Annotated in this window: 40 protein-coding genes (2 of these 40 only partly in view); 10 read left to right on the top strand and 30 right to left on the bottom strand. The window is 74.2% G+C overall.

Features of this window, described 5'->3' with window-relative positions; all coding sequences use genetic code 11:
- The 3 genes from AC3CHW_RS32665 to AC3CHW_RS32655 form a co-directional block, all read right to left on the bottom strand.
- Positions 1–941, bottom strand: the 5' portion of a protein-coding gene (locus tag AC3CHW_RS32665) for a helix-turn-helix domain-containing protein (protein WP_398609588.1). 112 nt of this gene lie to the left of the window's left edge; the window shows 941 of its 1,053 coding nt (coding positions 1–941); the start codon lies at positions 939–941; its stop codon lies off the left edge, out of view.
- Positions 942–1,295: 354 nt separating this feature from the next.
- Positions 1,296–2,276: a pyridoxamine 5'-phosphate oxidase family protein gene (locus AC3CHW_RS32660; RefSeq protein ID WP_488468878.1), complete on the bottom strand. Its 981-nt coding sequence runs from the start codon at positions 2,274–2,276 to the stop codon at positions 1,296–1,298.
- A gap of 91 nt (positions 2,277–2,367) precedes the next feature.
- Positions 2,368–3,045 (bottom strand): TenA family protein, encoded by a 678-nt coding sequence (locus AC3CHW_RS32655; protein ID WP_398609590.1) that lies wholly within the window; start codon positions 3,043–3,045, stop codon positions 2,368–2,370.
- Positions 3,046–3,276: 231 nt separating this feature from the next.
- Between AC3CHW_RS32655 and AC3CHW_RS32650 the strand changes: the two genes are divergently transcribed.
- Positions 3,277–4,020, top strand: coding sequence for a L,D-transpeptidase (locus AC3CHW_RS32650; RefSeq protein ID WP_398612341.1), 744 nt, complete (start codon positions 3,277–3,279; stop codon positions 4,018–4,020).
- Between the two features lie 103 nt (positions 4,021–4,123).
- On the opposite strand, the gene AC3CHW_RS32645 is transcribed toward AC3CHW_RS32650, so the two are convergent.
- On the bottom strand, positions 4,124–5,584 hold the full coding sequence (locus AC3CHW_RS32645) for an SDR family NAD(P)-dependent oxidoreductase (protein ID WP_488468877.1): 1,461 nt from the start codon (positions 5,582–5,584) through the stop codon (positions 4,124–4,126).
- Positions 5,585–5,901: 317 nt separating this feature from the next.
- Here AC3CHW_RS32645 and AC3CHW_RS32640 point away from each other — a divergent pair, with 317 nt between their 5' ends.
- Positions 5,902–6,285: an STAS domain-containing protein gene (locus AC3CHW_RS32640; RefSeq protein WP_398609592.1), complete on the top strand. Its 384-nt coding sequence runs from the start codon at positions 5,902–5,904 to the stop codon at positions 6,283–6,285.
- A gap of 254 nt (positions 6,286–6,539) precedes the next feature.
- On the opposite strand, the gene AC3CHW_RS32635 is transcribed toward AC3CHW_RS32640, so the two are convergent.
- The 8 genes from AC3CHW_RS32635 to AC3CHW_RS32600 all read right to left on the bottom strand — a co-directional run bounded on the left by AC3CHW_RS32635 (position 6,540) and on the right by AC3CHW_RS32600 (position 31,449).
- Positions 6,540–7,550, bottom strand: coding sequence for a TauD/TfdA dioxygenase family protein (locus AC3CHW_RS32635; RefSeq protein ID WP_488468876.1), 1,011 nt, complete (start codon positions 7,548–7,550; stop codon positions 6,540–6,542).
- 641 nt (positions 7,551–8,191) lie between these two features.
- Positions 8,192–9,082 carry a thioesterase II family protein gene (locus AC3CHW_RS32630; protein ID WP_488468875.1) on the bottom strand — a complete coding sequence of 297 codons (891 nt, stop codon included), beginning with the start codon at positions 9,080–9,082 and terminating at the stop codon, positions 8,192–8,194.
- A 216-nt stretch (positions 9,083–9,298) separates the two neighbouring features.
- Positions 9,299–11,005: an MFS transporter gene (locus tag AC3CHW_RS32625; protein WP_488468874.1), complete on the bottom strand. Its 1,707-nt coding sequence runs from the start codon at positions 11,003–11,005 to the stop codon at positions 9,299–9,301.
- Between the two features lie 89 nt (positions 11,006–11,094).
- Positions 11,095–16,860, bottom strand: coding sequence for an SDR family NAD(P)-dependent oxidoreductase (locus AC3CHW_RS32620; RefSeq protein ID WP_488468873.1), 5,766 nt, complete (start codon positions 16,858–16,860; stop codon positions 11,095–11,097).
- Between the two features lie 25 nt (positions 16,861–16,885).
- On the bottom strand, positions 16,886–18,523 hold the full coding sequence (locus AC3CHW_RS32615; protein ID WP_488468872.1) for an ACP S-malonyltransferase: 1,638 nt from the start codon (positions 18,521–18,523) through the stop codon (positions 16,886–16,888).
- An 86-nt stretch (positions 18,524–18,609) separates the two neighbouring features.
- Positions 18,610–21,594, bottom strand: coding sequence for a thioester reductase domain-containing protein (locus tag AC3CHW_RS32610; RefSeq protein WP_488468871.1), 2,985 nt, complete (start codon positions 21,592–21,594; stop codon positions 18,610–18,612).
- Entirely contained in the window at positions 21,591–30,017 is an 8,427-nt protein-coding gene (locus AC3CHW_RS32605) for an amino acid adenylation domain-containing protein (protein WP_488468870.1), read from the bottom strand. The genes AC3CHW_RS32610 and AC3CHW_RS32605 overlap by 4 nt, the downstream gene beginning before the upstream one ends.
- Before the next feature lie 568 nt (positions 30,018–30,585).
- Entirely contained in the window at positions 30,586–31,449 is an 864-nt protein-coding gene (locus AC3CHW_RS32600) for an SCO6745 family protein (RefSeq protein ID WP_488468869.1), read from the bottom strand.
- Between the two features lie 427 nt (positions 31,450–31,876).
- On the opposite strand from AC3CHW_RS32600, the gene AC3CHW_RS32595 reads away from it, so the two are divergent.
- Positions 31,877–32,299: a cold-shock protein gene (locus tag AC3CHW_RS32595; protein WP_398609600.1), complete on the top strand. Its 423-nt coding sequence runs from the start codon at positions 31,877–31,879 to the stop codon at positions 32,297–32,299.
- Between the two features lie 194 nt (positions 32,300–32,493).
- Here the strand turns inward: AC3CHW_RS32595 and AC3CHW_RS32590 are convergent, their stop codons facing one another.
- The 7 genes from AC3CHW_RS32590 to AC3CHW_RS32560 form a co-directional block, all read right to left on the bottom strand.
- Complete coding sequence (locus AC3CHW_RS32590) at positions 32,494–33,414, bottom strand: carbohydrate ABC transporter permease (RefSeq protein WP_217189298.1); 921 nt, start codon at positions 33,412–33,414, stop codon at positions 32,494–32,496.
- Positions 33,415–33,510: 96 nt separating this feature from the next.
- A complete protein-coding gene (locus AC3CHW_RS32585) occupies positions 33,511–34,425 on the bottom strand; it encodes a carbohydrate ABC transporter permease (RefSeq protein WP_187063069.1) in 915 nt (304 codons plus the stop codon).
- 51 nt (positions 34,426–34,476) lie between these two features.
- Positions 34,477–35,910, bottom strand: coding sequence for an N-acetylglucosamine/diacetylchitobiose ABC transporter substrate-binding protein (gene ngcE, locus AC3CHW_RS32580; RefSeq protein WP_488468868.1), 1,434 nt, complete (start codon positions 35,908–35,910; stop codon positions 34,477–34,479).
- 361 nt (positions 35,911–36,271) lie between these two features.
- The gene (locus AC3CHW_RS32575) at positions 36,272–37,096 is read right to left on the bottom strand and encodes a carbohydrate ABC transporter permease (RefSeq protein ID WP_217200163.1); all 825 of its coding nucleotides are present in this window, start codon (positions 37,094–37,096) and stop codon (positions 36,272–36,274) included.
- The gene (locus AC3CHW_RS32570) at positions 37,093–38,019 is read right to left on the bottom strand and encodes a carbohydrate ABC transporter permease (protein WP_488468867.1); all 927 of its coding nucleotides are present in this window, start codon (positions 38,017–38,019) and stop codon (positions 37,093–37,095) included. The genes AC3CHW_RS32575 and AC3CHW_RS32570 overlap by 4 nt, the downstream gene beginning before the upstream one ends.
- Complete coding sequence (locus AC3CHW_RS32565; protein ID WP_488468866.1) at positions 38,016–39,455, bottom strand: extracellular solute-binding protein; 1,440 nt, start codon at positions 39,453–39,455, stop codon at positions 38,016–38,018. The genes AC3CHW_RS32570 and AC3CHW_RS32565 overlap by 4 nt, the downstream gene beginning before the upstream one ends.
- Before the next feature lie 74 nt (positions 39,456–39,529).
- Entirely contained in the window at positions 39,530–40,591 is a 1,062-nt protein-coding gene (locus AC3CHW_RS32560) for a carbohydrate kinase family protein (RefSeq protein ID WP_398611595.1), read from the bottom strand.
- A 415-nt stretch (positions 40,592–41,006) separates the two neighbouring features.
- Here AC3CHW_RS32560 and AC3CHW_RS32555 point away from each other — a divergent pair, with 415 nt between their 5' ends.
- Together AC3CHW_RS32555 and AC3CHW_RS32550 are read left to right on the top strand one after the other, a co-directional pair.
- A complete protein-coding gene (locus AC3CHW_RS32555) occupies positions 41,007–41,768 on the top strand; it encodes a DeoR/GlpR family DNA-binding transcription regulator (RefSeq protein WP_488471248.1) in 762 nt (253 codons plus the stop codon).
- Positions 41,765–43,090: a 6-phospho-beta-glucosidase gene (locus tag AC3CHW_RS32550; RefSeq protein WP_488468865.1), complete on the top strand. Its 1,326-nt coding sequence runs from the start codon at positions 41,765–41,767 to the stop codon at positions 43,088–43,090. The genes AC3CHW_RS32555 and AC3CHW_RS32550 overlap by 4 nt, the downstream gene beginning before the upstream one ends.
- 180 nt (positions 43,091–43,270) lie before the next feature.
- On the opposite strand, the gene AC3CHW_RS32545 is transcribed toward AC3CHW_RS32550, so the two are convergent.
- The 6 genes from AC3CHW_RS32545 to AC3CHW_RS32520 form a co-directional block, all read right to left on the bottom strand.
- A complete protein-coding gene (locus tag AC3CHW_RS32545) occupies positions 43,271–43,996 on the bottom strand; it encodes a histone deacetylase (protein ID WP_488468864.1) in 726 nt (241 codons plus the stop codon).
- A gap of 13 nt (positions 43,997–44,009) precedes the next feature.
- A complete protein-coding gene (locus tag AC3CHW_RS32540; protein ID WP_187063062.1) occupies positions 44,010–44,729 on the bottom strand; it encodes a 2OG-Fe(II) oxygenase in 720 nt (239 codons plus the stop codon).
- 205 nt (positions 44,730–44,934) lie between these two features.
- Entirely contained in the window at positions 44,935–46,524 is a 1,590-nt protein-coding gene (locus AC3CHW_RS32535; protein WP_488468863.1) for a DNA-3-methyladenine glycosylase 2 family protein, read from the bottom strand.
- 245 nt (positions 46,525–46,769) lie between these two features.
- Complete coding sequence (locus AC3CHW_RS32530; protein WP_488468862.1) at positions 46,770–47,693, bottom strand: sugar phosphate isomerase/epimerase family protein; 924 nt, start codon at positions 47,691–47,693, stop codon at positions 46,770–46,772.
- Positions 47,690–48,904: a dihydrodipicolinate synthase family protein gene (locus AC3CHW_RS32525; RefSeq protein WP_488468861.1), complete on the bottom strand. Its 1,215-nt coding sequence runs from the start codon at positions 48,902–48,904 to the stop codon at positions 47,690–47,692. Before AC3CHW_RS32525 ends, AC3CHW_RS32530 begins: the two co-directional genes overlap by 4 nt.
- Before the next feature lie 178 nt (positions 48,905–49,082).
- A complete protein-coding gene (locus AC3CHW_RS32520; RefSeq protein ID WP_488471247.1) occupies positions 49,083–50,207 on the bottom strand; it encodes a Gfo/Idh/MocA family protein in 1,125 nt (374 codons plus the stop codon).
- Between the two features lie 475 nt (positions 50,208–50,682).
- Between AC3CHW_RS32520 and AC3CHW_RS32515 the strand changes: the two genes are divergently transcribed.
- The 4 genes from AC3CHW_RS32515 to AC3CHW_RS32500 all read left to right on the top strand — a co-directional run bounded on the left by AC3CHW_RS32515 (position 50,683) and on the right by AC3CHW_RS32500 (position 54,257).
- Complete coding sequence (locus tag AC3CHW_RS32515) at positions 50,683–51,645, top strand: TetR/AcrR family transcriptional regulator (protein WP_488468860.1); 963 nt, start codon at positions 50,683–50,685, stop codon at positions 51,643–51,645.
- 155 nt (positions 51,646–51,800) lie between these two features.
- Positions 51,801–52,688 (top strand): beta-keto acid cleavage family enzyme, encoded by an 888-nt coding sequence (locus tag AC3CHW_RS32510; protein WP_488468859.1) that lies wholly within the window; start codon positions 51,801–51,803, stop codon positions 52,686–52,688.
- Between the two features lie 55 nt (positions 52,689–52,743).
- A complete protein-coding gene (locus AC3CHW_RS32505; RefSeq protein ID WP_488468858.1) occupies positions 52,744–53,709 on the top strand; it encodes a 3-hydroxyacyl-CoA dehydrogenase NAD-binding domain-containing protein in 966 nt (321 codons plus the stop codon).
- Entirely contained in the window at positions 53,706–54,257 is a 552-nt protein-coding gene (locus AC3CHW_RS32500; protein ID WP_488468857.1) for a thioesterase family protein, read from the top strand. The genes AC3CHW_RS32505 and AC3CHW_RS32500 overlap by 4 nt, the downstream gene beginning before the upstream one ends.
- 76 nt (positions 54,258–54,333) lie before the next feature.
- On the opposite strand, the gene AC3CHW_RS32495 is transcribed toward AC3CHW_RS32500, so the two are convergent.
- The 4 genes from AC3CHW_RS32495 to AC3CHW_RS32480 form a co-directional block, all read right to left on the bottom strand.
- Positions 54,334–54,714, bottom strand: a complete 381-nt coding sequence (locus AC3CHW_RS32495; protein ID WP_488468856.1) for a hypothetical protein — start codon at positions 54,712–54,714, stop codon at positions 54,334–54,336.
- Positions 54,657–54,920: a TetR/AcrR family transcriptional regulator gene (locus tag AC3CHW_RS32490; protein WP_488468855.1), complete on the bottom strand. Its 264-nt coding sequence runs from the start codon at positions 54,918–54,920 to the stop codon at positions 54,657–54,659. The genes AC3CHW_RS32495 and AC3CHW_RS32490 overlap by 58 nt, the downstream gene beginning before the upstream one ends.
- Positions 54,921–55,031: 111 nt before the next feature.
- Positions 55,032–55,271, bottom strand: a complete 240-nt coding sequence (locus AC3CHW_RS32485; protein WP_176160203.1) for a DUF2277 domain-containing protein — start codon at positions 55,269–55,271, stop codon at positions 55,032–55,034.
- A gap of 36 nt (positions 55,272–55,307) precedes the next feature.
- Positions 55,308–56,135 (bottom strand): alpha/beta fold hydrolase, encoded by an 828-nt coding sequence (locus AC3CHW_RS32480; RefSeq protein ID WP_459246686.1) that lies wholly within the window; start codon positions 56,133–56,135, stop codon positions 55,308–55,310.
- Between the two features lie 306 nt (positions 56,136–56,441).
- Here AC3CHW_RS32480 and AC3CHW_RS32475 point away from each other — a divergent pair, with 306 nt between their 5' ends.
- Positions 56,442–57,020: a TetR/AcrR family transcriptional regulator gene (locus tag AC3CHW_RS32475; RefSeq protein WP_488468854.1), complete on the top strand. Its 579-nt coding sequence runs from the start codon at positions 56,442–56,444 to the stop codon at positions 57,018–57,020.
- Positions 57,021–57,123: 103 nt separating this feature from the next.
- Here the strand turns inward: AC3CHW_RS32475 and AC3CHW_RS32470 are convergent, their stop codons facing one another.
- On the bottom strand, positions 57,124–57,671 hold the 3' portion of the coding sequence (locus AC3CHW_RS32470) for a lysophospholipid acyltransferase family protein (RefSeq protein ID WP_488468853.1). Its footprint extends 508 nt past the window's final position; the window shows 548 of its 1,056 coding nt (coding positions 509–1,056); its start codon lies beyond the right edge, outside the window — the gene reads right to left on this strand; the stop codon is at positions 57,124–57,126.

The raw sequence follows: 57,671 nt of genomic DNA, 5'->3' as shown, positions 1-57,671 counted from the left end.
CTGAGCCCGGTTTCGCGGCGGAAGAAGCGGCAGAAGTAGGCCGGGTCGGCGAACCCCACCTCGCGGGCGACCTGGCTGACGGTCAGGCCGGTGGCCGCGAGCAGCCGCTTGGCCTCGCGGATCTCCGCCTCCCGGATCAGTTGGCCGGGGGTGCGCCCGGTGGTGCGCTTGACGGCCTCGGTCAGGTAACCCACCGAGACCCCGATCCGCACCGCGTACGCCCCCACGGTCGCGCGCACGGCGGCCCGGCCGCCGCCGCTGCCGCCCCCGGCGGGGCGCGGGGAGAGCGCGGTGCCGCCGCTGCGCGTGTGCATCGACAGTAACTGGGCGAACTGCCGGGCCACGGCGGTCGACCTGCCGACGGCCTCCTCCTCGGGCGGCAGCGCGCCGGGCAGCCGCTGGGCGCGGACGATCAACACGTGCAGGTAGGACCGCAGTACCGTGATGAACCCGTCCTCGCGGTCGCGGAACTCCCGCCCCATGTCGGAGATGAGCGCCGCGAGCGCCGGCGCCGTGCCGGGGTCGGGGTGCAGCCACGGCCGCTCGGCCAGCCGCCGCAGCGCGGCCCGGTCCTCCGGGTGGGCCAGCAGGAAGTCGTCGGTGAACAGGACGACCCACCCTTGAAGGTCACGCACGCCGGCCCAGTAGTGCACCTGGCCCGGGGCGATCACGCACAGATGGGGTGGTCGCAGCCGCCAGGGGACCTGTTCGATGACGTGGGTGCCCGTTCCGGAGGTGACGTAGAGCAGCTCGTAGAAGGTGTGCCGGTGCGGGAAGGTGGCCCGGGACAGCGGGCCGATGGTGTCGAAGGTGCCGATCGCGAACGGCAGGACGTTGGGGGCCGGCACCGAAAGGCGGTGCAGCGGCACGGGGTCGGTGTCGGGCGTCCAGTCCGCCTGCTCGCCTGGCACGTGGTAGATGTCCGCGGACGATGTGGGCATGGCAGGTCATGCTCCGTTCTGCTTCGCGCGTTCGCGCGTCCTCATGCCGTCGCCCTATGCCCCGCCGCTTAGCCTAGACCGCCAACTGGCCTGGGAAACCCATGATTTCAGCCCGTTGTCGCCTTAGTTCATCCAGCGAACGGCGCGAATCACACGGTGGACGCGACACCGCTCCGCCGGGCGGACAGCCGGCGGAGCGGGGACGGGAGTGGAGCGGGGGACGGGGGCGGAGCGGGGTGAGCGCACGGTCGCCGGGCGCGGCGGTCTGCCGGCGCCGGACGCGACGGTGCCGCCCGGGGCGGGAACCCCGGGCGGCACCGTGGCGCGATGGCCGACTGGCCGGTGCGGCGCCGGTTAGGCCGGGCCCGGCTGGGGCGTCGGCTCGGGCCCCGGTGTGGGCCCCGGCGCCGGGGTCGGGTCCGGCGGAATGGGTGGCACCGGTCCCGGGCCGGGGCCCGGCTCGGGACCGGGCCCCGGGCCTGGCCCGGGGCCGGGGGGCGGCGTGGGCGTCGGCGGCACGGGGTCGGGCGTGCCGGGTGGCACGGGCTCCGGGTAGATCGGCGGCACCGTCATCGCTGTGATGTCGTACGCCATGAGGAAACTCCTGTGGTTCGCGTGCACGGACAATCCGCCCGTCATCGACCGGCTGCCCCTTCCCTTCCCATTTACTCCCACGCGCCCACGGGACGCGACACGGCGCGCGGCGGGCGCCGCCCGGCGGGTCAGCCGAGCACCGCCCGGCCGCCCGGCGGACCCGCGACCCGCCCGGTCAGTGCCCACGGCGGCCGGGGCGCGCCCCGGCCGCCGGCTATACCCCCGCTCGTCCTCGTCCGCGCCCCGGTCCGCGTCCGGCGCGCCGTCCGGCTCGTGCGGCCACACGGTCCGCACCCCGCTCCCGGGCCGCCAGGTCTGGAGCTGGAGGGCGCCGTCCACGATCCGGGTGCGGGTCACCTCGCGCACCTCGACCCGGAAGAGGTGGAACGGCTCCGGTGGCTTGATCTCGGCGATGTACGCCGCGCGTGCCGCGCCCGTCGGCACCTCGACGGCCCGTCCGCTGAACCGGGCGTCCCCGTCCGGCAGCTCCGCCCCCGGCCCCGGATTGGCGTGCACCGCGAGGCGCGGGTCGCGGCGCAGGTCCAGCGCCTTGCGGGAGTGCCACATCATGCCCAGCCACGCCTCGCCGCCGAGGAAGGCCACCTCAAGGCCGGTCACGCGCGGTGACCCGTCGGCGCGCAGGGTCGCCAGGACGTGGTGCTTGTACGCCGCGAAGCGCACCTCGACCCAGTCCGCCAGCTCCGGGGCGGCCTGGCGTACGTCGTTCCAACTCGTCGTCATGGCGCGATGCTCTCGCCGATACCGGACATCTGCTGTCTGGCTTTCCGGGCCGCCTCCGGGACCCTGGCTTTCCGGGCCGCCGCCCGCTGTCTCAGCGAGCGGGCCCGGCCGGGGCGAGGTCGGCGAGTGTGTTCCAGAACATCAGCTCGTAGCTCAGGACGAGGTCCCCGTAGTGGTCCGCCGCCTCGGTGAGGAGTCCGCTGTCGAGGCCGGCCCGCACGGCGGCGAGCGCCCGCTCACCGTCGCCGGGCACCGGTTGGGCGAAGAAGTCGAAGAAGCCGCAGCCCCGCGCGTCGAATCCGTAGTGGGTGCGCAGCCCGTGGGAGACCGCGGCGCAGTACTTTCCCCAGGCGGTGAAGTTGGCGACCAGGGCGAGCACGACGTTGGCGGGCTCCGCGTTGAGCGCCAGCCACGCCAGGTAGGCGGGGTAGGTCTGGCATCCGGCGCGGGGCCGGTAGTCGCGCACCGTCGCCTGGTCGAGCCGGCAGGCGGCGGCCAGGTCGTGCAGCCGGCTCATGGCGATGTACTCGCCGTCCGCCATCGCGGTGAAGAAGGTGCTGATGGTCGGGGAGCCGACGGAGCGCTGCGCCAGGTGGAGGAAGGCGCGCCGGTCGCTGTCGATGATGCGGTACTGCTCCAGGGCGAGCGTGGCGATGGCGTCCAGTGGCGCCGTGCCCGCCGCCACGAGCGGCACCAGCCGGTTGGCGTCCGGTCGCGGCGTCAGCCGCCGCACCGCCGCGTCGAGTCGCTCCGTCGCGGTCGTCGCCATGGCGTGACCTCCCGTGGATCGTGGTTCCGCTCCGGTTCCCGGTCCCCCAGCCCACGCACCACGCTCTCACGTGCGGCCCTGGCCCCGGGCGCGCCCGTGCGAGGGCGGTCACAAGATGCCCCCGACGAGGGAGGGGCCGCGCCGGGGAGGGGAACGTCCGCGACGGAAACCGGGCGGGATTGGTCGCATTCGCTCGGCAACCAAGAGGTCATATGAACAGTCATATGAGGCATGAGGGTGAACGAGAGCAACAAGCAGGGCTCACACGGAAGTAGACGCCGGAAGGTGGGCCGTCGGGTGGGGGTGTTGCTGGGCATCGCCGGCCTGACGGTGCCGCTCAGCGTCGCGCTCGGCAGCGGCACCGCGCAGGCCGCGAGCGCCTGTACGGCCAAGGCGGGGCCGTACCAGAAGCAGGCCGAGAAGTTCCTCGGCCGGCCGGTGGACGGCAAGCAGTCGGCCGCCGACTGCCGGGCCATCCGCTCCTTCCAGACGGCGCACGCCATCTCCCCCAACATCGGGTACGCGGGGCCGATCACGCGGAACATGATGGACCTGGTCGGCAAGCAGCGGGCGGCGGGCAAGAACCCCAACAAGGCGAAGAAGTGCCCCACCAACAGGGGACGCATCGCCTGCGTGGACCTGAGCCGCCAGTTGAGCTGGGTCCAGGACGGCAAGAAGCTGGTGTACGGGCCGGTACCGGTGCGTACCGGACGCAACGGCCACGAGACCCGCACCGGGTCCAAGAAGGTCTACTGGCGCAACATCAACCACTGGTCGACGCTGTACCACGTGCGCATGCCCTACAGCCAGTTCTTCGACGGCGGGCAGGCGTTCCACGCGATCAGCGGCAACGTGTGGTCGGCGCCGGGTTCGCACGGCTGCGTCAACATGCGCACGGCCGACGCCAAGAAGTACTGGAGCCTGCTTCGGAACGGCGACGACACGTTCGTCTACGGCCGCAAGCCCGGCACCTGAGCCAGCCGCCGACGGCGATGAACACCGCCTGCCATAACGACCCGTGGCCCGCGCCTTCCCGGCGCGGGCCACCTGACGTCGCGGGCCGGGTCGGCCGGCGTGCCTACCAGGCGGAGGGCGCGTAGTCCTTGAGGAAGCAGCCGTACAGGTCCTCGCCGAGTTCGCCGCGCACGATCGGGTCGTAGACCCGGGCGGCGCCGTCCACCAGGTCGAGCGGCGCGTGGAAGCCCTCGGCGGCGAGGCGGACCTTGTCGGGGTGGGGCCGCTCGTCGGTGATCCAGCCGGTGTCCACGGCGGTCATCAGGATGCCGTCGGTCTCCAGCATCTCCTGGGCGCTGGTGCGGGTGAGCATGTTCAGGGCGGCCTTGGCCATGTTGGTGTGCGGGTGCCCCGCGCCCTTGTAGCCGCGGCTGAACTGGCCCTCCATGGCGGAGACGTTCACCACGTACTTGCGGCGTGCCGGCGCCGCGGCCATCGCCGGGCGCAACCGGCTGACCAGGACGAACGGCGCGGTGACGTTGCAGAGTTGGACTTCGAGGAGTTCGAGCGGGTCCACCTCGTGGACCCGCTGTATCCAACTGTTGGTGGGGTCCAGGTCGGGCACCAGGCCACCGGCGTCGATGGCGTTGCCGGCCTCGATGCGGGCCAGCGAGGCGGAGCCGCTGGTCAGCGCGAGGGCGGTGATGGCGTTCGGGGTCAGCTCGTCGGAGCGGCCGGCCTGCCCGGGCAGCGTGTTGTGGCTGCCGCTGCCGAAGTGGCCGAGCACCTCCTTGGCGGGCAGTTCGCCGGCCGGCAGCGGCGCCTGCTCGGCGGCGATCAGCTCGGCGTAGGCGCGCGGGGTGCGCCGCACGGTCTGGGCGGCGTTGTTGATGAGGATGTCCAGCGGGCCCTCGGCGCTCACCGAGTCGGCCAGCGCGACCACCTGGGCCGGGTCCCGCAGGTCGATGCCGACGATCTTCAGCCGGTGCAGCCACTCGGCGCTGTCGGGCATCGCCTTGAAGCGGCGGATGGCGTCGTTGGGGAAGCGCGTGGTGATGGTGGTGTGCGCGCCGTCCCGCAGCAGCCGCAGGGCGATGTACATGCCGATCTTGGCGCGGCCACCGGTGAGCAGCGCCCGCCGCCCGCTCAGGTCGGTGCGGGCGTCGCGCCGGGCCCGGTTCTCCTTGGCGCACGGCTGGCACATCTGGTGGTAGAAGGCGTCCACCTCGGTGTACCGGGTCTTGCAGATGTAGCAGGCCCGGGGCCGCTGGAGCACGCCCACGATCTCGGTGGTCGCGGAGGCGGCCAGCGGGATGCCCATCGTCTCGTCGTCGATGCGGTCGGCGGCGCCGGTGGCGGTGGCCTCGGTGACCGCCTTGTCGTGGGCGGTCTTGGCGGCGCGCCGCTCCTGGCGGCGGCGCTGCTTCACCGTCCGGTAGATCCCGGCCGTGGCCCGCCGCACGGCTATCGCGTCGGGGTGGTCGAGCGGCAGCCGATCGAGCTCCGCGAGTACGTCCAGGCAGGCTGCGAGTCGGTCGGGGTCGATCCCCTGCTCCTCGGCCGGGCTTTCCTCAGCCACCGTCATCGCCGCTTACCGTCCCTCGGCCTCGTGCTACCAGCAAACCCCCGAACTGTACGTATGCCGATGAGACTTCGCCAAACTCGCCCCGAAGGGCAATTACTCCTCGTAATCATCGGTCGAAATGCAGATTCGGCACAAGAAGTTCCCCTTTCGACGGTAGATCACCGTTGAATTGGGCATCATCCCTGGTAGCCGCCTCAGCCCGTGGCACGGAAACTGCGGATGAACGACACCACAAAATCCCCTCCGAGGCGCCGAGCGGCGAAAAACGGTAACACAGAGTAATCATCGACCCGCCTTCACTGGCGAGGGAGCGCCCCATGTCCGAGCAGCACGAACTCCCCTACGCGATCAGGCGTTGGACCTTTGACAGGTTCCTGATCATCGAGCTCCACGGCGAGATAGACATCCTCGTCGCCGCCGCGAACAGCGACCTCCTCGCAGGTCAGGACCTGGATCGGCAGCCGGACGTGGTGGTCGACCTGACCGGGGTCACCTTCATCGACTGCAGCGGCCTGGGCGTGCTGTGCCAGCTCGCCAACCGCCTGCGGCGCAGGGGGCGGCTGCTGCGGCTGGTGGTGGCCGACTCGTTCACGCTCAAGCTGCTCCGCGCCACCCGGCTGACCGAGGTCTTCCTGATCCACGACAGCCTCTCGGCCGCCCTGTCCCACTCCGACGGTGCGGCGGAGGTCCCGGCCTCCTGACGGCCGCACCAGCACGTTGCCCGCGACGGCGGGCCGGTCCCGGGCATTGGCCACGGGGCCGTACGGCGGCGACGGCACACAGCGCCCACCCGCCGACATGGCCGACCAGGCCCCGCGGCTGCCGGCCGGGCCCACGCGCCCCGGCCCCGGCCGCCGCCCTCGCACCCCCACCGCCCGCCCCGGCCCCGTCCCGTACGGCTCCCCGTACGCCGCCGCCCCGCCCCCGGCCGAGCCACGCCACCGCGGGCGCGCCGTCAGGCGGGTGAGCCCGCCGAACCGGGCGTGCCGACCTCCGGCGATCCCGCCGTCGAGGCCCCCGACGGGGTGCCGAACGGTGGCGCGGGCACCGTCCGCGGACTCACCAGCACGCTCGGCCGCCCGTCCACGCCGATGGCGACGTCCCCGTCGATCGTGATCCGGCGCAGAACACGCGGGTGGTCGCCCGAGTCGTCCACCCCGTAGTGCTGGGTGGCCCGGTTGTCCCAGATGGCCACGTCGCCCTCCTGCCACTGCCAGCGCACGGTGTTCTCCGGGCGCTCGATGTGGTGCTGGAACAGGTCGATGAGCAACCGCGAGTCCCTGCTGGGCACCCCCCTGACGCGCTGTACGAAGTTGCCGAGCAGCAGGGTGCGTTCGCCGGTCTCGGGGTGTACGCGCACCACCGGGTGTTCGGTGGTGAACGAGGTGGCCGTGAAGACCTGGTGGTACTGGTCGAGTCGCTCGTCCCGGGCGTCGGGTTGGACGGCGGCGTAGTCGTACTCGTTGGAGTGCAGGGCCCGCAGGCTGTCGGCGAGGGTGCGCAGCGGCTCGGCGAGTTCGGCGTACGCGGTGGCGGTGTTGGCCCACAGGGTGTTGCCCCCGTAGGGCGGGATGACCTCGGCGCGCAGGATGGAGAAGGCCGGGTAGGCGGGGACGAAGGTGACGTCGCTGTGCCACTGGTTGGCCCGGCCGCCGTGGTCGGAGGCGATGCTCAGCGCGTACCGGCCGTCCGCGGAGGGGACGGTGGGGTGGGCGACGGGCGTGCCGAGCAGCCGGGCGAACGCCTCGTGCCGCACCCCGTCCAGGTGGTGTTGGCCGCGGAAGAAGACCACCTTGTGGGCGAGGACGCGCTCGCGGATGGCCGCCACGGTGGCGGCGTCCAGGTCACCGCCGAGCCGCACCCCCTCGATGACGGCACCGATGCGGCCGTTGAGGCGGGTGGTACGCAACGGACCGTCATCGCGGTCGGTCGCGGCGGGCGTCACACGGGTCGGCGCGGAGGTCATGGCGATGCCCTTTCGGTGTGTGGGGACGGCGGCCCGACGCGCGGTCGCGGCCAGGCGGTGGGAGCGGGGCGGTGAGGGCTGGGTGGTGGGGGCTGGGCTTCTTGGCCGTGCCCTTGGGTGGCTCCAATGGGGTGGCGGAGGGTGGCACTCCCCCGCCGCGTACGGGTCAGCGTCACGCGGCGGCCGGACGGCGTGGGCACGCGGCCGGGCCGAGCCGCGGCGCGGCGTGCGGGCGCCGTGCGGGGTGCGGGCGGGTGGCTGACATGGGCGGAGCGTCGCAACGGCCCGGGCGCCGCGTCAACACCGCGTCGGTACGCGCCGGCCCCGGTGGAGGCTGGGCGAGCGACCCTCGCCGGGCCGCCGCGCCGCCCGGCCACCCTCGTCGCATTCCTCCCAACGTACGGCTCTGACCTGGTGCTTTACCAGGTGGGGTGAGCCGGGGGCGGCCGGTGGACGACGCGCGTCAGGTGGTGGGCGGGGGTGCCCGTGGGCCGGTGCGGGGTGGGGTGGGAGTGGCATCCGCTGTTCATCCGCGTTCACCGGGGTTCATCCGGTCGCCATGCCCTCGCCGGGGCGGGCCGCCGCTCGCGACCGGTGAGCCCGTCGCCTCGCGGGGCTCACCGGTCGCGGGTGTCGGGCCGTCAGCGGGGCTGGGAAGGAGCGGGCGGGAGCGGGGTGAGGGACTCGGTGATCTGCCGCGCCACCGCCCACTCGTGGTCGCGCAGGTAGAAGTGGTCACCCGGATGCAGGTGCAGGCCCTGGAAGTGCGGGGTGTGCTCGGCCCAGCCGGCGAGTCGCGCGGGCGGCACCACGGCGTCGGCGTCACCGCCGAAGACGGTGAGCGGCACGGGCGGCGGCGCGGCGCCGGGCGCCGGCCGCCAGGTGTCCACCACCGAGAAGTCGCCCCGGAAGGTGGGGGCGAACATCGCCCACAGGCCGTCGTCGTCGAGCAGTTCGGGCGGCGTGCCACCCACCGACCGCAGCCAGTCGCGCAGTTCGGCGTCCGGCAACAGGTGCCGCGCCAGGCCCGCGCCGCCGGCCGGTCCGTCGGGCTCGGCCCCCCGCGCCCCCGCGCCGGGAGACGGGCGGGGCCCACCCCAGGAGGAGACGCCGAGCCAGCGCGGAACCTGCCGACCTTCGGCGGCGAGTTGGCGGGACAGTTCGTACCCGACGAGGCCGCCCATGCTGTGCCCGAAGAAGGCGAAGGGCCGATCGAGCAGCGGTTCCAGGTCCCGTACGAGGTAGGCCACCAACTCCTCGCTGCTCGCCAGCGGGCCCACGTCGTGCAGGCTGCCCCGGCCGGGGGCGTTGACCAGGCAGACCTCCCAGTCGGCCGGGAAGTGTTCGGCCCAGCCCCGGTAGAGCAGGTGGGAGCCGCCGGCGTGGTGGAAGAGGAACAACCGCAGGGCGGGGTCCGACACCGGGCGTGGGCAGGTGACGCTGCCGTGGTGGGTGGGGCGGGGCCGGCTCCGCGTGGTGGTCGACGGGGGCGCGGCGGGGACGCCGGTCGCGGTGCGCGCCGCTGGGGGCATCGTGGATCTCCTCGTTGGCTCGTGCTCGGGCTTGCCCCACGAGTCTTCCGCGTGCGTGCTCACGCCCGCGGGCCGGGGTCCGCACCAGCGTCGACGCCGGCCGTGCCCTCACGTACCGCGTACCCGCGCGCGGGGGGTGGGCGTCGCGGGCCGGCCGGTGAGGGGGTTACCGGGCCGGCCCGCGACGGTACAGGGGGCGCCCGCGGGCGCGGCGTGTCAGGCGGGCACCGTGGCGGCGTCGGGGCCGGGCGCGGCCTCGGCGCCGGCGCCCTCCTGCGCGCTCGCGTGCAGGTCGCGGCGGCGGATGAAGGCGAAGGCGACCACGGCGCCGAGCGCGCACACGGCCGCGCACAGCGCCATCACGTCGGTCAGCCCGGAGACGAAGGCGGTCCTGGCGGCCTCGGCCACCGGGTCGGCGAGGTCCGCGGGAACGTCGACGACGGCCTGGCCCTGGCCCTCGGCGGCCACCGCGGTGCCCACCTCGTGGGCCCGGTCGCCGAGTTGGTCTCCGGCGTCCGAGGCCGCGAAGGCGTCGGTGACCCGGTGGTGGAAGAGCGCGCCGAAGGCGGCGATGCCGACGGCGACGCCCACCTGTTGGAACGTCTCCCCCATGCCGGAGGCCATGCCGGCCTTCTCGGGCGGCACCACACCGATGGTGACGGCGGCGCGGGGCGGGTTGAACAGGCCCATGCCGATGCCGGTGACGATCATGCTGGGCAGCAGCGCGGTCCAGGAGCTGTCCGGCTCCACCAGCGTCACCAGGCCCATGCCGGCGGCGATGAAGCCGATGGACAGGCCCACCAGCAGCCCCGGCGGCATGGTCTGGAGCAACCCGCCGGTCAGGGCGGCCACCACGAACAGCGTGAGCATCATCGGCATCAGCCGCAGGCCGGTCTCCCAGGGCGAGAAACCGAGCACGTTCTGGATGTAGGAGATCTGCAGGAAGACGGCGGCGAGGCTGGTCGCGTTGGAGAGGAAGGTGGCCACGCAGATGCCGCCGAAGGTGGGGATGCGCAGCAGGCTCAGGTCGAACATGGCCCGCTCGCCGAGGTGCCGCTCGATGGCGACGAAGGCGACCATGAGCACGAGGGCTCCGGCGAAGGCCGCCAGGATGGGGCCGCTGGTCCACCCGGAGGACTCGCCGCGCAGGAAGCCGAGCACGAGCAGGGTGAGCGACGCCGCGAAGGCGACCATGCCCCACCAGTCGACGCGGTGCGCCTGCGGCTGCCGCGACTCCCGCAGGTGCACCGCGCCCGCGAGCAGGGCGGCCACCCCGATCGGCACGTTGACCAGGAAGATCCAGCGCCAGCTCAGCGCGTCCGTCAGCAGCCCGCCCACCAGCGGCCCGAAGGCCAGCGCGAGCCCGGCGACGGCGCCGAACAGCCCGAAGGCCATGCCGCGGTCCTTGCCGCGGAACTCGTGGCCGATGAGGGCGGGGCCGACGGAGAACAGCACGGCGGCGCCCACGCCCTGGACGCCACGGGCCAGGTTGAGCGCGAGCACGTCCTGCGCCAGGCCGGCCACCAGCGAGGACAGGGTGAAGACCACCAGGCCGACGGTGAACACCCGCTTGCGGCCCAGCCGGTCGGCCAGCGAGCCGCCGGTGAGCAGGAACGCGGCCAGGGTCAGGGTGTAGGAGTCGATGACCCACTGGAGGTCGGAGAAGCCGGCGTCCAGGGAGGTGCGCAGTTCGGGCAGGGCGACGTTCACCACGGTGACGTCCAGCATCAGCATGAACATCGCCACGCAGACCAGGCCCAGCGTCCACGGCCGGGCGCGCCGCGACGCCGCCTCCTCGGCCGCGTCGGGCGCCGGCTCACCGGGCGGGCCGGCCGGCCCGGCGTCCGTCGGTGGCGCCTGGTCTGGGGTGGGCTTCGGCGACTGGCCGGGGGGCCTGGCGTCGTCGGCCGCTTCGGATAACATCACGTACTCCGCATCGTTCGTGCTGGGTTCGGCGGCACCGGGGTGCCGTGGTGGGCGTGCGCGGGCGGCGCGGGGCCGCCCGGGTGGGTCTACGCGGGCGGGCCCGGTGGCGCGGCGGCGGTCGGGACCTGCTGTCGCCAGGACGCGGTCGCCGGGTCGTACCAGCCCTTGACCGCGCCGCTGACGCCGGTGACCTGGAGCAGCACGCGGCCGTCCGGGGCGAGCGCGGCGTAACGCTCGGCGTCGGTGGCGGCGTCGAACCAGTGGCGCAGCACGAGCCCGTCCGGATAGGTGGCGGCCAGTTCCCGGTCGTTGGCCGTGGTGAACAGGTCCACGCTGGCCAGCGCCGTCGGCACCAGGACGGGCACGGCGCCTGGCCGGCGGCCGTCGAGCACGCAGGTGCGCAACAGGCAGTCGAGCGCCAGGCTGGGCAGCAGGAAGCCGTCGAAGGGCGCGCTGTCGGCAACGGGTGCCAGGCGCAGCGCGGCCGACCCGCCGTCGGGCTCGAAGCAAGGCTCGCTCAGCGCGTCGAAGACGCCGCCCAACCGCACGGGGGTGCCCGGCAGCCGGTAGGTGTTGGGGGCCGGCGTGCCGGGCCCGGCGGGCGGCGGGCACCAGGGGCCGACGGGTGCGCTGCGGGCCAGGTGCACGACCATGCGGGTGTGCTCGCGCTCGGGCACCGGGCCCTGGGGTGGGCTGGTGACGCGCACCCGTATCCGCCCGGGCCCGTCGGTGGTCGCCGTCACCCGCAGGGTGCGGGGCCAGCGGTGCCGTGCGGCCCGGATGAACTGGGAGAGCACCACGTCCGTGATCCGCACCGGCGTCAGGCCGGGGACGAGTTCGGCCGCCGCCTCGGCCGCCAGTTCCAGGATGAAGGTGCCCGGCACCGTGGGCCGCCCGTCCACGAGGTGGTCGAGGAGGTAGGGGTGGCGGTCGAGGCTCACCTCGCAGTCCCAGACGGACGAGGCCGCAGGGACGGCGGAGTCGGAGGCCGCCGCTGGGGCGCCGCCGGCGGGGACCTGCCGTGGCGGGCCGGTGAGAAAGGCGCGGGCCGGTGGGCGGGGCGCGGCGGCGCGCGGCGGCTCCGGCGCGGCCTCGGCCAACGCTCGGCAGGCGGCGCCGAAGCCGGGCGCCGCGCGCTCCAGGGTGGCCCAGTCCAGGTCGCCGATCCAGGTGGTGGCCAGGCCGTGGCTGCCGCGCCCGGCCAGCTCCGTACGGTAGAACGCGCGGCCCTGGGCGTCGGTGAGTTGCCCGATCTCGGCCTGACGGGCCAGGAACGCGCCGCCCGGCGTGTCGGCCGACGCCATCCCCGACTCCACCCACAGGCCCGAGACCAACGCGACCTCGTCCCGGCCGCCGGCGCGGGCCTGGGCCGCGGCGAGCAGCAGGAACTCGTTGGCCGCGCCGTAGTCCGGCTCCCCGCGCAGTCCGGTGAAGGCGGAGATGGAGCTGAGCGAGCACCACAGCGCGGGCCGGTGGTCGCGCAGGGCGGCCCGCAGGTGGGCGTAGCCGCGGACCTTGACGTCGCGCACGGTGCGGAAGTCGGCGAGCCGCTTGCGCTCCAGCGCGGCGCTGCGGGCGAGCCCCGCGCCGTGCAGCAGCACGTCGACGCGGCCCTCGCGGGCGAGCACCTCGCCGATCACGCGGTCCACCGCGGCGGCGTCCAGCACGTCGCACTGCCGGTAGTGCACCCGGTCAGGGCCGCACACCTTTGTCAACGCGCGCAGCGTCCCGGCTCGTTCGGCCTGTTGCACGGCGCGTTCGTAACGCCTGCCCAGGGCGGCCAGGTTCTCGCCGGGGTGGCGTGGCATGAGGCGGCGCACCGCCTCCACCTTGGGCAGCGCGGCGAGTTCCACGTCGCCCGGGTCGGGCTCGGGGCCGGTGCCGATCAGCCATACGGAGCGAGGCGCGCCGGCCGCGACGATCTCGTGCACGAGGTGGGCGGTCAGGCCGCGCGCGCCACCGGTCGCCACGATCACCGGGTCGGCCGGCAACCCGAGGCCGGCGGTCCCTGGCCGGTCCGTGGCGCCCGCCCGGTGGTCCTCGCGCACCGGGATGAGCGTGAGTTCGCTGCGCTGGCCCGCGCTCTGGTAGGCGAGCGGCAGGTGGCGGTGGAGGGCGGACTCGGCGGCGAGTTGGGTGAGCCCGGTGTCGGCGTCGGCGGCGTCGGTGAACAGCCCGTACACCAGGGCGCCCGGCAACTCCTGCTCCAGGCTGCGCACCAGACCGCCGAAGAGGCCCGCGTGCGGGCGCGGGGTGGGGCCGTCGAGCGCGGCCAGGGCGAGCACCGCGTAGCAGCCGCCGTCCCGCAGCGGCCCGGCGCAGCTCTGCGCGGCCACGAAGGCCAGGTCGTGCAGGTCGAGCAGGCGCTGCGGCACGCCGTCCGCGTCGGCCACGGACGCCGCCCCGTGCCCCGGCTCCGCGCGGTGCGCGCCGACGACCACCCGGACCTGGGCGGCGCCGGCGCGCCCCCGGGCGGCGAGCGCGGCGGGCAGGTCGGCCGCGTCGTCCAGGTGGAGCACGGTGGGGCCGCCGGGCGGCGCCGGGTACGCGGCGGGGCCCGGCGAGGGTGCCGACGCGGGGGCCACGACCAGGCAGTCGGGCGGGCAGTGTGCGGCCACGGCGGCCGGGTCGTCGGTGACGACGAGCGCGCCGGCGGGCAGGGCCGGCAGCGCCGCGCGGACCGGTCGCGGCGGCACGGGGCGCAGCGTCACGGCGTGTCGGGCCAGGTGTTCGGCGAGGGACGCCTCGGCGGCGCGAGCGGCCTGGTCGGGCCGCGCCGTGGGCGCCGGCCGCGCGTTCGGTTCGCGCCCCGCGTCCGCCGTGCGCACCGCGTCCGGCGGCGCGCTCACCCGGAGCGCGGGCGTGTGGGCGTCCTCCGTCGGCCGCAGCAGGACGCCGTCGCCCGGTGCGTGCAGGGCGCGCAGCAGGGCCACGGCTCCTTCGGCGCCCCGGTAGCCGCGCTCGTCGTCCGCCGCGTGTCGCCGCGTTCCCCGCGTCGCGGGGTCGGGCGCGGTGGGCGGGGCGATGGCCAGGGTGCCGAGCACGGGCAGGGCGTGGGCGCGGGCGACGCTGAGCCGGGTGAGCAGGTGGCCCACGGCGGCGTCGGCGGGCTGTCGGCCGTCCGGGCTGGGCAGCAGCGGGCTCACGGCGTTGACGCCCATGACGACGGCCAGGTCGAGTTCGCCGTCCCGCAGGTAGCGCACGGCGGTCGCCAGGGCGGAGTGGGTCGAGTCGGCGCCGGCGTCCAGGGTCATGTTCGGGCCGTGCAGGTCGAGCCGTTGCACCACGCGGGCGGCGATGATGTTGGGCATCAGGCCGGGGTACGAGTCCTCGCTGGTCGGCGGGGTCAGGGCGCGCACGGCGTCGCCGAGCAGCGCGGGCGGAAGGCCGGCCGGGTCGGTGAGCTTGGCGGTGAGGTCGCCCAGATAGCAGCGCAGGTCGTGGGCGAGCGCGGAGCGGGTCGGCCCGGTGTGCCCGACGAACACGCCGGTACGGGCGCGCAGCGCGGCGTCCGACAGCCAGTCGCCGGCGAGTTCGTCGGCGCACCGCAGGGCCATCACCTGGCTGCGGTCGAGCGCCGCCAGCGCGGACGGCGCGAGGCGCGCCTCGACCGGCGAGGGCATCGGGTAGGCGTCGCCGAAGGTGGCGGGCCAGTCGGGGGTGCCCCCGGCCAGCCAGCGCCGGACGCGCGCGGCGTCCGGCAGGTCCGGCAGGTGGGTGCCGGTGGCCACGACCACCACGGGGTCGTACGCCCCGTCGGGCACCGCCGGAGCGCTGGCGTGAGGTGATGTCCCGTCAGCCGCCACGGCGCTCGGGCCGGCGGTGGCGAGGGGGGCCGCGTCGGCGGCGGGCCGGTCCGTACGGGTGGCGGGCGAGGGTGCCCCCGTGCGGTGGTCGCCGCCGCGCGGCCGGTCGGAGAGCAGCAGGTGCCCGTTGGTGCCGCCGAAGCCCATCGCCGAGACGCCCACCAGACGGCGGCGCTCGGGTCGGGCGGGCCACGGGAGTTCGCGCGTGGGCACCTCGACGCTCGCCGCGACGTCGGCGGGGAGCCCGGCGAAGCGGGACTGCGCGGGGATGGCCCCGTGCCGCAGGGCGAGCAGCGCGTGGATGGCGGAGACCGCGCCTGCGGCCCACCCCGCGTGCCCGACCAGGGACTTGTTGGAGGTCATGGTCCAGGTCTTGTCCGGGCCCGCGCTCTGGCCGAGGGCCGTCATCTCGGTCCGGTCGCCGGTGGGGGTGCCGGTGGCGTGCGCCACGACCCAGTCCACGTCCGCCGGTTCGGCCCGCGCCTGGGTCCAGGCCCGGTCCAGGGCGATCCGCTGGCCCGCGGCGTTGGGCGCGTAGATGGCCTTGCCCCGCCCGTCGGAGGAGCCGCCGAAGCCGGCTACGAAGCCGAGCACCGGATCGCCGTCGGCGCGCGCCCTGGCGTACGTCTTGAGGGTCAGCATGGCGGCCCCGTCGCTGAACAGGACGCCGCCGGCCCCGGCGTCCAGGGCCCGCACCTCGCCGGTCCTGGACAGGCCGTGCAGCTTGGCGAAGAGGACCATGCTCTGCGCGCTCAGCGCGAAGGCACCGCCGCACAGGGCCACGTCGCACTCCCCGGCCCGCAGGGCCCGCACGCCGAGGTCGATGGTGTAGAGCGAGGAGGAGCAGGCCGTGTCGACCACGACGATCTCCGACTCGGGCGGCAGGTCCGGGGCGGCGAGCCGGGCGATGCGGTGCGGCAACACCTCGTGTGGCGCCGCCGCGCCGAGCGGGTACAGCGCGTCCAACCCGGCCGGCACGTCGGCGCCCGCCGCGCCGAGGAGGCCGCGCACGCCGGTGGTGACCAGGCTCTGTTCCAGGTGGTGGCTGCCGTCGGGGGTGAGCCCGACGGCGAACAGGTGCCGGTCGGACGGGCGGATGGTCACGTCGTCGGTGGCCTGGAGCAGCGAGTGGCGCAGCCACCGGGCGGTGAACTCGTCGCTGGCGAACCGCCCCTCGGCGATCTCCTCGCGCAGCCGGGGGTGCGGTACGAAGTCGCGCATGAAGCCGGCGACCCGGGCGTACGTCTTGTCCTCGGCGGCCGGGTCGGCCGACCACAGGGTGGCCAGGTCGAGCCGGTCCCCCGGCTCGCCGAACATCGGCTCGCCGGCCCGCAGCAGGTCCCAGAACGCCTCGGGCGAACTGGCCCCCGGCACGGCGAGCCCCATGCCGACGATGACCACCTCGTCGTCGGCGGGCGTGGGGCCGGCCGGCGTGTGCTCGGCCTCCGGCCGGGGCTGGGCGGTCACGGGCTGCGGTGTCAGGGTTGGCAGCGGCTCGGGGGCCGGCGTCACCTCGCCGGTGAGGGTCAGCGTCTGGCCGTCCAGGGCGCCGGCGTCGGGGCCGAGCAGGAAGCGGACGAGCGGGGCGACGGTCCGGGCCGCGCCCGTGGGCGCGTGCACGGCGTGGGTCCGCACCGGCGCGCGGCCACCTGTGGCGGGCACGGCCGACGGCGCGCTCGGCTCGGGGATGGGGTCACCCACGGTGGCCCGACCGGCATCGCGGGCAGGGTGGGACGGGCCGGCCGGGCCGAGGGTGACGTGCACGACGGCGCCGCAGCCGCGCCCGGCCAGCTCGGCCAGGGTGGCGGCGGGCAGGGTGGCGGCGGACGGGGCGCGGTGCGCGGCCGGGATGGGGCCGGCGGTCACGGTGACCAGCGCGTCGATGGGGCCCTGGCGGGCGGCGGCGGCCAGCGGATCGCCGGAGTGGTCGGGTACGACGTGGGCGCCGTCGGCGGCGAGTTGGCGGGTGAGTTCCCCGGCCGCGGCCGTGCCGTCGGAGGTGACCAGGATGACCGGGCGGGCGGGGTGGGTGGGTTGCGGCGTCATGCGGGGCTCCGTGATCGTCGGCCGGTCAGCGTCCGGTGGCCCGGGCGGCGGCTATCAGCTCGGCCAGTTCGGCGAGCGTGGACTGGGCCAGGAAACGACCACCGTCGACCGACGCGTCCAACCCGAAGTGCGCCGACACCTTCCCCAACATCTCCGCCCGCTTCAACGAATCGATCCCCAGATCCGCCTCAAGATCCGCGTCCCCCGTCACCGCCTCCACCGGATAACCCAACGTCCCCGCGTACAACTCCCGCAACTCACCCAACACAGCGTGCGCCCCTGCCCCCTCCCCCGCGATCTCGCCGGAGGCTGGGACCGCGTCGGGGGTCAGGGTGGGAGCGGCGGTCGGGGCCGGGCCCGGGGTCAGGGTGGGTGCGGCGGCCGAGGTCGGGTCGGTGGTGAGGGTGGGCGGTGCGGCGGTCGGGGACGCGGCGCCGGGGTCGGTCGGCTGGCCCGCCGCGGCGGTGACCAGCTCGGCCAGTTCGGCGAGCGTGGACTGGGCCAGGAAACGACCACCGTCGACCGACGCGTCCAACCCGAAGCGCGTCGACACCTTCCCCAACATCTCCGCCCGCTTCAACGAATCGATCCCCAGATCCGCCTCAAGATCCGCGTCCCCCGTCACCGCCTCCACCGGATAACCCAACGTCCCCGCGTACAACTCCCGCAACTCACCCAACACGTCACGCCCACCGCCCCCCAGCGTCGCGGCGTCGACGGGAGCGGGCACAGGGCCGGTGCCGGTCGTGGGCTCGGCGGACGTGTCGGTCGTCGACTCGGTGCTGACGTCGGGGACGCTGCGCCGCACCAGGCCGGCGAGCCCGGCCGCGCCGCACTCCACGAAGTGCTGGGCGCCCGCGGCGTGCAGTTCCCGGACGGCGGCCAGGAAGGGCACCGGGGCGGTCAACTGGCGGGCGAGCAGGGCCTTGAGGTCGGTCGCGTCGGTGACGTAGCTCCCGGCGACGGGCGAGTAGACCAGCGCGCGCAGCGGGCGCTGGCGTACGTCGGACACGGCCGCGGCGAACGCCTCGGCGGCCACGCCGAGCAGCGGGCTGTGGAAGGGGAAGGGCGCGGGCAGCCGTACGGTGCCCGCCTCCAGGGCCGAGGCCACGCGCGCCACGGTGGCCAGGGCCTCCTCCGGGCCCGAGACGACGGTGTGTCGGGGCGCGTTGGTCACGGCGACGGCCAGCCCCGGCGCGGCGACGGCCCGTACGAGGTGTTCGGCGCGGCCGGCCGGCAGCGTGAGGGCGAGCATGCCGCCGGGCTGTGGGCAGTGGGCGAGCAGGGCCAGCGCGCGGTGGCACACCAGGCGGGCGCCGTCGGCGATGTCGAAGGCGCCGGCGTGGGTCAGTGCGGCGATCTCGCCCATGCTGTGCCCGACGAGCACGTCCGGGCTCCGGCGGTGGGCGGCGCGCCGGGCGCTGGCCAGCGCGGCGGCGTACAGCGCCAGTTGCAGGGCGAAGGAGTCCTCCTTGGCCAGCGTGGCCGCGTCCGGCGCGTCCGGGTCGGTCAGCAGGCCCGACACTCCCCCGCGGTCGAACTCGCCGGCCACCGCGTCGGCGATGTGCAGCACCTCCGCGACCTCGGTCGCGGTCTCGCCCGCGAACATCCCCGGTACGTAGCCGCCCTGGCCCGGCAGGAGAAAAACGGTCTCGGCCGCCATCTCGGGTCCCCCTCGTCCTCGTTCGTCTCGTGTTGCTGTGTGCGTGGGTCACGGGCGGCGCGCCGGGCGCGCCGCCCACGGTGGTCTCACCAGGTGACGGGCAGTTCGCGCAGTCCGTACAGGACCATGTCGTGCCGGAACGGCAGCTCCGTCAGGGGCACCTGGAGCCGCAGGGTGGGGAAGCGCTCGAAGAGGCCGGCGAAGACGGTGGTCAGCTCGACGCGGGCGAGGGTGAGGCCGATGCACTTGTGGAAGCCGTGTCCGAAGGCGACGTGGGCCTGCGGCGAGGCGCGGTGGATGTCGAAGACGTCGGGCTCGGGGAAGACGCTGGCGTCGCGGTTGGCGGCGTTCAGCATGACCAGCAGGCCCTCGCCGGCCCGGATGTGCTGCCCGCCGACGGTCAGGTCCCGGGTCGCGGCGCGGGGCAGTCCGGCGTGGTTGATGGACAGGTAGCGCAGCAACTCCTCGACCGCCCGCGGGTACAGCGCGGGGTCGGCGCGCAGGTCGGCGAGTTGGGTGGGGTGTTCCAGCAGGGTGGCCGTGCCGAGGCCGATCATCTGGGCCATCGTGTCGTAGCCGGACAGCAGGAGCAGCATGACAAGACCCACGAACTCGTCGTGGCTGAGCGTGCCGTTCGCCTCCTGCTCGGCGAGTCGGCCGAGCATGTCGTCGCCGGGCGCGCGCTTCTTCGCGGTCACCAGCCGGTCGAAGTACGCCATGAGTTCACTGGCCGCGTTCTGGGCCTGCTCCGGGGTGCTGGAGCGGTCGAGGACGGTGTCGGTGAGGGTGACGAAGACGGACTTGTCCTCGTACGGCACGTCGAGGAGTTCGCACATGACGGTCGCCGCCATGGGGAACGCGAGCCCGCCGATCAGGTCGGCGCCGGGGCCCTTGGCCTGGAGGTCGTCGAGCAGCCCGTCGAGTACCCGCCGCATGGCCGGTCGCTTGCGTTCCATCTGGCTGATGAGGAACTCGCGGGTGACCAGGCGGCGCAGCCTGGTGTGGTCCGGCGGGTCCTGGTTGAGGAAGAAGCCGGGCGGCAGCGGCGTGTCGCCGGAGATGTACGAGGGGTAGCCGGGGCTCTTGGGGTCGGAGCTGACGCGCAGGTCGGTCAGGACGGCGCGGGCGTCCTCGTGTCGGGTGACCACCCACACCAGCTCGCCGCGCGGGGTGCGGACCCGGAAGACCGGCTGTTCGGCGCTGAGTTCGCGGTAGGCGGGCGGCGGGTCGAGCGGGTGGGCGCGGGGCATCGGGAAGTCGGGGACGGCGTCGGTGGCCGGCCGCGCGCTCGACTCGGGGGCGGGGGCCGTGGGGTGGGAGGCTTCCGGGGTGCTGGTGGTCATGGTGGTGCGCTCCAGGGACTCTGGACCGGGCTGGGTGTCGGGCGCGTCGCCGTCGGGGGCGGGCAGGTAGCCGGTCGAGACGAAGTAGCTGAGGTAGCGGCCCATCAGGTCGCGGTCGACCGGCGGGCAGGTGATGCCGGACCCGGCCAGCGCGGCGCTCAGGTGCGTGGCGTCGAACTCGGGCCTGCTGCCGGCGAACCCGACCTCCTCGGCGGGGCCCTGTGGGCCGAACAGGGGCAGGTAGGGGATCAGTTCGTTGTCCTCGCCGCGGGCGGCGGCGTCCGTCAGCTCGCCGTACCAGGCGTCGTAGGGGAGCTTGCGCAGCCGGTAGCCGCACTCGGTGATCAGCTCGAAGATCCGGTTCATGCCGAGGGCGCCGGCGCCCGGCAGGTTGAACACGCCGTGTTCGCGTACGCCGCCGAGCGCGATGTGGGCGACGCTGGCGGCGACGAAGTCCACCGGCACCAGGTCGACGGCCATGTCGAAGTCCAGGTAGGCGCCCAGTTGCAGGCAGCCCTTGATGAGGTGGTTGATGAAGGTGTCGGCGGAGCAGACGCCGGTGGTCCGCGCGCCGGTGATGGGGCCCGGCCGGTAGACGTGGGTGGGGATGCCGCGCTCGCGGGCCGCGGTCATCAGGTTGTCGGCCACCCACTTGGACTGCCGGTAGCCGCCGGCGACGCCGTCGGCGACGGTCAGCCGCTCCTCCGGCCAGGTCCGCGCGCCGCGGTGCCCCGGGTAGACGCCGGTGGTGGAGACGAAGTGCACGGGCTTGACCCGGGTGCGCCCCGCGAGCCGCAGCACCTCCAGGGCGCCGAGGACGTTGACCGGCTTGATCTTCGGGTAGGGCACGAGCCAACTGGAGATGGCCGCGTTGTGCACGATCATCTCGACCCGCTCGGCCAACTCCCGGTAGGTGGCCGGCGTCAGTCCCAGGTAGGGGCGGCCGGTGTCGCCGGGCACGCCGCGCACGCGCGCCGCGTCGCCCTCGCGCAGCAGCCCGTACTCGGCCAGGTTGGCCCGCACCCGCTCGGTGGCCCGCGCCGGGTCATCGGCGCGCACCAGGACGTACACGGTCGCGGTGGAGCGGTCGAGGAGTTCGCGCAGCAGGAACGCGCCGGTGTACCCGGTGCCACCGGTGAGCAGCACGGTGCGGTACGGGGCCGGCGCCGGCGGGAGGGCCGACGCGGTGGGCCGCACGTCGTCGGGGAGCGTCGCGTCGGCGGCCATGTCCCGGGCCGCGACGCCGCGCGGGCTCGCCGCCTCGCTGACCGCCACGTCGGGCTGGTCGCCGACCAGCCGGGCCAGGTGGGCGACGGTGGGCTCCTCGAAGAGGCGGCGCAGGTCGATGCGGACGCCGTACGCCTCCTTGACCTGGCCGGCCATCCGCAGGACGGTCAGCGAGTCGCCGCCGAGGTCGAAGAACCCGGTCTCGACGCCGACCCGGTCGCTGCCGAGCAGGTCCTGCCAGAGGCCGGCGAGGCGGGCCTCGACCGCGGTGCGCGGGGCGACGTAGTCGCTCGGGGTGTCGGCCTCGGCGCTCGGCGCGGGCAGGCTTGCCCGGTCCACCTTGCCGTTCGGCAGCTTCGGCAGCTCGGGCAGGACGACGAAGTGCGCGGGCACCATCGGCTCGGGCAGGTGGGTGCGGGCGTAGCCGCGCAGGGCGGAGCGCAGGCCGGCGGACCAGGTGGAGGCGAGAGGATCGTTGGCCAGCGGTCGGTGTGGGCTCATGACGGGTCCTTCGGGTCTGCCGGGTCTGCCGGGTCTGCCAGGGCGGCCGGGTCTGCGGTGGCGGGCCGGTGGTCGGCGGGCGGCTGGTCGCCGGCTGGCGCCGGGTCGCCGGGCGGGGCGCCCGCCGGGGCCGTGTCCCGAGGGGCTGGGTCGGCCGTCGTGGGGTCGGCGGGTTGGAACAGCGCGTCGAACCGGTCGAGTCGGCCGTCGTCGGGGACCAGCAGGCGGACCGTGTGCCCCGTTCGCGCGGCCAGTTCCCACACGTCCTCGGGGTGCGCGCCCGCGTCGGCGTCGGCCGTGTCCGCCGTCAGCTCCCACAGGGCGCGCTCCACGTCCCAGGCGGTGGTGGTCTCGCCGGCGTCCGCGGCGTCGGCGAGCACGCGGACGGCCGCGGCCGTGCGCACCAGGCGCCGGTTGGGGACGCCGGTCACCAGGACGGGGCCGCCGGCCCGGGCGAGATGGCCGCGGAGGGTCTCGGTGGCCGTGGCGCCCGCGGGCGCCGGCGCGTTCGGGTCCGCGTAGGCGACGACGCGCGGGGCGGGCGTGGCCGCCGGCTCGCCCGGGCGTGGCGCGTCGTCCGGGCCGGCCGTCGCCGGGGGCGCGAACAGCGTCACGTCGTACCGGAAGAGCGAGAGTTCGTTGTCGGCCCGGCCGCGCTTGAGCTCGACGCGCACCCGCACGTCACCCGGCGCCTGCGCGGCGAACTGTCGGAAGAACGCCGGGGACAGGCACAGCTCCCGCTCCTCGCGCGCCTGCCGGTCGACGGCGGCCCGGATCTCGGCCACCGTGTGCACGGGGGTGGCGCGGTGCAGCTGCACGGCGGTGTGGAACTCCGGCAGCATCTCGACCGAGCGCACGTCCCCGACGAAGACCGCGCCGCCGGGGCGCAGCGCGCGCAGCGCGTCGGTGAGCACGGTGCGCAGGTAGCCGGTGCCGGGGAAGTACTGCACCACGGAGTTGAGGACGACGGTGTCCAGGCTGCCCGGCGCGAGCGTGGCCAGGTACTCGGGCCCGGCGTGGGCGAGCGTGACGTGTGCGGGCAGCGGGCGGTCCGGGCCCAGGCAGCGGGTGGCGGCGGACAGCGCCGCGGGTGAGATGTCCACGCCGTGGTACGCGTCGGCTTGCTCGACCAGCGAGCGCAGCACCAGGCCGACGCCCACGCCGATGTCGGCGACCGCGCCGGGCCCAAGCTCCCGCACCCGTTCCACGGTGTGCGCCAGCCACTCGCGCATCTGCGGCTCGGGGATGGGCTCGCCGGTGTAGCTGCTGCGCCAGCCCGCGAAGGGCGAGCCGGTCGCGTGGTCCGCGTTGCCCGCCTCCGCCGGGTCGGCCAGGTCGGTCGCGTCGGTGGTGTCCTGTGCCGTGTACGCGCTCTCCCACACCTCGCTCCAGCCACGGACGTGGGCCTCGCGCGCCGCGTCGTCCGACGGCGTGCTGGCGGGCGCGACGTAGGCGACCAGTTCGGTGCCGCGCGGGCCGTCGACGGCCGTGACGGCGACGGCGGAGAGTTCGGGGTGGCGCGAGAGCACGCTCTCCACCTCGTCCGGCTCCACCCGGTGGCCGAGGATCTTCACCTGCCGGTCGATCCGGCCGAGGAATTCCAGGACGCCGTCGGCGCGGCGGCGCACCCGGTCGCCGGTGCGGTAGTAACCGTGTCCGTCGTCGGCGGTGACGAAGCGCTCGGCGGTCAGTTCGGGGCGGCCCAGGTAGCCGGCGGCGACGCCGTCGCCACCGATCCACAGTTCGCCGCTGACGCCGATCGGCACCGGGTGGCCGTGCGCGTCGGCCACCCGCACCCGGGTGTTGGCGAGCGGGGTGCCGATGGGAACGGTGGTGCCGGGTTCCCCGGCCGGGTCCAGGGCGTGCGCGGTGGACCAGATGGTGGTCTCGGTCGGCCCGTACATGTTGAACACCGCGACCTTCGGCAGCGCCTCGTGCAGCCGCTCGGCGAGGCCGGGTGGGAACGCCTCGCCGCCGACGAGCAGCGCGCGCAGGTGGCCCAGCGCCTCCAGTGCCTCGGGTTCGGTGGCGATGGCGCTCAGCAGCGAGGGGGTGCCCTGGGCCAGCGTCACCCGGTGGCGCGCGCACAGCTCGGCCACCGAGTGGCCGCTGTCGGCGACCTCCAGTTCGTGCGCGTCCCGCAGCTTGTCGACCCAGCCGAGGCTGTCCATGACGGCGGCGGGCTCGACGCCGAAGTCGATCAGGCAGGCGATCTCGTCCACGCCGGCGGCGGAGAGTTCGCGCACCAGGTCGGCGCAGGTCTCGGGGGATCCGAAGAGGCCGGAGGTCGCGAAGTAGCGGTCGATGGCCAGGTCGACGACGGCCTCCAACTGCTCGCGCGCGCCCATCTCGGGCAGGTCGTGGCCGGTGGTGGCGAACACCGTGCGCCACAGCTCGGTGGAGCTGAGCAGGTAGTCACGGAAGGGGCCTCGGGCTCGCTCGCGCGCCTGCTCCGGGTCGTCGGACAGGAAGGTGTGCACCATGACCGTCACCTGGCCCGGGCCCTGGTGCCCGGCCGCCGCCCTGGCCTCGCGGTAGGCGGCGAGGCGCTCGGCGAGTTCGGCCGGGGTCTGGCCGAGCAGGTGGGTGAGGAGGTTGGCGCCGGTGGCGCCGGCCTTGCGGAAGGTCTCCAAGGTGCCGACGGAGGTGAGCCAGATGGGCGGCTCGTCCTGCACCGGGGCGGGGAAGATCCGCACGTCCACCTCCTCGCCGCTGCCGCCGACGCGGCGGACCGGCTCGCCGCGCCACAACGCGCGGAACTCGGCGAGGTGGTCCGCCATCACCTGCTTGCGGTCGGCGAAGTTCTCGGGGCGCAGCACGAAGTCGTTGGAGTTCCAGCCCGCGGCGAAGGCGAGCCCGACCCGGCCGCCGGAGAGGTTGTCCACCAGGGACCACTCCTCGGCCATGCGCACGGCGTCGTGCAGCGGGGCGACCACGCTGCCGCTGCGCAGGGCGATGCGGTCGGTGATCGTGGACAGGGCGGCCGACATGACCGAGGGGTTGGGGTAGAGGCCGCCGAAGGCGTTGAAGTGCCGTTCGGGGGTCCACACCGCCTCGAAGCCGTTGCGGTCGGCGAACCGGGCGGCGTCGAGGACGAGTTGGTAGCCGGCCCGGTTGTCGTCGCCGCCGGACGCGGCGAAGAAGAACAGGCTGAAGGTCGCCGCCCGCTCGCGGGTCGCGGCCCGTGGCACCAGGTTGCTGACGACGCGCTCCCCCGCGAGCACCACCTTGGCGCCGTGCGTGAGCGGCCAGAGCAGCTCCGTGACGGAGATGTCGAAGGAGACGCTGGTGACGGCGAGCACCACGTCGTCGGGCTCGCAGCCGACCCGCTGGTCCATGCCGGTGAAGTAGTTGACGGCGTTGCGGTGCCGCACGGCGGTGCCCTTGGGCGCGCCGGTCGACCCGGAGGTGTAGATGACGTACGCGGTGTCCTCGCCGTCGATCGCGCGCCCCAGCGGCTGGCCGGGCCGGGCGGCGATGGCCTCGGCGTCCGCGCGCACGTCCACCAGGCGGGGCGCGGTGAGCCCCTCGGGGGTGCCGGGGCCCTGGATGAGGCAGCTCAGGTCGGCGTCGGTGGCGATGGTGGCCAACCGGCCGCGCGGGAAGCCGGGATCCATCGGGACGTAGGCCGCGCCGGCCTTGAGGACCGCGAGCAGGGCCACCACCAGGTCGGGGCCGCGCCGCAGGCTCACGCCGACCAGGTCGCCTCGGCCCACGCCGAGCGCGGCCAGGTGGTGGGCGAGCTGGTTGGCCCGGGTGTCGAGCCCGGCGTAGTCCAGTTCCTCGTGGCGGTGGGCGAGGGCCACGGCCCCGGGTCGCTCGGCGGCCCGGCGCTCGATCAGGCCGTGCACGGTGGCGCCGCGGTCGTACTCGGCGACCGGGCCGTGCCAGGCGGCCAGTCGCCGGTGCTCGGCCGCGTCCAGCAGGTCCAGGGTGTGGACGGGAGCACTCGGGTGGTGGGCGGCGTGCTCCAGGGCGCGGGCGTAGTAGCCGGCGAGGCGGGCGCAGAACTCCGGCGGCAGCACGGCCGGGTCGCAGTCCAGCCAGAGCTGCAGGCCGCCGCCGTCCGGGTCGACCAGGAAGTTCACGGCGAGCGGGTAGTTGGTCTCGGCGACGCCCACGGTGACCGTCATGGGCAGGCCCTGGCCGCGCCGCCGGTCGCGGTGGAAGTCCATGAAGTTGACGTAGGCGTCCAGCCGTGGCTCACGGCCCTGGTCGTCGCGCATCCGGGCGTACGGGTAGCGGCGGTGCGCGGCGCTGTCCCGCTCGTGGGCGAACGCCGTCCGGGCCGCGTCCAGGACGGTGGCCTGGGCGAGGTCGGCGCGGAGCGGGAGGGTGTTGAGGAAGACGCCGATGGTCTCGTCGCCGCCGGGCACCTCCAGGCGGGCGTTGGCGACGACGCCGGTGAGCACCTCGTCCCGGCCGCCGACCAGCCGCAGCACGGCCAGGTGGGCGGCGGTCAGCAGCGACTTGAGCGGCAGTCCCGCGGCCTTGGCGTGCGCGCGCAGGCGGGTGGCGGTCTCGGGCGGTACGGGCACGTCGTAGCGGCGGCTGCCACCGCCCTCGTGCGGGCCGGGCGCCGAGCCGGCCACGGCGGCCAGCGGGCCGTCGCCGGCACCGGTCAGCACCCGGCTCCAGTAGTCCTGGGCGGCGGGGTCGGCGGTGGCGGCGCGCTCGGCGGCGACGAAGTCGCGGTACGTGGCGGCCACGGCGGGCAGGTCGAGCGGTGCGCCGGCCAGGTGGGCGGCGTAGTGCTCGACGATCTCCTCCAGCATCCGCATGTCGCTCCACCCGTCGAGCACGACGTGGTGTTCCACGACGGACAGCTCGAACTGGTCGGGCCCGCACGGGTGCGCGGTGAACCTGAGCAGCGGTGGCTCGGCGGGGTCGAAGCGGGTGAACTTGGCCCGCTCCACCCAGGCGCGGATGGCCGCGCGCCGCTCGTCCTCGCCCAGACCGCCGAGGTCGTCGCCGCGTTTGAGCGGCACGGTGACCTGGTGGTGGACCAGTTGCATCGGCTCGGAGTAGCGCGTCAGGTCGAAGGAGCAGCGCAGCGAGGGGTGGCGGCGGGCGACGTCGGCCAGGGCCGCGCGCAGCGCGTCGAGGTCGAGCCGGGCGGCCACGCGCACGCTGGTGACCACGCGGTAGACGGCGGATTCGGTGGCGTAGGCGGCGTGGTAGAGCATGCCGGCCTGCATGGCGCTGAGCGGGTACGCGTCGTCGAGTCCGGCGGGCAACAGCTCCCGGTCGGCCGGGGTGAGGAGCCCGAACGGCTCGGTGCGCGGCGCGGCGTCGGCGACGGGGCGCAGCACGCGGGCCAGTTCGCGTACGGAGGGGCCGGCGAACAGTTCGGCGACGGCGAAGGTGTGGCCGCCGCGCTCGGTCTCGGCGCGCACGCGCAGGGCGTGCATGGAGTCGCCGCCCAGGGTGAAGAACGAGTCGACCACGCCGAAGTCGGCGACGCCGAGCACGGTGGCCCAGGCCGCGTGCAGCAGTCGCTCGGCCGCGGTCTCGGGTGGCGTCGCCGGCGCCTGGTCGGGTTGGGCGCCGGGGGCCGGCAGGGCGGAGCGGTCCAGCTTGCCGTTGGGCAGCAGCGGCAGCGCGTCGATGACCAGCAGGTGGGCGGGGACGAGTTGGCTGGGCAGCCGCTCGCGCAGCCAGGAGAGGAGCGCGCCGCTTTCGGGCGCCGGCACCCGCCCGTCGGACCTCGGCACCACGTGGGCGACCAGGTGGGGCTGTCCGTCGGGCCGGTGCGGGGCGCTGACCACGGCCTGTGCGAGCGCCGGGTGGCCGAGCAGGACGCTCTCGACCTCGCCGGGCTCCACCCGGAAGCCGTTGACCTTGATCTGGTGGTCCAGGCGCCCGCCGTACAGCAGGGCGCCGTCCGCGCGGCGCACCACGCGGTCGCCGGTGCGGTAGAGGGTGCCGGCGCCGTACGGGTTGGGGCGGAAGGCGGCGGCGGTCAGTTCGGGGCGGCGCAGGTAGCCGGTGGCGACCTGGACGCCGCCGATGTGCAGCTCCCCCGGCAGGCCGTCGGGTACCGGCTGTCCGGCCGCGTCGAGCACGTACAGGCTGGTGTTGGCGACCGCGTGGCCGATCGGCACCGGTCCGGCGGCGTCGCCGGGCCGGCAGCGCCAGTGGGTGACGTCGATGGACGCCTCGGTGGGCCCGTACAGGTTGTGCAGCTCGATGGCCGGGTCCGCCTCGCCGGGCGCGTAGCGGGCGAAGAAGCGGCCGACGGTCACCGGGCGCAGTGCCTCACCGCTGCACAGCACCCGGCGCAGGCTGGGGAGTTCGGCGGCGGCGGGTTCGGCGAGGAACAGGTCGAGCATGGAGGGCACGAAGTGGGTGGTGGTGACGCCGTACGTGCGGATGGTCTCGGCGAGGGCCCGCGGGTCGCGGTGCGCGCCGGGGGCGGCGAGCCGCAGGGTGGCGCCGGCGAGCAGCGGCCAGAAGAACTCCCAGACGGACACGTCGAAGGTGGTCGGGGTCTTCTGCAACACCTGGTCTTCGGCGGCAAGTTGGTAGGTCTCCTGCATCCACAGGAGTCGGTTGACGACGCCGCGGTGCGGCACGACGACGCCCTTGGGGCGGCCGGTGGAGCCCGAGGTGTAGATGACGTACGCGGTGTCGTCCGGGCTCGCGCCGGCGGCGGGCGGCTCGGCCTCCGGCAGTGTGGGCAGCAGGGTGTCGGTCGCGATGAGGCGGGCCCCGGTGTCGGCCAACTGGGCGGCGAGGTCGGAGCGGGTGAGGACGGCGGTGGGGGCGGCGTCCTCGATCTGGAAGGCGAGGCGGACGGCGGGCAGTTCCGGGTCGAGCGGCAGGTAGCCGGCGCCGGCCAGCAGGACGGCCAGCAGCTCCGCGACCAGGCGGGGTGAGCGCTCGTCGTGGACGCCGACGAGGTGGCCCGGGCCGACGCCGAGGGAGCGCAGGTGGGTGGCGATGCGGGTGGCCTGGTCGACGAGTTCGCGGAAGCTGAGCGCGGTGTCCGCGTAGCGCACGGCCACCGCGTCGGGGGTGCGGGCCGCCTGGTCGAGGACGAGTTCGTGCAGGCAGCGGTCGAGGTCGTAGGCGCGGGCGTGCGCGCGGTCCTCGGCCGCGAGGCGGGCCCGCCCGGCCGGGTCGAGCAGGTCGACGCGGCCGACGGGGTGGTCGGTGGGGGCGGTGGTGAAGGCTGCGAGGAAGGTGTTCAGGCCGGCCCGGTGCGCGTCCAGGGTGCTGGCCTCGTGCGTGTGCGGGGCGGCGTCGACGCGTACCCGTACGTCGGTGCCGTCGGTGCCGCCGAAGAACTCGATGGCCACGTCGCGCACGGGGCCCGAGGAGACCTGGTGAACGGCGCCGTCCCGGGTGCCGAAGCGGATCGCCCCGTCGAAGGGGATGACGTTGACGACCACGCCGGAGGGGTCGGCGGCGCCCTGCTGGGCGCGGAGTTCGCGGTGCAGCTCCTCACCTCGGTAGCGCTGGTGGCTGAGGAGTTCGCTGACCCGGCTGGCGACCTGCTCGACCAGGTGGCCGCAGGTGGTCTCGGGTGTCACGGCGAGCCGCAGCGGCAGCACGTTGGCGAACATGCCGGGGGTGGTGAGGGCGGCGCGGCTGGTACGGGCGCGCACCGGCAGGCCGATGACCAGGTCCGACTGCCCGCTCACCCGGTGCAGGTAGCCGGCGGTCGCCGCGATGACCACCGCTGACCAGTGCGTCTGGTGGCGGGCCGCGCTCTGGCGTACGTGCTCGACGCGGGCGGGCGGGCCGTGCCGCGGGGCGGGGACGGCGGGCGGGGTGCTCGCGTCGCCGAGCCGCAGCGGCTCGGGACGCTCGGCCATGGTGGCGAGCCAGTGGGCGCGGTCGGCGGCGTGTTGGTCCGACGCGCGGTAGGCGCGCTCCTCGGCGAGCAGGTCGGCGAGCGGGGCCCAGGTGGTGGGCCGGGCGGCGACGCCGGTGACCTGCGCCGTGTACAGCGCGCCCAGCCGCCGCCAGTACAGCACCTGGCCGTAGCCGTCCAGGACGATGTGGTGGTAGCGCAGGAAGAACAGCGACCGGTCGGCGGTCAGCCGCAGCAGGGTGTGGTGGACCAGCGGCCCCTCCGCGAGGTCGGTGGGGCGGGCCAGGTCGGCGTGCATCCACTCCTCGGCCGCCCGCTCGGGATCGCGCTCGCCGTCGAGTCGTACGACGCGCAGCGGGTCGGCGGACTCGGCCAGGTACTGGTGGGGCTCGCCGTCCTCGGTGGCGAACCGCAGCCGCGGCGCCTCCGTCTCGGCGGCGGCCAGACGCACGGCCTCGGCGAGTTTCCCCTCGTCGACCTCTCCGTTTATCTCCACGTAGCCGCCGCAATTGTGGAGCGCGCCCGTTACGTCGATGTGGTGCGCGATCCATATTTCTCTCTGGGCGGCCGACAAGGGAAGGCGATGTCCCGCGAAGGTGTTCACGAGTGACTCCTCAGATGTGTTTCAGGCAGGCCCGACACCTCATCCGCCATCGCCAACCCGACGCTCCGGAAAACCCTTTTCACAAAGACCCTCGCGGGTCGGGTTCTCCTTGTCGCCGAACGCGCCGCACCGCGCTGCGCGAGCACGGTGACCACACCGCGCGCCAAGGCCGGCTGGTCCGCGAAATGCCTGGTCAGTTCGGTACGACGGCGGGGCCGTAGGCGGCCCGATGCCGGTGAAAGAGGTTCGGAATGAGGTCCGAGTAGCTGCCCCCCGTTAGGCAACAAGAACCCGTCAGCTACGTTTCGGTGCCGCTCATCTCCTTCGCGCCCGTCGTATCGGTGGAGTCACGCTCGAAAGTGGCTCGCCCCGACTCCGGTTCGCATGACCGGAATCGGTCGAGGGTGGGTTCCGCGTACTGTTTCGCCGCGCCCGCACGGAGCGGATCGCGCGGCTGCGGAATTCCCACGAACCCGTGCAGCATCTCATCACATCGCTCGACCCAGTCAAGCCTTTCGGGATTCAAATTTCCCGTTCCTCGGTGGGCCCCCGAATCGCCATCAGCGCCTCACCCCTTGCCCAGGTGTGCCAGCGGCAGTCCGTCGCCGGCCAGTACGGCCTTGCCGAGCGGCCCGGCCAGCTCCGTCAGGCGGCGCGTGCCGGCCGCGCCCAGGTGGCGGTAGGGAGCGAGGTCGAGCCGATCGGTCTCGGCCTCGATGGACCGACGCAACTCCATCCCCCGCTCCGTCAGTTCGCCGTCGTCCCGCAACAGGCCGCGCTCCCGCAGGCGCTTCTGCGCGGCGGCCCAGTCGGCGGCCGACCAGCCGCGGTTGGCCTGGAGGTACCGCGGCTTCCAGCCGGTGCCGGTGGCCGAGTGGGTCACCAGCGCCTCCAGGCCGTCGAGGCCGGCGGCCGAGAGCGCCATCAGGTGCCCGTCACCTCGGTGTTCGCGCAGCAGGGTCCCGGCGTGCCACAACGCCAGGTGCGGCGTGTCCGGGACGGGCAGGTCGGCGTTGGCCGAATACAGCGGTCGCGCGGGGCGCCCGCACCCCTCGGCGGCCCGCAGCGCGAGGTCGGCCGCCTCGGCCACCTCGCGGGAGGCCAGCGCATCGGGCCCGAGCAGCCGTCGCAGACAGGCGTCCACGATGCGCAGCCGGGCGGCGAGCACCCGCTCCGGCGCGGCCACCTGCCAGGCGCGCGGCAGGTGCCGGGCCACCAGGGCGGGTTGGAAGTTGTAGAACATGGCCACCACGGCGCCCGGGCCCACCGGCCCGAGCGGTGCCGCCCGCCCGGCGAGGTAGGCCATCGGCCCGCGCTCCAGGCCGAGCGCCGCGTACGCGTCGTCGTGCTCGGGCGCGAAGTAGTAGGCGGCGTGGACGGGATGCAGCGCGTGGTAGCAGCGTCGCGCCTCACGCGGAGTGGGCGTCGTCATGGCCGGCACGCTAGGACCGATTTCGCGCCACCACAGGGTGCCGTCAGGGAACGTGTCTCATCCCTGCCAAACCGGTGCTTCACATCCCGTCAGAAGGCGGACAGTTCACGCCCCCGGTGCCGGACATGGCACCAGGCTGCCTCGCCGGCCCCGACGCGACTGGGCTGGGGTGGCGGATTGGGGCGGCGGGGCGACCGATCGCGGGGGCCACACCCAGGTGAACCACTTGGGTGTGCCGCGCGCACTGGGGCACGCGCTGGTGTTGTGGGATGGGCGTTCGCCACCCTCGATACCGGTGTCGGTGGGTGTGTTGAGCACGGGTGGGACGCCCCTTCCCGTACGGGGTTTTCCTTGTAGGCTGTGAACGGCGTCGGCGAGAGACGCCGCTGGTTGTGGTAGCGATTGACTGAGTTGTGGGGTATTCGCGGTGGCAACGGGAAAGATTCTGCGGTTCGACGAGGTTCGCGGCTATGGGTTCATCACGCCGGATGACGGCGATGAGGACGTGTTCATGCACGCGAACGACCTGCGTAGCGACAAGTCCCTGTTTCGCCCGGGGCTTCGGGTCGCTTTCGATATCGAAGATGGTCAGCGCGGTCTGAAGGCTTCGGATGTGCGGCTGATCGAGCGCTCCGCTCCGGCCGGCACCGTGTCCGGGGACGTGGTCCGCCCGCGCGTGCGCACCGAGGCCGAGGACGGCACCTGTGACGTGCTGACCCCCGCCGAGTTCCAACTCGAGCTGACGGAGGCGCTGTTGCACGCCGTTCCCTCGCTCACCGGAACGCAGTTGGTGCTGGCGCGCAAGCGCATCATCGAACTGGCCCAGGAGCACAACTGGGTGGAGTACTAGAAACACCGCGAGCCGCGAAGGCCCGTTGACGGGCCGGTCTCCTCGTCGTCGCGTACCGCCTGTCCCTCGTGATATGGGGCGACACTCGCGCTCGACGCGGTTGAACTGGATCGTGCTCGACATTCCGCGTGAGCCGCCGGGCTGGTGCCCGGCGGCTTACGCGTGTCCGGGGCCGGAGGGTCAGGGCGGGCCGGCTATTTCAGCGAACCGGCGGTGAGGCCGGCTTGGACCTGGCGTTGGAAGATGATGTAGACGGCGAGGACGGGGATCATGGCGATGAGGAGGCCGGAGAAGAGGACGGCCCAGTTGCCTTTGTATCCCTGGGAGACGGCGAGTTCCACCAGTCCCTGGGGGAGGAGTTTGTCCTTCTCCTCGCCCTGGTTGAGTACGTAGGGCAGCATGTACTGGTTCCACTGGCCCAGGAAGTTGAAGATGCCGATGCTGATCAGTCCTGGTTTGGCCATGGGCAGCATGACCTGGAAGAACGTGCGCGTGTGCGAGGCCCCGTCGATCATCGCCGCCTCTGCCACGGAGGTGGGCAGGGTTTTGAAGAACGAGGTCAGGAAGAAGACCGTGAAGGGCAGCGAGTACGCGATGTAGACCAGGATCAGGCCGTGCTTGGTGTTGAGCATCTCCATGTTCTGCAACACGAAGTACAGCGGGACCAACGCGAGCACGATGGGGAAGCTCATGCCGCCGACGAACAGGTAGTAGATGAACCGGTTCCCGCGGAACTCGAACCGCGCCAGGACGTAGGCGGCCATGGCGCCAAGGAGCATGGTGCCGAAGAGGGAACCGGCGACGACGACGGCCGAGTTCAGGAAGTACCGGCCCATGTTCGCGGTGTTCCACGCGTCGGACCAGTTCTGGAAATGCAGCGACGAGGGCAGCGACCAGGGCGAGGTGAAGATCTCCCGGTCGGTCTTGAGCGAACTCATCGCCGCCCACAACAGCGGCAACGTGACCAACAGCCCCCACACGGCCAGAATCCCGTGCGAGAACACGTTGAGCACCCCGCCGGCACGGTCCCCACGCTGCCGCCCGGCCCCCGACACCGTCGGCGGCACCGCTTTCACGGGGGGTTGCGCGCTGGGCAGTTCCAGCGCCGTGGGCATGTCGACCAGGTCCTTGGATGACAGCTCTCCGCTCACGGCGCGTTCCTCTCCACGTCAGGGCGTAGGCGTACGACAGGGGCACGGTGTGCTGGCATCTCAGAACTCCAGCCTTTCTCGGCGGCCGAGGCGCATGACGATCGCCGCGAAGATCATCGTGACGATCAGCAGTGCCACACCCAGCGCGGTGGCGTAACCGGCCTGCCCGTCCCGAATGCCCTTCGTGTACACGAACCACGTCAGGACCTCGGTCGAGTAGTCAGGACCACCGGGACCGACCGTCATGATCTGCACCACCGCGAACGCGTCCAACGCCAGGATGCCCATGTACACCCAACCGGTCTGCACGGTGTCCCACAGCAGCGGCAACGTGATCCGGAAGAACGTCGTGAACCGGTTCGCGCCATCCAACAACGCCGCCTCGTAGAAATCCCGGGGAATCGTGCTCATCGCCGCCGAGAACAACACCACGTAGAACCCGACGTTGCTCCACACCATCACCGCCATCACACACCACAGCGCCAGGCTCGGATCACCCAACCAGTTGGGCTGCACCGAATCCAACCCGATCCCCGACAGGAACGAGTTCAACGCCCCACTGTTCGGGTTGTACGCGAACTGGAAGATCAACGCCACGATCGCGATCGACAGCACCTGCGGGAAGAAGTACACCACCTTGTACAGCGACGACCCCCGCACACCCGAGACCACCGCCCCCTTACGCCGCCCACCCACATTCAACATGAAGGCGAAGAACAACCCCATACCGAGCGTCACCAACGGCAACACCAGCAACAACACCAGATTGTTCCGCAACGCATGCCAGAACACATCATCATCCAGCAACTTACGGTAATTATCGAACCCCACCATCTGGAGATCCGAGCTCAGACCACTCCAATTCGTGAACGAATAGTAGATGGCCTGGACGAACGGCGAGATCACAAAGACCGCGTAAATCGCCAACGGCAGGGCCAAAAACCCCACGATGAAGCCGTACTTACCGTGCCGCACTGCTACCGACCCCACTCCTCGCCCGCGGGATACGCCACTGCCAGCGCATCCTCACTTGTGCCGGTACTTCTTCACCGCGGAGTCCTTCGCCGTCTCATCCGCGAACTTCTGACACTTGGCCATGCACTCCTTCGGCGACATACGCCCCGCCATCATCTCGCCCAGCGCGGCCACCCCGATCTTCTCCTTCTGCAACGTCACATACCAATCCTGCAACCGCGGATTGACGACGTTCTCCCCCGCCTTCTTCCACAACTCCTGCGCCGACGCCAACCCCGGCGGAAGTCGCAAACCCTCCGTCCCACCATTGAGCGAGGACAGTGATGAGACCTGCTGGATGAAGTTCTGCGTGGACTTCGTGCCCAACATGATCCGTAGCAACTCCATACCGCCTCGCGGGTTCTTCGCGTTCTTCGGCACGATGAACGGCTCACCACCCGAGGCCCAGATCGTCCCGTAGGGCAGCTTGTCACCCGAATCCAACGACGACGGCGCACCCACACCCATGTCGAAGTTCTTCGGCGTGGTCTTCTTCGTCTCGTTCTCCACCCACGAACCGTTCGGGATGAACAACGCCTTCCCCTCGTTCCACGCCACCTGCGACTGAATATGGTCCAGCCCGGGCGTGCCCTTGAGGATGTACCCCTTGGCCTGCAACTCGTGATACGCCTCGAACGCGGCCTTCACCGCGTCGTGCTTCCACGCGTTCGGCTCCAGGTTGTCGATGGCATCCAACGTCTCGCGGCCACCGATCTTCGCGATGAGCGGATACAGACTGAACGGCAGGTAGTACGGGTACTTCCCCGGATACGTCCACCCCGCGATCCCCTGCTTCTTCGCGTCCGCGCACAGCTTCAACATCTCGTCCCAGGTCTGCGGATACTCCCAGCCGTGCTTGGCCAGCAACGACTTCGAATACCACACCCCGTAGATGGTGTAGGCGTAGTAGAGGACCCAGACCTCGTCCCCCTCGAACTGCCCCATCTCCAACACGCCAGGCCGCAGCGTGTCCCGCACCTTCTTGTTCGGATCATCCAGCGACGGCGCGTCCAACAACTCCCGCAAATCCGTGAGCTGGTCCTTCGACACCAGCGTGCCGAAATCCATCTGCTCCGCACCCGAGTTGTCGATCAGATCCGGCGGCGTACCACCGTTGAACCGCGGCGCCAACTTCGCCTGGATCTTCTGCGTCGCCGAATGCTTGATCTTCCCGTCCGTCTTCGGGTACGCCCTCACGTACTCCGCCTGCGCGGCCTTCGCGTACTCCTCGCCGAAGCCGCCGTCGAAGATGACGACGTCAAGCCCCGCGCTCTCGTTGACTGCCAGCGGATTCCTCGCCGACTTCCTGCCCTCGGCGACCTGCTGCGTGCCCCCGCCGCCGCCCGTCGCGCACGCGCTGAGCGCGGCGAGCGCGGGCACGGTGAGGAGGCCGGCCGCGGTGGCGCGCTTGATGAGGGAGCGCCGTCCCACGTCGATGGTTGTCATGCTCACACGCTCGCCTTCGTCGGGGGGTGTCGCGGCGACCCGGTCGGGGCTCAAGGATTCGCGCCACGTCCCGGACGGGTCCATGGACGCTCACGCGCGACCCTTGGACAAACGCGCGACCACCCGCCGCGCGCCGGGCGGCGCCGGCGCGGCGGGGGCACCCGTTCGTCCGTACCGCCATCCACATGGTCCGATGATCACCCGCGCGCATCCCGATGGCCGGCAGCGAGGGGCGACGCCCCGCAGATCTCGCCGGTTCGGCCGCATGGTCGACGCCCCGCGCCCCCACCACCCCGCCGCCAGGCGGCGACGGCGGACGCCGATGCCGGCGGCGCCGGGGGCTCCCGCGTGTCGCGCGCAGCTACTCCTTGACGGCGCCGCTGAGCATGCCCGCGATGAAGCGGCGCTGGAGTGCCACGTACACGATGACCACGGGCAGCGCGATCAGTACCGCCGCCGCGGCCAGCAGCGCCGTCTCCGAGCTGTGCTGTCCCTGGAAGAAGGCCAGGCCGAGCGGGACCGTGCGGTGTGCCTCGTCGCTGACCATGACCAGGGCCATCAGGAACTCGTTCCAGGTCCACATGAAGACGATGACGACCAGGGTGGAGATGGCGGGGCGGGCCATGGGCACCAGGACCCGCCACAGGGTGGTCCAACTGTTCGCGCCGTCGATCCGCGCCGCCTCGATCACGGACCGGGCGCTGCCGCGGAAGTAGGTGCGCATCCAGAACACGCCGAACGCCAGCGACTGGGCGGCCTGCGGCAGGATCAGGCCCCAGTAGGTGTCGGTGAGTTCGAGGTGGCGCAGGTCGAAGTAGAGCGGGACGACCAGGGCCTCCTGCGGCAGCGCGAGGCCGAGCACGAACAGGTAGAACAGCACCGTGGAGCCGGGGAAGCGCATCACCCCGAAGGCGTAGCCGGCCAGCACCGACAGCAGCGTGGCGACGGCGACCACGGACAGCGTGACCAGGGTCGAGTTCCGCAGGTAGGTGCCGAAGTGGCCGCGGGTCCAGGCGTCGGCGAAGTTCCCCCAGTGCAGCCCGTCGTCCGGCAGCGTGAAGCCGGTGCTCAGCGAGGACTGCGGGCCCAGCGCGGTGGCGAGGATGCCGAGCACGGGGGTCAGCGAGACGACGGTGAACAGGGCGAGGATGGCGTAGGTGAGGGTCCGTTCGGTCCGCGAGATCACGTGCGCCGCCCTTCCACGAGCCGGGAGATGCCGACGGTCAGCACGAAGATCAGCAGGGTCAGCGTCACCCCGATGGCGGCGGCGGATCCCACCTGGTTGGTCTCGAAGGCCCGGTGGTAGACCTCGTACGCGGGGACGGACGTGGCGTTGCCCGGTCCGCCGCTGGTGGTGATGTAGATCAGGTCGAAGTTGCGCAGGCCGGCCACGATGGTCAGGGTGAGCGCGACGGCGATCTGCGGGCGCAGGCCCGGCAGGGTGACGGCGAGGAACTCGCGGATCGGGCCGGCCCCGTCGAGGCGCGCCGCCTCGTATAGCTCGCGCGGGATGCGTTGCGCTCCGGCCAGGAACAGCACCATGCACAGGCCCGTGCCGACCCAGGTGCCGACGATGCCGACGGCGGGCAGCGCCCAGTCGTAGTCGCCCAGCCAGGGGCGGGTCAGGGCGGCGAGGCCGACGGCCTCCAGCGTGTCGTTGAGCAGTCCGTCGGGGGCGAGGATCGAGCGCCAGGTGACGCCGACGACGACGAGCGCGAGCACCTGAGGCAGGAAGAGCACGGTGCGGAAGAAGGTCATGCCGCGCACCCTGGCCCGCGACAGCAGGGCGGCCAGCAGCAACCCGATGGCCACCGGCAGCGCCGAGTAGAAGACGAGCAGGACCAGCGCGTGGGCGAAGGGGGCGCGCAGCTCGGGGTCGGTGAGCAGGTCGTGGTAGTTGTCGCCGCCGGCCCAGGTGGCGGCGGTCAGCCCGTCCCAGTGCAGCAGGGACAGCCACACCGCCTGGCCGAACGGGAAGATCAGCAGGGCCCCGTAGAGCGCGAGCGCGGGCAGGACGTAGAGGTAGCCGACGGCGCGCGGCTCGCCCGGGGCGCGCCGCGCGTAGCGGCGGCGGATGCGCCGGGCCGGTCCGCGCGGGGCGCCCTTCATCGGCCGTCCCGCCGCGGACCCGGCCCGGCCGCCGCGTCCCGGTCGCCCTTGCGTTGTTCGGCCATGAACGCGGCGTAGTCGCGCTGGGCGGTGGCGGCGAAGCGTTCGGGTGACTGGGCGCCGGCGATGACGCCCTGGAGTCCCTCGGAGAGGGTGTCGTAGAAGGTGGGTGTGGCGTAGTCGAGGTAGGGCACCAGGCCGTCCGCGTCGTTCAGGCGGCGCCAGGTGTCCAGCATCTGCCCGTCCACGCTGGTGCGCGGCACCCGCGCGGCGGCCTTGCCCGGCACGGCGGGCAGTACGCCGTGCCGGGTCATCACGTCGGCGGCGTGTTCGCTGGTGAGGAAGTCCAGGTAGGCGGCGGCGACCTCGGGGTGTTTGCTGCGCGAGGTGATGGACCAGGCCAGGCCCTGTCCGCCGGTGGAGACCGGCGGGCCGCCCGCGGTGGCCGGCGGTGGCGGCATGAGGCCGAGGTTGTCGCCCATGGCCTTCCTGAGGTCGGCGAGTTGCCAGGTGCCGGTGATCAGGTACGCGCCGTCGCCGGAGGCGAACTTCTTGGCGGCGTCGTCGTAGCCGAGGCCGTTGGCGCCCTTGGGGAGGTACCCGCGCCGGCGCCAGTCGGCGAGGGTGGCCGCCGCGTCCCTGGTCTGCCGGGTGTCGAAGCGGCCGGCGCGTCCGAAGACCAGGTCGCGCACGGGGGCGGCGCCCGCCTGGCTCTGCAGGACGCCGAAGGTGTGGATGGCCGGGTACTTGTCGAGGTTGCCGAACTGGATGGGCAACTGCCCGTCCGAGCGGAGGCGGGCGAGTTGGTCGGTGAACTCGCCCCAGGTCCTCGGCGGTCTGAGGCCGCTCTTGGCGAGCAGGTCCTTGTTGTAGTAGAGGCCGACGAACTCGCCCGTCTGGGAGATGCCGTACAGCCGGCCGGTGCCGAAGCGGCGGCCGTCGGCGGAGACCCGGTTGTGGTTGAGCAGCGTGGTCGGGTAGCGGGTGTTCCAGTCGTAGATGCCCGCGTAGTTGTCGAGCGGGGCGAGCAACCCCGCGCGGACGAAGGCGACCATGTCCGGGTAACCCTGGTTGGCCTGGACGACGTCGGGTGGGTTGTTGCCGGAGACGGCCAGCTTGAGGGTGGCCTTCAGGTCGGTGAAGCCGCGTGCCACCCGCTTGACGCGCACGTTCGGGTAGGCGCGCTGGAACTCCTTGTTGAGCTGCTCCACCTCGGCGTTGGTCCCGCCGCGGATCTCCTGGTCCCACACGGTCAGGGTGACCTTGCCGGCCTTGGCCGGATCGGGGATGGCGGTGGCACCGCCCGCCGTGCCGCCGCCCGCGGCGGAGCCGTCCGTGCCGGGTACGCAGCCGGCGGCGAGCAGCGCCAGGGCGGCGAGCGCCACGACGGGGGCCGTGCCACGGGGGCGGTGCGCCCTCGCCGCTCGTTTCGGCATCGGGGTCTCCTTCGTCGGGGCCGGCGCGCGGGGGTGCGGGGGACGCCGGGCGGGGGTGTGCCCGCCGCGCGCGCTCACGCGCCGCGGAAGCCGATGGTGGGCAGGGCCCGCAGCCGGGGCCAGTCGCGCATCCCGGTGGGGAGCAGCTTGTCGAGGAAGCGGTAGCGGCGCACGGCCTCCGCGTCCGGGGCGCCCGGGCCGGTGGGCCGCTGGCTGGCCCACGCCCACCAGGCGGCGACCTCCGGCCAGCCGGGGGCGGAGAGCGAGCCGCCGAAGTGCTGGACGGACAGGCCCGCGGTGAGGTTGGCGAAGGCCAGCCGGTCGGCGAGCGGCCAGCCGGCGAGGGTGCCGGTCATGAAGCCGGCGACGAACACGTCGCCCGCGCCCGTCGGGTCGAGTGCCTCCACGGGGAGCGCGGGCACGTCCGCGTACTCGCCGGTGAGCGAGTCCACGGCCACCGCGCCGCCCGGGCCCTTGGTGACCACGGCGATGGGCACCCTCTCCGCGAGGGCGCGTACGGCCTGCTCGGGGGTGTCGGTGCGGGTGTAGCGCTGGGCCTCGGTCGCGTTGGGCAGGAAGGCGTGGCAGTAGGGCAGGTCGGGCAGGGCCGCGGGGTCCCAGCGCCCGCTCTCGTCCCAGCCGACGTCGGCGAAGACCTTGCTGCCACGGGCGTGCGCCGCGCGCACCCACTCCTCGTGGCGGCCGGGTTCGAAGGCCGCGACGCAGGCGCGCGAGCGCGGCAGCGAGCGGCCGGCGGCGGCCGGCGCCGGGTGCTCGTGGGTGACCATGGTGCGCTCGCCCTCGTACGCCATGGAGACGGTGACCGGCGAGTGCCAGCCGGGCACCCGGCGCGAGGCGGCGAGGTCCACGCCCTCCCCGTCGGCGAGGGCGTCCCAGCAGTAGTCGCCGTAGATGTCGGTGCCGAAGGCGGCGGCCAGCGTGGTGCGCAGGCCGAGCCGGGCGAGCGCGGTGGCCATGTTGGCGATGCCGCCGGGGCTCTGGCCCATGCCGCGCGCCCACGACTCGGTGCCGCGCACCGGGGCGTGGTCGAGTCCGGTGAAGACGATGTCCAGGAAGACGGTGCCGGTCAGGTACACGTCGTAGGCAGGGTCGCCGGGGCCGCGCACCGCCGCCAGCGGGTCGACGGGGACGGCGCGGCAGTGCGCGTCCCTCGGGCGCTCCGGGTCGCGGGGCCGGGCCGCGGCGTCCGCGCCGCGATCCGCCGCGGCCGGTCCCGCGCCTTCGGTGACTCCGGTGACCCCGGTGACCTGCTCGGCGTCCTTGGCCTTGGCGTCCTTGGCGGCACTCACCTGGCGTGCCCCTCCTGTTCCGTGCGGCGTCCACGACGGCGTGCGGCGAACGGCGGGCGCCGCCCGCGGGCGGGTGCCGCCCGGGCTCCGGGGCGGCGCGCCGGCACGGCCGACTGCCACGGGGCGTCAATCCGACGTGTCCACCGCTTCATGTGACGGAAACCTTGCACTGCGTCGCCCTGCTTTTGCAAGAGTTCCGTCACACTCGCGCAGACTCGCTCACATGCAGTACGTTGCGGGCATGCTGCGAAAGGCCCGCCACGAGAAGCTGCTGAGCCTCCTCGGCGCGGAAGGGGTGCTGCCGGTCCGGGAGATCGCCCAGCGGCTGGCGGTCAGCGAGGCGACGGCCCGCCGCGACCTGGACGCGCTCGGCCGGGCCGGACACCTGACCCGGGTCTACGGCGGCGCGCTGGCCGGCGGGCGCTGCGGCGACGAGCGCCCCTTCGCCGACGTCGCGGTCGACGACCTGGCCGAGAAGACCGCCGTGGCCCGCCGCGCTGCCGAACTCGTCGCGGACGGCGACGTGCTGCTCCTGGACATCGGCACCACCACGCTCCAGCTCGCCAAGCAGCTCAAGGGGCGCGAGGTGACCGTGGTGACCAGCAGCCTGGCGGTCTTCGACGAGTTGCGCGAGGACCCGCGGGTGACGCTGATCCTGCTCGGCGGCCAGGTGCGGCGCAACTACCGCTCCCTCGTCGGCTTCCTGACCGAGTCGAACCTGCGCCAACTCCACGTCGGCCGCCTCTTCCTCGGCACCAGCGGCGTCCTGCCGGACGGTGGCGTGCTCGACAGCACCGCGGTGGAGGTGCCCGTCAAGCGGGCCATGCTGGCCGCGGCCCAGCACGTGGTGCTCCTGGCCACCGGCGACAAGTTCCCCGGCGCGACCGGTCTGGCGCGCGTCTGCGGGCCCCGTGACATCGACACCCTGATCACGAACGACACCTCGGACCCGGCGACGCTCGCCGTGTTCCGCGAGGCCGATGTGGAGGTACTGACCGTATGAGGCTGACCGTGTTGGGCGGCGGCGGGTTCCGGATGCCGCTGGTGCACCGGGCGCTGATGGACGACCAGGACTCCGCCGCCGGGCGCCGCACCGAGATCACGCTGTACGACACCGAGCGGCGACGCCTCGACGCGATCGGCGCGGTCATCGCCGCGCAGGCCGCGGGGCGCGCCGACGTGCCGGCCGTGCGGCTGACCACCGACCTGGACGAGGCGTTGCGCGGGGCCGACTTCGTCTTCTCCGCCATCCGCGTCGGCGGCCTCGCCGGCCGGGCCCGCGACGAGCGCCTGCCGCTGGCCGAGGGCGTGCTCGGACAGGAGACGGTCGGCGCGGGCGGCGTGCTGTACGGGCTGCGCACGCTGCCGGTGGCGGTGCGGATCGCCGAGCGCGTCGCGGCGCTGGCGCCCGACGCCTGGGTCATCAACTTCACCAACCCGGCCGGGATGGTCACCGAGGCCATGCAGCGCGTCCTGGGCGACCGGGTCATCGGCATCTGCGACTCGCCGGTGGGCCTGTGCCGGCGCGCGGCGCGGGCCGTCGGCGTCGACCCGAACCGGGCCAGCTACGACTACGTCGGGCTCAACCACCTGGGCTGGCTGCGCCGGATCACCGTCGAAGGCCGGGACGTACTGCCCGATCTCCTCGCGGACGAGGCGGCGTTGACCTCCTTCGAGGAGGGCAAGCTCTTCGGCTCCGACTGGCTGCGCACGCTCGGCGCGCTGCCCAACGAGTACCTGCACTACTACTACTTCAACCGGGAGTCGGTCGCCGCCGTCCGGGACGCGCCGCGAACCCGTGGCGAGTTCCTGCGCGCCCAGCAGGCGGCGTTCTACGAGGAGGCCGCCGCCCGGCCCGAGGGCGCGCTGGCGGCCTGGGAGCGCACCCGCCTGGAGCGCGAGGAGACGTACCTGGCCGAGAGCCGGGAGGCCACCGGCGGCTGGCAGCGCGACGCCTGCGACCTGGAGGGCGGCGGTTACGACCGGGTCGCCCTGGCCCTGATGCGTGCCATCGCCCGGGACGAGCGCACCACGCTCATCCTCAACGTGCGCAACCGCACGGCCGTCCCGGCCCTGGACGCGGACGCGGTCGTGGAGGTGCCCTGCGCCGTGGACGCCAACGGGGCGCACCCGCTGGCCGTCGGCCCGGTGGCCCCCGGCCAACTCGGCCTGATGCTCACCCTCAAGGAGGTGGAGCGGGCCGCCATCGAGGCGGCGGCGAGCGGCTCCCACCAGGCGGCGCTGCGCGCCGTGGCGCTGCACCCGCTGGTGGACTCGGTCAACGTCGCGCGCCGCGTGCTCCAGGCCGCGGAGGCGGGAGGGTGACCGGGGCCGGGGGCCGGGGCTCGGACCGCCGCCCCCGGCCCTTGTCGTGGCCAGCGGTACGCCCGGTTCCTGACGCGGCCCGCGGTCGGGCGCGCTGGGGGGGTTGGCCGAGATCGTGTGGTCGGACGGCAGCGGGGCGGCTCGCGGGCCGGCAGCGGTTGTGCCGTGGCGGCCCGGTGTTCAGCGCGGCAGCGGGCCCGCGTCGGCCGCCGGTACCGGCCCGGCGCCGGCCTCCCCGGGCGTGGCGAGCAGGGCGGCGACGTCCGGCTCCGCCCAGTGGCCGGCCGCGCCGGAGCAGGCGGCCAGGTAGCGCGCCGTGCGGGCCACGCTCCAGCCGTGCGCCTCCCGCAGGCCGGCGGCCAGGTGGCGCAGGTACGGCCCGGAGGGTGCCAGCGGTGGCAGTTCGCCGACCCGCCACGGGGCGGTGAAGGTCACCAGGGGCAGGCCGTCCAGCGTGCCCGGACACACCAGCGTCTCGTACCGGCCGGGCCCCAACCTGGCCCGCCCGGCCGCCACCACCTCGGTCAGGTCCAGATCGCGGGCGCCGCCGGGGGCGCGGTACATCTCCTGGGCCGCGATGTCGGAGAACTGCGAGCGGGTCAGCAGGTAGGCGCGGGCGGCTATCTCACCGGCGGCGTCCGGGTCGTGGAAGGCCCGGCCCCCGCCCCAGCGGGGCGATCTCGTCGCGAAGTACAGGCAGCCGGGCAGCAGAACCGGCAGGCTGCGCCGCGGCGGGCTCGGATCGCGACAGCCGGCGTGCGCCACGGTCCCACCCGGCGGCACGCCGCCGCCGAGGTAGCAGGCCAGCCGTGCGGCGTGCAGGTTGGAGCCGTAGGCCACGTACCACAACCGGTCCCCGGTGAGGGTGGGGCCGGCCGCGCGGTCCGGGCGGCGCGGGGTGCTCACCCCGCCCATCCCATCAGGCCGCGTCGTGGAAGACCAGCCCGAGCGTGTGCCGGTGGCCCGAACGCACCAGGCTCACCCCGTGCCGCATCGGCGCGGTGGCGAAGCCCCGGGTGGAGCGCACCGGACGGTCCCGCGTGGTGAAGATCAACCCGTGGCCCTGCGGCAGCAGCGTCGCCGTGCCACGGGACTGGGCCCGGGGCCGCTGCTCGACCAGCAGGAACTCTCCGCCGGTGTAGTCGGTGCCCGGCTCGTCGAGGCCGATGACGACCTGGAGCGGGAAGACGAGGTCGCCGTACAGGTCGCGGTGGAGCGCGTTCCAGCCGCCCTTGCCGTACCGCAGCAGGATGGGCGTGGGCTTGGTCTGGCCGGCCGCGTGGCAGGCGTCGAGCCAGGCGTCGAGCGTCTCGGGCCAGGGGGCGGTGCGGCGCAGCTTGGTCGCCCAGTCCCGCGCGATGCGCAGCAGGTACGGGTAGAACGCGGCGCGCAGCGCGGCGACGGGCTCGGGTATCGGGTGGTCGAAGTACCGGTACTGGCCGAAGCCGAACCCGTAGCGGCCCATGTCGATCGTGGACCTGAACCGCTCCGGCTCGTCGTACCACGCGGCGATCTCTCGGCACTGGTCGCGGTCGAGGAGGCGCGGGGTCAGGGCGCTGCCGTGGGCGTTCATCTCCTCGGCGAGCGCGTCCCAGTCGGCGTCGTGGACGGCGGCGGTGAGGGGTGTCGTACTGGTCATCGGTGCTCCGGACGTCGGGGTCGGGCTGTGGTGCGCGGCGCGGCGCGGACCGCCCAAGGTGCCTGGCGGGTCGTGCGGGTGCGGGCTGGCCGGGCAGCATACGGGCAGGTCGGGGGCGTGATCACGGACAGGAGCGGGATCGGGCCACGGGGCGGAGTGGGGCGGTCGGGTCGAAACGAGCCATGGAGGCCACCGGGTGGTGCGGTCAGGCGTGGGAGGGTTGCCGCGCCGCCCACAGGTAGTGGGTCGCGTACGAACGCCACGGGCGCCAGGCGTCCCGCCCGTCCTCGGACGCCGCCCCCACATCGGCCCTGTGGTCGGCGTCGGCGTCGGCGTCGGCCAGCAGGACGTCGGGGTCGCCGAGGGCCCGCATGCGGATGTAGCCCGCGGTCCCGGGACCGATACCGGGCAGGGCGCGCAGGCCCCGCTCGGCCTCGACGCGGTCGGCGCCCGGGTCCAGGCTCAGGCTGCCGTCCGCCAGGGCGGTGGCAAGGGCCCGCAGCGCGTTCCGCCTCTCCGGCGACAGCTCCAGGTCGTCCAGCGGGGCGTCGGCCAACGCCTCGGCGCGGGGGAAGAAGTGGGTCAACCCGCCGCTGGCCGTCGGAAGCGCCTCGCCGTACGCCGCGACCAGCCCCTCCCGCGCCCGGCGTGCCCGCCGCGGCGTCGCGCCCTGGCCGATGACGGCGCGCACGGCGAGTTCGTGCGGGTCGGCAGAGCCGGGTGCGCGCAGCCCGGGGCGGGCGGTGACCAGCGGGCCGAGCCGTGGGCAGCCGCCGAGCCGCTCGGCGACGGCGTACGGGTCGGCGTCCAGGTCGAACAGCCGCCGCATCCGCTGGCTGGCCGTGGTGAGGTCGCGCAGTTCGCACAGGTGGAGCCGGCATTCCAGCCAGCCCTGGTCGACGGCCGACTCGCGCACCTCGGCGATGCCGCCCCCGCCCGGCAGCCGGAGCGTGCGCCGGTACAGCCGGGCGCCGGGCTCGCCCGTCACCTCCTCGACGCCGGGGATGTGCCACCGCTGGAGGTAGTCGAAGATCTCCCGGCCCGCGTACGCGCCCCGGTAGGCCAGCCGCAGGGGGATGCCGCGCGGCGTCCCGGGCACCGGTCCGGCCGGCGCCGCGAAGACGGCCTTCCCGGCGCCGGCCGCGAGCGGCGCCCGCCCGGACCGGACCGCGTCGGTGGCCCCGTCCCCGCCGCTCCAGGCGTCCTCGCGCGCCACCGAGCCGTAGCGCGCCGTGGCGCCCGGGCGGGCCAGGCGCAGGGCGGTGGGCGTGCTGGCGTAGATCTCGCGGATGGTGTCGTTGAACTGCCGCACGCTGGCGAAGCCGGCCGCGAAGGCGATGTCGGCCGCCTGCATGTGCGTCGTCTGGAGCAGGACCCGGGCCGTGTGGGCACGCTGCGCGCGGGCCAGGGCGACCGGGCCCGCGCCCAGTTCCGCGTTGAGCTGGCGCTGCACCTGGCGGGCGCTGTAGCCGAGGCGCACGGCGAGCCCCGCCACGCCCTCCCGGTCCACGACGCCGTCGCCGATCAGGCGCATGGCGCGGCCGACGACGTCGGCGCGGGCGTTCCACTCGGCCGAGCCGGGCACGGCGTCGGGGCGGCAGCGCCGGCACGCCCGGAAGCCGGCGCCCTGCGCGGCGGCGGCCGTCGCGAAGAACCGCACGTTCTTGCGCTTCGGCGTGACCGCGGGACAGCTCGGGCGGCAGTAGATGCCCGTGGTCGTCACGGCGAAGAAGAACTGGCCGTCGAACCGCGCGTCCCGGCTGCACACCGCTTCGTACCTGCTGTCCTCGTTCATCACGCCCTCCACTATGCGCGCCGGCCACGCGCCGGGCTGGCGGAAATCGGACGTCGCGTTCGGGGCGGGGTACACGGGGTACAGCGCGGCGGACGACGCGTTGGGGCGGGGCACGGCGCGGTAGGGCGGCCCGGCGCGGGCGCGGAGCCCGTCACCGTACGTCGGGCGCGCGGGCGGCGGGGGCCAGTCGATCCGTCCGGCCGCGCGCGACGGCCGGGCGCCGGCCGTCGCGCGGGGCCATGGGGTCACAGCACGTGGGCCCGGTACCGCCGCACCGTCTCCGCCAGCACCTCGGCACCCGAGCGCTCCCACAGCGCGGGGTTGAAGATCTCCACCTCGATCGGCCCGCGGTACCCGGCCGCGTCGACCACCTCGCGGAAGTGGCGCAACGGTACGCAGCCGTCGCCCAGTTGGCCCCGGCCGAGGAGCACGCCGGCGGGCAGCGGCGTGACCCAGTCGGCGACCTGGAAGGCCGCGATGCGCCCTCCTTCCCCGGCGCGGGCGAGCTGGGCGTCCACCGTGTCGTCCCACCACAGGTGGTAGGTGTCCACCACGACCCCCACCTGGTCGGCGGGGAAGCGCTCGGCGAGGTCGAGCGCCTGGGCGAGCGTGGAGACGACGCAGCGGTCCGCCGCGTACATCGGGTGCAGCGGTTCGACCGCGAGCCGCACCCCGCGTTCTGCCGCGTACGGCGCGAGGTCGGCCAGCGCGTCGGCGACCCGTTCGCGCGCGCCGAGCAGGTCGCGGCTGCCGGCCGGCAGGCCGCCGGAGACCAGCACCAGCGTCCGGGTGCCGAGGGTCGCGGCCTCGTCGATGGCCAGCCGGTTGTCGGCGAGCGCCGCCGCGCGCTCGGCCGGCTCCGCCGAGGTGAAGAAGCCGCCCCGACACAGGCTGGTCACCGCGAGGCCGGCGGCGCGCACGAGTCGGGCCGCCTGGCCCAGCCCGTACTCCTGGACCGGCGCGCGCCACAGGCCCACGCCCGGCACGTCCGCCGCCACGCAGCCCTCGACCAGTTCGGGCAGCGACCACTGGCGGATGGTCTGCTGGTTCAGGCTCAGCCGGTGCGGCTCGGCCGGGGCCCCGGCCCCGCGCGGGGCCGGGGCCGCGGCGGGGTCGTGCACACGGGCGGTGGGGGGCCGGGGGTCGTCGGCGGCGGGTCGCGCGGTCATGAGTCCACACCGTAGACGGCGAGCAGATGGCGCATGCGGGCCTCGGCGAGCGATGGATCGGGGAACAGACCGAGGTGGTCGGCGAGTTGGTAGGCCCGCGCGAGGTGGGGCAGCGAGCGCGCCGACTGGTGGCCGCCCACCATCGCGAAGTGCCGCTGGTGGCCGGCGAGCCAGGCGAGCAGTACCACGCCGGTCTTGTAGTGGCGGGTGGGCGGCTGGAAGAGGTGGCGGGCCAGGTCGACGGTCGGGTCGAGGAGGTCGTGAAAGCGCTTGCGCCCCGCGGGTCCGGCGTCCAGGGCCCGCACCGCGTCGGCGGCCAGCGGCGCCAGCGGGTCGAAGACCCCGAGCAGCGCGTCGCTGTGCCCGTGCGCGTCCCCGGCGATCAGCTCCGGGTAGTGGAAGTCGTCGCCTGTGTAGCAGCGCACGCCGGCCGGTAGCCGGCGGCGCAGCGCCACCTCGCGCGCGGCGTCGAGCAGCGAGACCTTGACGCCGTCGACCCGGTCCGGACGGGCGGCGATGACCTCAAGGAACGTCTCGCTCGCCCGGTCGAGGTCGGCGCTGCCCCAGTAACCGTCGAGCGCCGGGTCGAACATCGGGCCCAGCCAGTGCAGGATCACCGGCTCGGCGGCCTGGGTCAGCACGCGCTCGTACACCCGCAGGTAGTCGTCCGCGCCGCGCGCCAGCCCGGCCAGCGCACGCGAGGCCATCACGATGGCGCGCGACCCCGCCGCCTCCACTACGGCAAGCTGCTCCTCGTACGCGGCCACCACCTCGTCCAGCGAGCGCGCGGGGGCGGTCAGGTGGTCGGTCCCCACGCCGCAGGCGATCACGCCGCCCACGGCGCGGGCCTCGGCTGCGGAGCGGCGGATGAGTGCGGCGGCCTCGGGCCATCCCAGGCCCATGCCGCGTTGCGCCGTGTCCATGGCCTCGGCCACCCCGAGGCCGTGCGACCACAGGTGGCGTCGGAAGGCCAGCGTGGCCTCCCAGTCCACGGCGTCCGCCGCGCCCGCGCCGGCGGCGAGCGGATCGGCGACCACGTGCGCGGCGGCGAAGACGGCACGGGCCGACGGTCGATCCCGCCGCCGCCCCGGCGCGCCGCCCGCGTCCCCTCGCCGGCTTCCGGTGTGACCGCCGGAGGTGACGGAGGGCGCGGGCGTGGCGCGCGGGGTGTACGACCGCAACGCGCCGTCGGGGCCCGGGAGTCGGATCACCGCGCACCTCGCAGGGGCGGGCGCTCGACGAGCCGGGGGGCGCGGGCCGCGCGGTCGGGCGCTGCCGAGTGGGGCGGACTTGGCCGGTGGGGCGGACTTGGCCGGTGGGGCGGGGTTGGCCGGTGGGGCGCGGCGTGGCGGGCCGGCGGCGGGTGGGCCGGGCCGGAGCGGCGGGGGGTCACAGCTCCAGCTCCGGGACGGTCAGCCGGCGCCCCTCGGCCGATGAGCGCAGCCCGAGTTCGGCGAGTTGCACCCCGCGCGCGCCCGACAGGAGGTCCCACCGCCAGGGCTCGTCCAGCACCACGTGTCGCAGGAACAGCTCCCACTGCACCTTGAACCCGTTGTCGAACACCTCGTTGTCCGGCACCTCCTGCCACTGCTCGCGGAACGGCGCGGCGACCGGGACGTCCGGGTTCCACACGGGTCGCGGGGTGACGGACCGGTGTTGCACCCGGCAGCCGCGCAGCCCGGCGACGGCCGAGCCCTCGACCCCGTCGACCTGGAACTCCACCAGCTCCGGGCGGTCCACGCGCACCGCCCAGGAGGAGTTGATCTGCGCGACGATGCCCCCGTCGAGCTGGAAGACGCCGTACGCCGCGTCGTCCGCCGTGGCCTCGTACGGCCGGCCGTGCTCGTCCACGCGGTGCGGCAGGTGCGTGGCGACCTGCGCCTGCACGGTGCGTACGGGGCCGAACAGTTCGCGCAGCACGTACTCCCAGTGCGGGAACATGTCGCGCACGATGCCACCGCCGTCCGCGGTGCGGTAGTTCCACGAGGGGCGCTGCGCCGCCTGCCAGTCGCCCTCGAAGACCCAGTAGCCGAACTCCCCGCGCACCGACAGGACGCGGCCGAAGAACCCGCCGTCCAGCAGTCGGCGCAGCTTGCGCAGCCCGGGCAGGAACAGCTTGTCCTGCACCACGCCGTGCTTGACGCCGGCGGCGGTGGCGAGCCGGGCGACGTCGAGGGCGTCGTCGAGGTCGGCCGCCGTGGGCTTCTCGCAGTAGACGTGCTTCCCGGCGGCGATGGCCCGCCGCAGGGCGTCGGCGCGGGCCGAGGTGAGCTGCGCGTCGAAGTAGATGTCCACGCTCGGGTCGGCGAGCACGTCGTCAAGGCGCGTGGACCACCGGTCGAGGCCGTGCCGCTCGGCCAGCGCCCGCAGGGCCTGTTCGGAGCGGCCGACGAGGATCGGTTCCGGCCAGAGCACGGTGCCGTCCCCCAGTTCCAGGCCGCCCTGTTCGCGGAGGGCGAGGAGGGAGCGGACGAGGTGTTGGCGGTAACCCATGCGCCCGGTCACCCCGTTCATCGCGATCCGCACCGTGCGGCGCCGGCCGGCGGCGTCGGACCCGGGCTGGGATCGGGGTGCGGGACGGGGCGCGGACTGGGTGGCGGCCTGGGGTTGGGGTGCGGGCTGGGGTTGGGTCGCGGGCCGAGGGTGGGTTTCGGGCTGGGGGTGGGCAGCGGTCATCCGTCCTCCTTCCGGCTGCGCCGCGGGCGGCGGGCACGGGGCAGACGGCCGCGCCACGGCAGGCGCCTCCCGCCCCCGCCACCTGCGGCAGCAAGCGCTTTCCCCTGCACGGTAGCCCACCCACCGCGACGAGGGGCCGCGACGCACACCCCGGCAGGCCGCCGGGGCACCCCTCTCTTCGCGCCCGCCTCATCACCTGACTCACTCATCAGTTTCCAGCAAGCCCGCGAACCAGCCATTCACCTGGCAGTTGACCCACCCTCTTACGTCGCGGCGTTGTGATGATCTCAACACGCTGCTACGGTCGTCGGCCATGGAGGAACCCCCAGCACAGCGCGGCGACCACACCGTGGACACCGCGACCGACCCAGCCACCAGGGCCACCACGGCCGGCGCGTCGACCGAGGCGGTGAGCGCGACCGACGGCCATACCGTGCGGGCGCGCGTCGCCGAGGTGATCGACGGGCTCGGGTGCAGCCGCAGGGAGTTCGCCCGCCGGATCGTCATGGACCCGTCCAAGCTGTCCCGCTCGCTGGGCGGCACGCGTCGGTTCACCATCGCCGAGGTGGTCCGGATCGCCGACGCGGGCGGCGTCGACCCGGGCTGGTTGCTCGGCGGCCCGGGGCAGGCGCCCGCACGCGGGGCGTCCGTCGAGCGTCCCGCCGCGCGCACGGCGCGCGCGACCGTGCCGCCCGAGGGCCGTCCGTCGCAGATCGTCCGGGAGACGGTGCGGCTGATCGCCGAGCACGGCTTCCACACCGTACGGGTCAGCGACATCGCCGCGGCCTGCGGCACCAGCACGGCCGCCATCCACTACCACTACCCCGGGCGGGACGAACTGCTCGAGGCCGCCGTGCGGTGGTGCATGGACGAGGACATCGCGCGGCGGGCCGCCGAATCGTCCGAAAGCGCCGACGCGCGCACGGAGTTGCTGCGGTTGATCGCGCTCCAGACGCCGCGCACGGCGCAGCAGCGCAGACAGTGGCTGGTGTGGCTGGACCTGTGGGCGGAGGCGGCGCGCTCGACCGAGATCGGCCGCCTGCACGCCGACTTCTACCGCCAGTGGCGGGCCACCCTCGCCGACGTCCTGCGGCGCGGCCGTGCCCAGGGCGTCTTCCGCCCGGACCTGGACCCGGACGCCGCCGCCCTGCGGCTGGCCGCCCTCATCGACGGGCTCGCCACCCAGGTCCTGGCGAGCGCGCCGGAGGGCACCACGCCCGACGCCATGCACGCGGTGCTGACCGCGTTCGTCGACGACGAACTGACCGCCACCTGAACCGCGACACCCGACACACCCTCGCGTACGCCCGTACGCCACGGCACCCGACGTACGCCCCGCGCGACCGCACACCGCCCGCGCGCGAACCTCACACGCACGCACCCCACCCGTATCCGGGGCCGCCGCCCCCACTCACGAAGGGACAACACTCCGTGAACGAAGAGGTCATCATCACCTGCGCGCTCACCGGCGCGGGCGACACCGTGGGCCGTAGCCCGCACGTGCCGGTCACCCCGCGGCAGATCGCCGCGTCGGCGGTCGAGGCGGCGGAGGCCGGTGCGGCCGTGGTCCACGTCCACGTACGCGACCCGCAGAGCGGCGCGCCCTCGCGCGACCCGCGGCTCTACGCCGAGGTGGTCGAGCGGATCAAGGAGACCGGCACCGACGTCATCATCAACCTCACCGCGGGGATGGGCGGCGACCTGGTGATCGACCCGGAGCAGCCGTTGCGCCAGTTGCCGGGCACCGACCTGGTCAGCGGCCTGGACCGGCTGCCGCACGTGGAGCAACTGCTCCCGGACATCTGCACGCTCGACTGCGGTTCGCTCAACTTCGGCGACGGCAGCAACCTCTACGTCTCCACGCCCGACATGCTGCGCGCCGGCGCCAGGCGCATCCAGGAGCTGGGTGTACGACCGGAGTTGGAGATCTTCGACACCGGGCAGCTGTGGTTCGCCAAGCAGTTGCACGCGGAGGGCCTGCTCGACGACCCGACGGTCTTCCAACTGTGCATGGGCATCCCGTGGGGCGCCCCCGCCGACGTGGGCGTGCTGGCCTCGATGGTCAACATGCTGCCCGCCGGCGCCCAGTGGGCCAGCTTCGCGCTGGGTCGGATGCAGATGCCGTGGGTGGCGCAGGCCATCCTGCTCGGCGGCAACGTACGGGTCGGGCTTGAGGACAACCTGTACCTGAGTAAGGGGGTCAAGGCCACCAACGGTCAGCTCGTGGAGCGGGCGGTCAGCATCACCGAACTGCTCGGCGCCCGCGTGGCCACGCCCGACCAGGCCCGCGCCCGTCTCGGCCTCGCCCCCCGTGTCTAGCCGCGACCGGCACGCCCCCTCCCCCACCACCGTCCCCGTCCGTGAGGAGCCCGTCATGTCCCCCATCGCACCCGAGAACGTCCGCCGCGTCGCCTGCGTCGGCGCGGGAGTCATCGGCGGCGGCTGGGCGGCCCACTTCCTGGCCCGTGGCTACGACGTCACCGCCTGGGACCCCGCGCCGGACGCCGAGGCCCGGCTGCGCCGGCTCATCACCGCGGCCTGGCCCGCCGTGGAACAGCTCGGACTGGCCGACGGCGCGTCGCCGGACCGGCTGACCGTGACCGACACGCTCGAAGAGGCCGTGGCCGAGGCGCAGTTCGTCCAGGAGAGCGCGCCGGAGAAGCTGGAGCTGAAGCGGGACCTGCTGGCCGAGCTGGACGCGGCCACCGCCCCCGACGTGGTCATCGCCTCCTCCACCTCCGGCTACCCGATGACCGACATGCAGACCACGGCGGCGCGCCCGGGGCGCCTCGTGGTCGGGCATCCCTTCAACCCGCCGTACCTGATCCCGCTGGTGGAGGTCGTCGGCGGCGAGGCCACCGAGCGCTGGGCCGTGGACTGGGCGTCCGCGTTCTACACGGCGGCGGGCAAGTCCGTCATCACCATGGAGCGCGAGCTGCCCGGCTTCATCGCCAACCGGCTCCAGGAGGCCCTGTGGCGCGAGGCCCTGCACATGGTGGCCGCGGGCGAGGCGACGGTCGCCGACATCGACGCGTCCATCACCGAGGGCCCGGGGCTGCGCTGGGCGTTCATGGGCCCCTGCCTCACCTTCGCCCTCGCGGGCGGCGAGGGCGGCATGGCGCACATGCTCGACCACTTCGGTCCGTCGCTGAAGGCGCCGTGGACGCGGCTGGCCGCGCCTGAGCTGGATGACGCGCTGCGGTCGGCGATGGTGGACGGCTGTGCCGACGCCGCTGGCGAGCGCGGCCACGCCGACCTGGTGGCCGAGCGCGACCAGGGCGTCATCAACGTGCTACGGGCCACCGGCCGGCTGCCCCGGCGCGCCGGGGAGCAGGCGTGAGCGGGGCGCCGGGCCCGCTCCCACCGCACCGCGAGCCGGTCCGCGCCGAGTGGATCGACTACAACGGGCACCTCAGCGAGGCGTACTACGTGCTGGTCTTCGGGCACGCGACGGACGCGCTCATGGACGGGATCGGGTTGGACGCGGCCTACCGGCAGCGCACCGGGTGTTCGCTGTACACGGTCGAGGCGCACGTGCGGTACCTGCGCGAGGTGAGCGCGGGCAGCGAACTCACCGTGCGGACCCGGCCGTTGGGGGTCGATGCCGGAAAGGTGCGCTTCGTCCACGAGATGTACGCCGCCCCGACCGGCAGCTCCCCCGAGGCCGGGCTCACCGCCCCCGGGTCGGCGGGGACGGCTCCGGAGGGAGAACTCGTGGCGACGGAGGAACTCTTCGCGCTCCACGTCGACCAGCACACGGGGCGCTCCACTCCCCTGCCCGACCGCGCCCGGCACGAACTGGCGGCCCGCGTCGAAGCGTCTCCACCGTGGGCGGGGCGGGGCATCCGGCCGGTGGCCGGCGGCGCGGCAGTGGCGTCGGACCGCTGAGGGGCTGGTGCTCGGGGGCGTGATCGCGTCGGACGGGGCGCGCCGGCGGCGTCCGTGACCGCGATGCCCATGGCCGTCAGGGCGCGGTGGCCGCGTCCATCGCCCGGGTCAGCGCGGCGCGCCGCTGGGCCCTGCGCGGGTCCGCGCGCGCCGGGGCGCGCCGCGCGCCGTCAGGGTCGCGCCGATCCAGCGGCGCGGCCGTGTGCGACCACGCCCCGGCCAGGCCGACGGTCAGCGCCAGCACGTCCGCCGGGTCCAGCGCGGCCGTCACCACTCCGCGCGCCTGGGCGTCGGCGACGGCCTCGGTCGCGGGGTGGCAGTCGGCGATCCGGGCCGCCGTGGGCCCGGGTCGTTCCAGCAGCGCCCAGGCGATGAGCCGCGGCAGCGCCGGGTGCGCCGTCAGGTGGTCGAAGAGCGCGCCGGCGTAGCCGGGCAGGTCGTCGGCGGTGAAGGGCACCGCGTCGGCCAGTTGCCCGACGCCTCGGCGACCACGAGGTCGAACAGCTCGCACGTGTTGCCGAAGTACACGTAGAGCAGGCGCTTGTTGGCCTTCGCCGCCGCCGCGATCCGATCCACCCGCGCACCCGCGACCCCGTGCCGGGCGAACTCGGCACGGGCGGCGGCGAGCAGGCGGGCCTTCGTGGCCGTGGAATCCGGCGGCATTCCCCCACCATAGGGAACCCGCCAGCACGACGGCACGGTGGGCGAGCGACGCGTGACCCACTGTGCCGGCACGCGGCACGGTCCGCCCCGCGCGCGGCGGGCGCGGCGCGCTCAGCCGGGCGTGGCGTCCGCGCGGCGGGCGCCGGCGCCCCGCACCTCCAGGCTGCCGAGCAACTGCCTGGTCGCGTCCGTCACCGCGGCGACGGCCTCGTCGAACGCGACCCGGTTGTGCGCGGCCGGCGCCCGGAAGCCGGACACCTTGCGGACGTACTGCAGGGCGGCTGCCTGGATGTCTTCTTCGCTCACCTCGGGCATGACCGGGGGGCGGAGTGTCTTGATGCTTCGGCACATGCTTCCAGCGTAGGCCGGGGGTGTGACAACGCCCGTTCAGCCGGCCCACGCCGCCTCGGGCAGCGCGTCGAGGAAGCCGCCGACGACGCTGGCGAAGCCGGCCGGGTCGTCGTCGTGCACCCAGTGCCCGCAGTCGGGGAAGGTGTGCAGCGTGGCGCCCGGGCGCCGGTCGGCCATCTCTCGGGCCAGGTCGGTCGGCAGCACGAAGCTCCGGCCCCCGTGGATGAGCAGGGCCGGGCACGCGGAGCCGAGCCAGTCCGGCCACCAGTCGCCGACCGCCGCCCGCTGCGAGGCCATCATGGCGTCGAGGTCGAAGAGGAAGCCCCAGCCGTCCGGATACTCCACGGCGCTCTCCAGGAAGTAGCCGGCGTCCGGGATGCCCCGTTCGCGCACCCGCTCGCCGAGGGCGGCCAGCGTGGGCGCGCGGCGCGGCCACGCGCGCACGTCGAGCACGGGGTGCGGGACACGGGGCCGCCGGTTGTCCGCGCCGCCCTCCTCCACGACGAGCGCGCCGACCAACCCCGGTTCACGAGCGGCGAGTTGGAAGGCGGTGACGCCTCCCACCGAGTGCCCGACGACCGGCACGCGGCCCAGGTCGAGCACGCGCAGGAAGGCCGCGGCGTCGGCGACGTACGCCTCGCGCGTGAAGTCGCCCGCGTCGGCGCGCGGGTCGGCGCTGCGGCCGTGCCCGCGCTGCTCAAGGGCGATGACCCGGTAGCGCGGGGCCAGCGCGGCGATCAGCCCGGCGTACGCCCGCGCCCGGCCGAAGTGGCCGTGCAGCGCGAGTACGGGGCGACCGGGGCCGCCCGGGTCGAGGTAGCGCAGCGCGCGACCGCGGACGTCGGCGATCCGCTCGGTGGGCATGACGGCCTCCTGGTGCGGGCCCGGCGTGGGCCCTTCGGGCGAGGGGTGGGGTGGGTGGCGTGAGCGCCAGACCATTAACGTAACGTTCGTTTCCCTAACGCGCAACGCGCGCCCGCCACTGCTCACCCCTCGCCCCGCTCCCCCGATCTCCGCGCCGCCCCCGCGCAGGCCAGCGCCGCTGGCCGGCCTCGCGCCGGCCTAGGGTGGCTCGGAGCCCCGCCCGGCCCACCGGCCGCCGACCATCGGCGGCCGGTGGGCCGGCGCGGCCACCGCCCAGCCGACCGAGCCACCCGAGGAGCACATCGCATGGCCAGGCCGCGCGACCCCCAGCGCCGCACCGAGTTGCTGGACGCGATCATCGAGTACCTGGCCGAGCACGGCCTCGCCGGCCTGTCCATGCGCCCGCTGGCGCAGGCGCTCGGGCACAGCACCCGGGTCCTCACGCACCACTTCCGGGACAAGGACGACCTCGTCAACGCCGTCCTGATCCGGCTCGACGAGCGCCAGCGCGACCGGCTCAGCGCCTTTCCCGGCTGGGCGGAGGGGCGCAGCCTGGGCGCCGTCGTCCGGGCTTCCTGGGACTGGCACCTCACGGACGACTACCTGCCGGTGATCCGTCTGCTGCACGAGATCGAGGGCCTGGCGGCGGGCGGCCGGCTGCCCGGCTCCCAGGTGCCGGCGATGCTCACCCAGCGGACGGTGTTCGTCGCCGAGGCGCTGCGGGTGCACGGCGTTCCGGCGGAGACCGCGGAGCGGCGCGCCACCCTGCTGAACGCCGCGTACGCGGGGCTCCAGATCGACTACCTCACCACCGGCGACGAGGCACGCGTGCGGGCGGCCCTGGAGGATCTGATCGCGCTGGCCGACGCCTGGACCCGCCCCTGACGCTGGCCGCCTCCGCCCACTGCGGCAGCGGGCGGAGGCGGCCAGCGGGCGGCGTACGCCGGCGGGCCGGGGCCGCGTCGGCGCGGCCCCGGCCCGCCCGGGCTCAGCGGCGCTGTCGGCCGCCACGGACCGAGGACGCCTCCCGCTCCGCGAGCGGCCCGCGCGGCCGACGTACGACGGGCACGGAGCCGCGCTCCGCGCCGGCCACCGCGTCCGCGCCGCAGCCGATGTCGACGCCCCACCCGGTGGCGGGGAGCACCGGCAGGCCGCGCCCGCAGGCCGCGTCCCGTACGCCCGTCGCGTCGGCCTCGGCCCGTGGCCGGTTGGTGGTGGTCGGGGCCGCGTCACGCACGGCCTCGCGGGCGAGCGCGGCCAGCTCCCGGCGGTCGCGCGCCGCCGAGGCCGGGATGGCCGGATGGACCTGGACGCGGGCCGTGACGCCGTCGGCGCTCATGACACGGCGTAGCGAGCTGCCGAAGTCGTCGTCGCCGACGAAGGCGGCCACCGTGCTCAGGGCGTGGTGTTGGAAGTAGCCCAGGGTCACCGGGCGCACCGGGGCGCCGGCGTCGATCGCCGCCTGGAAGGTGGCCCGGCGGAAGTCGCCGGTCGTCCCGGCGCACCAGGTGGCGCCCTGCGGGAAGACCATGACCG

The sequence above is a fragment of the Streptomyces sp. MGP-BFMKR1 genome (assembly GCF_057766585.1).
Note: the sequence above shows the minus strand (reverse complement) of the source record. Positions and strands in the feature narration are given on the sequence as shown.

Excerpts from the sequence above, each read along its gene's own strand:
- AC3CHW_RS32660 (WP_488468878.1), bottom strand. The coding sequence starts at position 2,276 with ATGACGACGAGTTGGAACGACGTACGCCAGGCCGCCCCGGAGCTGGCG.
- AC3CHW_RS32655 (WP_398609590.1), bottom strand. The coding sequence starts at position 3,045 with ATGGCGACGACCGCGACGGAGCGACTCGACGCGGCGGTGCGGCGGCTG.
- AC3CHW_RS32650 (WP_398612341.1), top strand. The coding sequence starts at position 3,277 with ATGAGGGTGAACGAGAGCAACAAGCAGGGCTCACACGGAAGTAGACGC.
- AC3CHW_RS32645 (WP_488468877.1), bottom strand. The coding sequence starts at position 5,584 with ATGACGGTGGCTGAGGAAAGCCCGGCCGAGGAGCAGGGGATCGACCCC.
- AC3CHW_RS32640 (WP_398609592.1), top strand. The coding sequence starts at position 5,902 with ATGTCCGAGCAGCACGAACTCCCCTACGCGATCAGGCGTTGGACCTTT.
- AC3CHW_RS32635 (WP_488468876.1), bottom strand. The coding sequence starts at position 7,550 with ATGACCTCCGCGCCGACCCGTGTGACGCCCGCCGCGACCGACCGCGAT.
- AC3CHW_RS32630 (WP_488468875.1), bottom strand. The coding sequence starts at position 9,082 with ATGCCCCCAGCGGCGCGCACCGCGACCGGCGTCCCCGCCGCGCCCCCG.
- AC3CHW_RS32625 (WP_488468874.1), bottom strand. The coding sequence starts at position 11,005 with ATGTTATCCGAAGCGGCCGACGACGCCAGGCCCCCCGGCCAGTCGCCG.
- AC3CHW_RS32620 (WP_488468873.1), bottom strand. The coding sequence starts at position 16,860 with ATGACGCCGCAACCCACCCACCCCGCCCGCCCGGTCATCCTGGTCACC.
- AC3CHW_RS32615 (WP_488468872.1), bottom strand. The coding sequence starts at position 18,523 with ATGGCGGCCGAGACCGTTTTTCTCCTGCCGGGCCAGGGCGGCTACGTA.
- AC3CHW_RS32610 (WP_488468871.1), bottom strand. The coding sequence starts at position 21,594 with ATGAGCCCACACCGACCGCTGGCCAACGATCCTCTCGCCTCCACCTGG.
- AC3CHW_RS32600 (WP_488468869.1), bottom strand. The coding sequence starts at position 31,449 with ATGACGACGCCCACTCCGCGTGAGGCGCGACGCTGCTACCACGCGCTG.
- AC3CHW_RS32590 (WP_217189298.1), bottom strand. The coding sequence starts at position 33,414 with ATGCCCACGGCGCTGGAACTGCCCAGCGCGCAACCCCCCGTGAAAGCG.
- ngcE (WP_488468868.1), bottom strand. The coding sequence starts at position 35,910 with ATGACAACCATCGACGTGGGACGGCGCTCCCTCATCAAGCGCGCCACC.
- AC3CHW_RS32570 (WP_488468867.1), bottom strand. The coding sequence starts at position 38,019 with ATGAAGGGCGCCCCGCGCGGACCGGCCCGGCGCATCCGCCGCCGCTAC.
- AC3CHW_RS32565 (WP_488468866.1), bottom strand. The coding sequence starts at position 39,455 with ATGCCGAAACGAGCGGCGAGGGCGCACCGCCCCCGTGGCACGGCCCCC.
- AC3CHW_RS32555 (WP_488471248.1), top strand. The coding sequence starts at position 41,007 with ATGCTGCGAAAGGCCCGCCACGAGAAGCTGCTGAGCCTCCTCGGCGCG.
- AC3CHW_RS32550 (WP_488468865.1), top strand. The coding sequence starts at position 41,765 with ATGAGGCTGACCGTGTTGGGCGGCGGCGGGTTCCGGATGCCGCTGGTG.
- AC3CHW_RS32540 (WP_187063062.1), bottom strand. The coding sequence starts at position 44,729 with ATGACCAGTACGACACCCCTCACCGCCGCCGTCCACGACGCCGACTGG.
- AC3CHW_RS32535 (WP_488468863.1), bottom strand. The coding sequence starts at position 46,524 with ATGAACGAGGACAGCAGGTACGAAGCGGTGTGCAGCCGGGACGCGCGG.
- AC3CHW_RS32530 (WP_488468862.1), bottom strand. The coding sequence starts at position 47,693 with ATGACCGCGCGACCCGCCGCCGACGACCCCCGGCCCCCCACCGCCCGT.
- AC3CHW_RS32520 (WP_488471247.1), bottom strand. The coding sequence starts at position 50,207 with ATGAACGGGGTGACCGGGCGCATGGGTTACCGCCAACACCTCGTCCGC.
- AC3CHW_RS32515 (WP_488468860.1), top strand. The coding sequence starts at position 50,683 with ATGGAGGAACCCCCAGCACAGCGCGGCGACCACACCGTGGACACCGCG.
- AC3CHW_RS32505 (WP_488468858.1), top strand. The coding sequence starts at position 52,744 with ATGTCCCCCATCGCACCCGAGAACGTCCGCCGCGTCGCCTGCGTCGGC.
- AC3CHW_RS32490 (WP_488468855.1), bottom strand. The coding sequence starts at position 54,920 with ATGCCGCCGGATTCCACGGCCACGAAGGCCCGCCTGCTCGCCGCCGCC.
- AC3CHW_RS32485 (WP_176160203.1), bottom strand. The coding sequence starts at position 55,271 with ATGTGCCGAAGCATCAAGACACTCCGCCCCCCGGTCATGCCCGAGGTG.
- AC3CHW_RS32480 (WP_459246686.1), bottom strand. The coding sequence starts at position 56,135 with ATGCCCACCGAGCGGATCGCCGACGTCCGCGGTCGCGCGCTGCGCTAC.
- AC3CHW_RS32475 (WP_488468854.1), top strand. The coding sequence starts at position 56,442 with ATGGCCAGGCCGCGCGACCCCCAGCGCCGCACCGAGTTGCTGGACGCG.